Source organism: Celeribacter ethanolicus, from assembly GCF_001550095.1.
Classification (GTDB): Bacteria; Pseudomonadota; Alphaproteobacteria; order Rhodobacterales; family Rhodobacteraceae; genus Celeribacter; species Celeribacter ethanolicus.
Genome location: NZ_LRUC01000046.1, coordinates 1 through 56,196, shown reverse-complemented (window position 1 = coordinate 56,196; position 56,196 = coordinate 1). Strand labels below are relative to the sequence as shown.

Here is a 56,196-nt window from a genome sequence, read left to right as displayed (position 1 = left end):
ATATCGCTGCCCTGAGCAGCGCTAGCGGGCGCTTCATCGAAAAAACATATCACATTGAAAACACAAGATTTTCTTTGACAGGCCGCCCCGCAGCGCTAGGGTCGGCGCAGTTGTACAAACCGAACACGATCCTGCGCCATGCCCGAGAGCTTTTCGAGAAAAATTTTCCAAACCCCACCTCTGGGGCAGATGTCCAAAGTCACAGAACAAGTCACGACGGATGCATCCCCGCTCCCCGAGACCCCGAAAAAGCGCAAGCTGCGCGCGCCGGACATTCCCGACATTCCCGTCCAGCCCGCCTATCGCGTGCTGCCTTTGGGGCGTGGCTCGAACACGCTCTCGACGGCGGAAAAATGGCGCATGCAGGCGATGCGCAGCCACCGCAGTCCGACGCTTCTGTGGTTCACCCGCGGTCAGGGCCGGATCACCGTCTCCGGCGTCACCCGCGGCTTCGGCCCGCACAACCTTCTGTTCCTGCCGACCCGCACCATGTACGGCTTCGAGCCCGTCGGTCAGGTCATGGGCTACCGCGTTCACCTGCCCGACGATGTCGCCCTCGGCCTGCCCGAGGAGCCGCTGCACATGCGCTTTCGTGAGGTGCATCAGCAAAACGAGATCACCGGCATGATCGAGGCCCTGCAACGCGAGATCGACGGCCATCAGGCGGGCCGCGAGCGCGCCATGGCACTTCAGGCCGGTATGATCGCTATCTGGCTCGAACGTCAGATGGCGGTGATGCCCGATTATGACATGGCCCCCGACGCCTCCCGCCGCCTCGCCGCCGCCTTCACAGCCCTTGTGGAAAGCGAGCTGCGCGAAGGCCATTCGGTCGGCCATTACGCTGCAGCCCTCGGCGTGACCCCCACGCACCTGACCCGCGCCTGCAACATCGCCTGCGGCCGCTCGGCTTCGGCAATCCTCGCCGACCGGCTGCATTTCGAAGCCCGCCGGATGCTGCGTGAAACCGATCTGCCGGTGAAATCCATCGCCGAGAAACTCGGCTTCCACTCGGCCGCCTATTTCAGCAGGGCGTTCCACAAACACACCGGCCTGTCGCCAAGGGACTTCCGCCAAACGCGGTGATCTTTTTTAAGGGAAGGCGTTGTGCTCCTTTGGTGTGGGTGGGAAGGTCTGCTTTGCGGACAAAGCGACCCTTTGAAAGTGCAACTATTCTGGGGTATCGAATTGCGGCTGGGCAGTCGTGCATTAACGCTGTAGATTGCATAGTACAGGCACGGAGTGCCATGAGAGGGATTAATTTATTGTTTCAAAAAGCTATTTACTTGTGTGCTGCGCTTAGTCTTGCTGCTTGCACAGCACCATTTCAGGAAACTGCTGACGCGGGTAGAGAAGCCTTCTTGGCGAGCATCCCGCTGCGAAATGCCACGGAAGATACTCTACTGGCTCAATGTGAGCGGGCTTTGCAGGGCAAGCTGGTGCAAGCCGAAGCTCTGGCACGTCAGGGCTTCACGAGCTCGAACCCTTCCGCGACAACGGCCCGTTATGAAAAGGTTTTTGGCAGCTCTCCCGCCGCGTTCGGAAAAGACACCCTATTTGTAATGAGTGCAACGATCATTGATATTTCACGCCACAATGAGATTGTAAGTAAGGGAAAGAAGAACCACTTTGGTATAGGGTGTTCATCTTCTGGCTTTCAAATTGCCCGCGTACTTTCGTATCTGACGTCGCGAGGCTATGATGTTCAGCTGGTAGAGCGCGGCAAGTTCTCGGTTCGGAAAGGGAGCTTGCAGTTCTGCATTATTGCCGTGCAAACCATTTACGGCGCCCACCAGCAGACAAGTTCTGTGTCGCTGGTACGCACCCCTTAACTCGAAAGAGCGTGTAGCGTGCTGGGCTCATGCCAGCCATTCTCTGCAATCTTCCCTGTCCGTTCCGTTCATTACCCAGAGACCGAACTCTCCTCCCCGCCACACTTAAAAAGGCGGGGCCAACACCCCGCCTTTCTCTCCTCATGGTATAGGCTTACGACTTGTCATCCGCCTGATCCGGCACCAGCCACTCGGTCTGAAGCTCGGAGACATCCGTCACCACCTGATCGGCGAAGGCCATCACCAGCGCGTCGTAGAACGCGGCGCGGTCCGGCGGCACGATGGCGACATTCACCGGTTTGAAGCCCTCAAGCTCCTCGGCCTTGAGCATGATGTGGAATTTCTTCAGGGCTTCATCCGAGCCCGGGCCATCGACATAGACCCAGCCTTCGAGTTGGTTGAATTCGCCGTCATCGCTCAGATAGGTCGCGCCCAGATTGGAAATCTCGGTCACATCGACCCGGACGTCATAATCGCCGCCCTCTTCCATCCGATCGTTCAGACCGGCGGTGATCGCCAGCGTCAGGTCTTCGGCAATCGCCGGCCAGCGGTCGAGCGCGTTCGAGTCGACGGCTTCGAGATTGGCCTCGACCTCGACGGAGGAAATGTCGAGCGGTTCAGCCAGAAGCGGCCCCGCGGTCACGGAAGCGGAGGTCAGAAGAGCAAACAGAACGGTACGTTTCATGTGTCTTATCCTTTCAAACGGCGATGCCGGGGCACCGCGTTGCGTTGAAAGGACAACCCCTGAGACAGGCGAATGGTTCCCGGCCCCGGTCGACGGGCTTACGACCCGTAGATGATCCGCACGTAATTCATGGTTTCCTGATAGGGCGGCACACCGTCATATTTGTCGACCGCCTCGGGCCCCGCGTTATAGGCCGCAAGCGCCAGACGCCAGTTGCCGAAGCGGTTGTACATCATCCGCAGATAGCGCGCCCCGCCTTCGAGGTTCTGATGCGGATCGTTGATGTTCACGCCCAAAAGCCGCGCCGTGTCGGGCATGAGCTGCGCCAGACCGGTTGCGCCTTTGGGCGACTGGATCGTCGGGTTCCAACCGCTTTCCTGCTGCACGAGGCGCAGGAACAGATCGGTCGGCACGCCATGCTTGCGCGCCATCTGTTCGGCGACCGGCAAATACTGACCCTTGTAGGCACCGGTGTAGCGCTGGGTCTGACCGTCGGCGCCAAAGCGTTCCGGCTGATAGGCCACGGAGTTGGAATATTGTTCCGCCGCGCGCCCGTCGAGCACGTCGAGCTGGGAAGCAAACAGCGCCATGCGGTTGCTGGTCGACAGCGTATCGCCGGCGAAAACGGCCTCCGGCAAAGCACAGATCGCCACACCCAATGCCAGAGCAAATCCCTGCCCCGACACATACCACGCCCGCGTCGTCGCCATCTTGTAAAATCCGTCCACCGTTTCCCTGACGCGCGTACTATAGCCACAAAACCGTGCATTTCAAACAGAGTGTCTGTTACAGGCGGATTTTAGCCCTTGCCCCTCTGCCCCCGGCAATGGTGTAACGGGGACCAACTCTAGAATCTCAGGGAGAAGTTGCATGGCCGGGTCCGTGAACAAAGTCATCCTCGTGGGCAATCTCGGGCGCGACCCGGAAGTGCGCACCTTCCAGAACGGCGGCAAGGTCTGCAACCTGCGGATCGCCACCTCGGAAAACTGGAAAGACCGCAACACCGGCGAGCGCCGCGAACGCACCGAATGGCATTCGGTGGCGATCTTCTCCGAACCGCTCGCCCGCATCGCCGAGCAATATCTGCGCAAAGGCTCCAAGGTCTATATCGAGGGCCAGTTGGAGACCCGCAAATGGCAGGACCAGCAGGGTCAGGACCGCTACACGACCGAAGTCGTGCTGCGCCCCTATCGGGGCGAGCTGACGCTTCTGGACGGTCGCGGCGAAGGCGGCGGCGGTCAAGGTGGCGGCATGGGCGGTGGCGGCGGCTACGGCGGCGGTTACGATCAGGGCCCGTCCGGTGGCTATGACGATCCGGGCTATGGCGGCTCCTCGGGCGGCGGCTACGGTGGCTCCTCGGGGGGGGGCTCGCAAGGTGGCTCCGGCGGCGGCGCCCGCCCCTCGCTCGACGACGACGAAATCCCGTTCTGAGCCCTCTCGGAGCAAGATCGAACCGACACCCCGCTCGCGCGGGGTGTTTTCGTTACGTCCCCCTCCCGGCAGGCGTGCCATCCTCCGTCACCCCTGTCTCTCGGTCGGTCTCCCAATCCACTGCGCGCATGGAAAAATATTCTTCGCCAAGCCCAAGAATCTTGTCGAAAAAATACGCGCTCAGGGTCGATTGCGGACATCTGGCATTGCGCCCATAGGCTTTGAGCCACCCCTCCGCCTCATATTTATTGGCGGTCATTTCAAGATTACCCGGCACAAGGTTGAGGGCATGCCCGCGCCCGAGGTCCTTCCGATGCGCGTAATCCATGGCGTTGCGTGTCGCAATGTAGATCACATGGCACACTTCCCCGAGGGAAAAACGCGTCACGAGATCTTCGAGCACAGACACTGTTTTCGTGCCGGCCCCTTCGTCGTGATAGCCATATTCCTCAAGTCGTTTTGCAAGAAAGTCCTGCGCTTCGAGGCAGGCAATCTCCAGCCAGAGCCCCCGCAGCACGTCATGCGCCGCGGCGTCTCCTCTCGTATGTTCGACGGCCTGCGCCAAAGAAAGGTCCAATTTCCGCACATAGTCCAGTTTCTCCCCACCGCTCAGCCCCGGCAGAAACGCCCAGTCGACCCGATCAGGGAAAAACGTCTCGGGTGTCCCCTCGCCGAAGTCGAATGCCGAGAGTGAACTGTCCGGATCGGGGGCGATCACCCGGGCGTGAAACAAGGCACGCACCATATCGTTTACATGGCGCAACAGCGGACTCAACGGCTGTTGTCTGGCCGCATAAGGCAAGGCCAGGCGCAGATCTTCTGAAACCGCATGTGTAAACAGCACCCGTGCCCAAAGGCGCAGATGCAACGACAAGTCATCGACCTCGGGAACGCTCCACTCAGCGAGGGAGTAGCAGCTATGGACCAGATCGCGCTGAGCCTGCTCCTGTCGTCGTCGCGCCTCCGCAGCCCGGGCGCGACAGTTCGGACAGGCACAATAGGGCACATCGCGATGCCCGCAATTCGGGCAAAAAGCCTCCTGCCCGCCATAGCCGCCACGCGTGCGTGGCTTTCGTTGCAGATGGATGTCCTCGCAATAAGGGCAGGTGTCGGACAGAATGACCGGCGGCAACAGGGTATGAAAACGTGACGGGATCACATCAAGAGAAAAAGCGGAGATCAACTGCGCGACGGTTTCGGGTTTCTCAGGGTCGTAATATCGCCTCAGGAGATCCTGAAATTGATCTTCGCTCAAATGGGAAAGCTTTGGATTCATGCGCCTAATATAGGCAGTGCTTTCGAGATGTTAAGCCAGATTGCCCCCCACTTTTGCATGATGCCGCCGTCCCGCGACATCTCGCCTCCCTCCCCTCAAAAATTGCCGGGGCCACCCTATATATAGAGGGTCCCCGCAGAGGAGACGGGGTCCGCAACACATCAGGAGGAGATCATGATCAACCGCATTCTCGTCGCAAGCGACCTGTCGTCCCGTTCGGATCGGGCCGTGGAACGCGCCGTTCAACTCGCGCAGGAACACGGTGGCAAGATCATCCTCATGCATGTCGTCGACGAGGACCTGCCCGCCACGGTCGTCGCCCGCATGCGCCAGACTGCCGGGGAGGTGCTCGGTGCCGTCGCGCAATCCGAACATGCGCCCGAGAGCACCGAAATCGTGGTCGAGACCGGCGATCCGGTGCTGACCATCGCGGAGATGGCCGAGGCGCTCGACGTCGATCTGGTGGTGCTGGGCGTGCACAAACCGCGCCCGTTCTGGGACATGTTCTCCGGCACCACGATGGAACGGCTGGTGCGTGCGCTGCATCGCCCGGTGCTTCTCGTGCAGGGGCCGGTGACCGGGCCGTACACATCCGTGCTCTGCGGCATCGACCTGTCGCCCTCCTGCCTCGCCGCCGGGCGCACCGCGCTGAGCCTCGCGCCCAAGGCCAAGGTCGCCACCTTCCACGCCGTACATGTCCCCTATCAGGGCATGATTGCCCGAGACGCCAGCGAGAAACAGCTCGCCCCCTTCGTCAAGGATGCCAGGGCCCGGCTCGACGGCTGGTGGGACAGCGCCGCGATCCCTGCGGGCCTGCCGAAGCCCGAGGTGACCCCGGCCAGCGTGCATGACGCTCATGCCGCGGCCATGACGCAGAACGGTGCCGATCTTTTCGCGCTGGGGGCCCATGGCCGCATGCCGCTCTCGCCCAGCCTGCTCGGCGGTTTCACGGAAGAGCAAATCCGCGATCCGCAGAGCGATCTTCTGGTGGTGCGCGGCTGAGCCCCGTTCAGCCGCCGACGGAGCCCGGGTGCATCACCGTGTTGCGCCCGGCCTGTTTCGCCCGGTAGAGGTTGGCGTCGGCACGATTCAGCGTCTGTTCGATCTCGTCCGGGGTGGAATAGCTCTCGACCCCGACCGAAATGGTCAGCCGGATGCCTTTCGGCAGTTCCTTTTCCGCCAGATGGCGCCGCAGACGCTCGCCCACCCGCACGGCCAGTTCGACCGGGACATTGGGCAGCAGCACGGCGAATTCCTCGCCTCCCATGCGATAGAGATATTCCTGTTGCCGCAGCACTTCGCTCATGCCCTCGACCATCACGCACAGCACCTGATCGCCGACCACATGGCCATAGCTGTCGTTGACCTGCTTGAAATGGTCGATGTCGATGAACATCAGGCTGCCCGGTCCGGCGCCGAAGCGGCCCTCTTCGAGGCGGCGCATGAAGGAGCGGCGGTTGCGGCACCCGGTCAGCGCATCGCGCTCCACCGCATCGCCCAGCTCGTTCTCGAGCCGCCGCATGGTCTTCAGCATGAAGCGCAGGAACACGATCACGGTGCCAAGCGCGAGCACGAAGCGGAAGGCGAACCAGAAATCCCCGGTCGCACGGTACACCAGGATACCACCAATCAGGGTCATGATCGAACCGATCACCTGCGCCACGCCCAGCGAGGAATAGAAAAAGCCCGCCACGGTGATCGGGAACAGCCAGAACGCCGCAGAAGCGCCATGATGCGCGATCAGCTCAAACGCACCGAACTCGACGGCAATCAGGAGCACCGTTGGATTGATCGGCACCTTGTGCCATTTCAGATAGCACCAGAGATCGGCGGCAATCAGCGCGACAATGACGGTGTAGTAGACCGACAGAATATACTCACCCAGCACGATATAGCGCACGATCGCGATCGGAAGCACCATGATGGCCACAGCCGCCATGAATTTCGCGATCACAGGGCTTCCCAGAACGGTGGGCACCTGAAATCTCCGCCGGTAACGACCTATGCCATTCATAACCTTTCCCCATGTGTTCAGGGGTGACAATTCATCAATCTATGTTCGAACCCCCATCGGATTCGCCCGAGACGTCGGGACAAGCTATTTTTGAAGTATGAACCTTTTTTCCAGCCCCTCCCATAGGGGCTGGTTCAAACGGCAAAGATTATTTGTCGTTTTCAGAGACCGTCGCGCAACACCGCGAGCACCGCCTCACGCGGCACATCCGCTGTCACGAAGGCCGATCCGATGCCCCGCGCGAGGATGAACCGGAGCTGACCGTCGAGCACCTTTTTGTCCTGCGCCATCAGATCGACGAGCGCCTCGGCCGTGGGCAGATCGCCGGGGATGTCCTTGAGATCGCATTTCATGCCCATCGCCTTGAGGTGTTCGCGCACCCGGCTCGGGGCCTCTTGCGAACACAGGCCCAGACGCGCGGACAGCTCGAACGCCAGTGCGCATCCGATGGCCACGCCCTCGCCATGCAAAAGCCGGTCGGAATAGCCGGTCGCCGCTTCCAGCGCATGGCAGAAGGTATGCCCGAGGTTCAAAAGCGCGCGGTCGCCCTGTTCGGTTTCGTCGCGCACGACAATATCGGCCTTCATCTGCACCGAATGCCGCACCGCCTCGGCCCGAAGCGCCATATCGCCCGCCGCCAGTTTCGGTCCGTTGGCCTCCAGCCATTCGAAAAAGCCCTCGTCGCCCAAAAGCCCGTATTTCTGCACCTCGCCGTAACCCGCGAGGAAATCGCGCGCGGTCAGCGTGCCGAGGATGGCAATATCGGCGAGCACCAGAGAGGGCTGATGGAAGGCGCCGATCAGGTTCTTGCCCTGCGGCGCGTTGATTCCGGTTTTGCCACCGACCGAGCTGTCGACCTGCGCCAGAAGCGTCGTCGGGATCTGCACGAAGCGCACGCCCCGGCGCAGGACCGAGGCGGCGAACCCCGCCAGATCGCCGATCACACCGCCACCAAAGGCCACAACGATGTCGCGGCGTTCGCATTTCTCGGCCAAAAGCCATTCCACCGCGCGGGTGAACTGCGGCCAGCCCTTGGTGCTCTCGCCCGCCGGAAGCGCCAGAGCCACCATGTCGATGCCCGCGCTCGCAAGCCCTGCCCGCAATGTCTCAAGATGCAGCCCCGCGACGGTCTCGTCGGTCAGCACGAAAACCTTTTTCTTCTTGCCCAACAGAGGCGCGATATGCGCCCCCGCCTCGGCCACCAGTCCCTCACCGATCCGCACATCATAGGCGCGATCCCCCAAAGGCACGTGAACGGTTTGGTAGCTCATTGATTGTCCTCCAGAATTCCACCATGGGCCTTGAGCGCCTCGATCACCTTGTCGGCCATGGCCTCGATCGACAGGCCCGGTTCGGATTCGACCACGATGCCCGCCATCTCGTAAGACGGCGTGCGCGCCGCCACCAGCTCGCGGAGCGTCTCATAGGGATTCGCGGTACGCAGAAGCGGCCGCGTGTTCTTGTGTTTCACCCGGCTCCACAACAGGTCGAGATCGGCCTTGAGCCAAACCGCGATGCCCTTCTCGGCGATCGTCGCACGGTTGATCTCGGAGAGAAACGCACCGCCGCCGGTCGACAGGATACCGCGCTCGGTGTCCAGCAGGCGCCCGATCACCTCGGTCTCTCGCGCCCGAAAGAACGCCTCGCCATCGCGGGTGAAAATCTCCGCGATGCTGCGGTCGGCAGCTTTTTCGATCTCCTGATCCGAATCGAGAAAGGGCACGCCAAGCCGTGTGGCAAGCACCTTGCCCACCGCCGTCTTTCCCGCCCCCATCATGCCCACAAGGGCCACGGTCTTTCTCAACCCGGTCACGCACTCACCCCTTCGTCGCCCTCACATGGGCGGCAATTTCCCGCCGATGAAAATTTCGCCCCCTCAATGGCGTGATCTTGCGAAAAATGCCATATATAAAACCGAGAAAACCCGGGACCGGCGGAAAATCACGGACGACAACAGTCCGACCGGCGGGTCCCGGCGCAACGGAGGCAGTGAACTTTGCGCAAATTCCTTTTCCGGCTTCTGGCCGTCCTCATCCTTCTCGGCCTCATCGGCTTCATCGGATTCGCCTATGTCGGCGATTTGTCGCCCGAGCGCAGCGAACAACGCGCCCCCGTGACGCTCGAGCTGAAATAGGCGCCTCGCCCATGTGCGCGCCCTCGCCGCTCTCTCGCCGACAGTTCGGCGTCACAACCGGCCTGACGCTGTCCCTGCTGCTCGCGGCCCTGCCCCTCGCGGCCCAGACCGCTGCGGGCGACAAACCGCTCTCGGCCATCGACTGGCTGTCCGACACGCTCGAGACCCCGCGCCCGCTCACCGCCCCCGAGGCCAGCGACATTTCCGAGAACGCCCTGCCCGAAGAGGTCACGGTGATCCCGCTCGATGCGCCCGACCCGGACGCCGCCGGGCTCCTGCCCGCCTCCACGACGGGCCTGCCGCGCAACCTCTGGGGGGCGTCCACGGCCACCGACATCGCCCGGCGCATCACCACGATTTCCGCCCGCTCCGATCTTTTGCCCGCCTCGCGACGGCTCCTGAACACGCTGGTGCTCGCGGAACTCGACCCGCCGGTGCAATCGGATCGCGACGGGCGGCTGTTCCTCGCCCGGATCGACGCGCTTCTGGCACAGGGGCTGCTGGACGAGGCCGATGCGCTGATGGAGCTTGCGGGCCTCACCACGCCGGAGATTTTCCGCCGCGCCTTCGACACCAAGCTGCTTCTGGGCACCGAAGACGCCGCCTGCGCCCGGCTCAATCACACGCCCGGCCTCTCGCCCGCGCTTCAGGCCCGGATCTTCTGCCTCGCGCGCGGCGGCGACTGGAGTGCGGCGGCGCTGACGCTGGAAACCGGCGAGGCGCTGGGCCTCATTCGCGAGGATCAGGGCACGCTTCTGGCGCGCTTTCTCGATCCCGAGCTGTTCGAGGGCGAACCGCCCCTGCCCGTGCCGGATCATCCGACGCCGCTCACCTTCCGCCTGATGGAAGCCATCGGTGAGCCGCTGCCGACCTCGTCCCTGCCGCTGGCCTTCGCGCAATCCGACCTGCGTGCCACCTCCGGCTGGAAGGCCCGTGCCACCGCAGCCGAGCGTCTGGCGCGCGTCGGCGCGCTCTCGCCCAACCGCTGGCTCGGCATCTGGTCCGAACATCTTCCGGCGGCCTCGGGCGGCATCTGGGACCGGATCGACGCGCTGCAAAGCTTCGAAACCGCGCTGGCACGAAACGACATCGAAATCGTTTCGCTCCGCCTGCCCAAGGTCTGGGACGCGATGCGTGCCTCCGGTCTGCAACCGGTCTTCGCCGAACTCTTCGCCCAGCGTCTCGCCGCCTTGCCGCTCACCGGCGAGGCCTCCGAGATCGCGTTTGAAGTGGCGCTGCTGTCGCCGGATTATGAAAAGATCGCGTTGAAATGGAGCATGCCGCTGTCCCGCGATCAGATTTTCCTGCATGGCATCGCCACCGGCAACCTGCCGACCCAGCGCCAGAGCGATGCGCAGGCCCGCGCCATCGCGGCGGGCTTCCGCGCCACGGGCGTTCCCGTCCGGCTCGAAACCCTGGTGACCGAACAACGCTTGGGCGAAGCGATCCTGCGTGGCATCGAACTCCTCGAAGGCGGGGCTGCGGGCGATCTCGATGAGCTGTCCGATGCGATCCAGTTCTTCCGCGCCATCGGGCTTGAGGCCACGGCGCGGCGGGCCTCTTTGGAGCTTCTCTTGCTGGAACGACGCGGATGAGCCTTGCGGCTTCAGACGCCCGCTGGATTTCGGCCTTTGCCGAGGCGCAGATGGCAGAGCTGGGCGCGGCGGAAAACACGCGGCTGTCCTACGGGCGCGATCTTGTGGGCTTCTCCGAATGGCTGACCCGCAAAGGCGCCACGTTCGAGACCGCCACTCGCGATCAGATCGAGCGCTATCTCGTCGCCTGCGAGGCCGAGGGGCTGGCGCAGTCGACCCGGGCACGGCGGCTCTCCTCGATCAAACAGCTTTATCGTTTCGCCTTTGAAGAGGGCTGGCGCGGGGACAATCCGGCGATCCAGATCAAGGGGCCGGGACGCACGAAACGCCTGCCGAAAACCCTGTCCGAAGAGGAGGTGTCGCGCCTGCTCGACGCGGCCCGCGCCATGGGCCGGACGGAGGCCGAACGGCTGCGCAACGCCTGCCTGATGGAAATCCTCTACGCCACCGGCATGCGCGTGTCGGAACTCGTGTCTCTGCCTGTCTCAGCCACACGCGGCGATCCCCGGCTGTTGCTGATCATGGGCAAGGGCGGCAAGGAACGCATGGTGCCGCTGTCGGAGCCTGCCCGCGCCGCGCTCAGGGACTGGTTGGCGGTGCGCGATGCCGCCGAGGATCTGGCGAAACGTGAGACCGGGGCAAAGGCTTCGGCCTTTCTCTTTCCCTCGCGTGGCAAGCTGGGTCACATCACCCGCGACGGGTTTTACAAGCTGATCAAGGACATCTCGGTTCAGGCCGGCGTGTCGCCCGCCAAGGTCACGCCGCACACGCTGCGCCACGCCTTCGCGACCCATCTACTGGCTCATGGCGCCGATCTGCGCGCGATCCAGACGCTTCTGGGCCATGCCGATCTTTCGACGACAGAGATCTACACCCATGTGCTCGACGAACGGCTCAGGGAACTGGTGTTGACCAAGCATCCGCTGGCGGAAGGCTGAGGCGATCCGAGTATTTTCGCCATCGGAAAGCCGTAAGCCCTGAGGGACCTGTTGCCATACAGGTGCCCGACAAAAGTCCGACGCAAAGCCGACGCAAATCCGACCGGCCTTTTCGACGACAAGGTGGCTTTTTTCATGACAGGCACTTATGGCCTTGAGAGCCTCTTGCGAAGACGCCTCCGCATGCCCATAACCATGCCATGACAGAGACTTCCTTGCTTGACGCCGCCTTCTGGATCACCGCCGCCGCGATTGCGGGGCTTTTGGTGTTGTCCGCGTTTTTCTCCGGCTCCGAGACCGCATTGACCGCCGCCTCGCGCGGCAAGCTGCGCGCCCAGGCCGACAAGGGCGACAAGGGTGCCGAGCGCGCGCTCAGCGTGACCGAGGACAGCGAACGGCTGATCGGCTCGGTGCTTCTGGGCAACAACCTTGTGAACATTCTGGCGACCTCGCTGACGACGGCGCTGTTCACCAAGCTGTTCGGCCAGAACGGCGTGGCCTTTGCGACAATGATCATGACCGTGCTGGTTCTGATCTTTTCCGAAGTTCTGCCAAAGACTTATGCGATCACCAACCCGGAGATGGCCGCCGCCCGCGTCGCCGGTCCGATCGCCGTGGTGGTCAAGGTCTTCGCCCCCGTGGTGGCCTTCGTGCGGCTTCTGGTGCGCGGGCTGTTGCGGCTGTTCGGGGTTCAGACCGATCCGAATGCGGGCGTTCTCGCCGTCAAGGAAGAGATCGTCGGCGCCATCACCCTTGGCATGTCCGAGGGCACCGTGGAGAAGGAAGATCGCGACCGTCTGCTGGGCGCGCTCGATCTGGCGGACCGCACCGTCGAGGAGATCATGCTGCACCGCTCGCAGATCGAAATGCTGGATGTCGACCTGCCCGCGCGCGAGATCCTCGAACGCTCGCTGAAAAGCCCGCACACCCGCATTCCGCTGTATCGCGACGACCCGGAGAACATCGTCGGCGTGCTGCATTCCAAGGACCTGTTGCGCGGCATGCATGCCGACAGGGTGGCACATGAATCGGAGAACCCGACCATGCTGGTGGATTTCTCCGATTTCGACGTGATGACCGTGGCGATGAAGCCCTATTTCGTGCCGGAAACCACCACACTCGACGACCAGATGCGACAATTTCTCAAGCGCCACACGCATTTCGCCCTTGTGGTCGATGAATACGGGGCGCTTCAGGGGCTGATCACGCTCGAAGACATTCTGGAAGAGATCGTGGGAGAAATCACCGACGAGTTCGACCGTTCCGAGGATGCGCCGAAGCAATCCGGCGAGACCGGCGATTGGGAAATCGACGGCGGCATGACGATCCGCGATTTCAATCGCTGGACGGACTGCGCCATGCCCGACGAGGAGGCCAACACAATGGCCGGCCTGGTGATCCACGAGGCCCAGACCATCCCCGTGCCCGGTCAGGTGTTTTCGTTTCACGGCTATCGGTTCGAGGTGATGGAACGCAAGGACAACCGCATCACCAAGCTCAAGATCCGACCGCTGGCGGACGTCTGATGCTGTCCTATCAACACGGGTTTCACGCCGGAAATCTGGCGGATGTGCAAAAGCACGGACTGCTGGCCATGGCGCTCGATTACATGACGCGCAAGGACAAGCCGGTCAGCTATCTCGAAACCCATGCCGGGCGCGGGCTTTACGATCTTTCGGGCGATCAGGCACAAAAGACCGGCGAGGCAGCGGCGGGCATTCTCAAGGTTGCGGAATGGTTCGGACCGGATCATCCCTATAGCCGTGCGCGTCTGGCGGTCTCGTCCCGCCATGGCGAAACGATCTATCCCGGCTCGCCCGCGATTGCGGCTGCCCTGTTGCGCGACATCGACAAGATCCACCTCGCCGAGCTGCATCCCGGCGAATTCGATCATCTGAAAGCGGCGATGCGGGGCACCGGCGCGCATCTTGTCAGGGAAGACGGTTTCGCTTTTGCCCAGAGCCTCTGCCCGCCAGCCCCCCGGCGCGGTCTGATCCTGATCGACCCGCCCTACGAAATCAAATCCGATTATGCGACGATCCCCGGCTTCATCGCCAAGCTGCATCGCAAGTGGAACGTCGGTGTCATTGCGCTCTGGTATCCGATCCTGACCACGGGGGCGCATAGCAGCATGATTCGGTCTCTGGAGACCGCCGGTTTGCCCGGATTTTTCAGGCACGAGGTTCGTTTCCCGCCCGCCCGCGAAGGTCATGGCATGATCGGCTCCGGCATGGTTTTCGTCAATGTGCCTTGGGGCTTGGCGGAGGAAGCGGAACGGTTGAGTGAATTGTTCGTACAACTGACACAATGACCGGCATTTTACAGCTCTGTCGCGCCTACATGCCGAGTGCCGTATTTTCGTCTTTTTCCCATGGACTCCCGCGTATATTGGGCATTTATTAATAAATGGTTAATAAAAATGCATTTGCTGTGGGGTAAATATGCTGTCTGTTCTTACGCTCTTGGCGGGGTCTGCCCTAGCCTATGCGGCCACCGGTCTGTTCGACACCGATGAGGATGAAACCGAGGCGGAACCCTCCGCCGCGGATGAGCTTTCCGGCGAGAACCTTTCCGACGATGATCTTTCCGACACCGAAACCACGACGGTCTGGAATTTCGGCTCCGCCTCGGATGACACGATCTACGGCGGCGACGTCATCAATGAGATGCGCGGTGGCGCGGGTGATGACCTTTTGCGGGGCGGCCGCGGCGATGACACGATTTTCGGCGGCACGGGCGATGACGTTCTGAACGGCCAGCAGGACGACGACCGGCTGGTAGGCGGCTCCGGCAGCGACACGCTGTATGCCGGTTGGGGCGACGATCATCTGCAAGGCGGCACCGGCGACGATCTGCTCTATGGCGATCACGGCGACGACTGGCTCCAGGGCGAAGGCGGCAACGATTATCTCGACGGCAATTACGGCGACGATGTCCTCTCGGGCGGCAGCGGGCACGATGTGCTCTATGGCGGCGCAGGCAACGACATGCTGTCGGGCGGCGGCGGCGAGGATCGTCTTTATGGCGGCAACGGCATCGACATCATAGACGCCGGCTGGGGCGACGATCTGGTTCAGGGCGGTATGGGCAATGATGCCATCTACGCCAATGAAGGCGATGACATCGTCTCCGGCGGCAGCGGCAACGACCTGATCTTCGGCGGGGAAGGCAACGACAGTCTGAGTGGCGACAACGGCGACGACACGATTCTGGGGGAAGACGGTGACGACCAGATCTGGGCCGGAACCGGCAACGATGCGGTCGATGGCGGCGCGGGCGACGATATGATCGTCGGCAGCGATGGCACGGACATCCTCTATGGCGGCGACGGCAATGACGTCCTGCTCGGCGGGCGGGTCGGAAACATTCTGGCCGATGACGCGATGGATATTCTGGATGGCGGCGCGGGCGACGATCATCTTGTCATGCAGCAACAGGCGATTGCCACCGGCGGCGACGGGGCGGACACGTTTACAACCGGCACCTCTTTCGACGAGGCAGAAGATCTGGACGCCTGGAACACGGTGGTGACGGATTTCGAACCGGGCGTCGACACGCTTGAGGTGTCGCTGAGCGGCTGGGACGAGAGCTGGGCCTATTCCGTCAGTCTGCATTCGAACGCGGACGGCCCCTATTACACGCTCGATCTCGACATGAACGGCGAGGCGATTTCTCCGGTGACGATCTATCTGGCCGACGGGCAAGATCTGCTGAGCGAGGACGAGATGCTGAGCATGATCAGCCTCACCGGCAACGGCTTGCCGACAGTGCTTGAGGGCGATGACGGCGACAATCTTCTCACAGGGCTCGAAGGCGATGATACCATCACCGGCGGTGCGGGCGACGATGTCATCTATGGCGGCGCGGGCAATGACATCCTCGATGGCGAAGGCGGCTCCGACACGATCTATGGCGGTGCGGGCGATGACATCATCGTCTCCGGGGACACCAGCGTCTTGACCGCCGCCTCGGATTATCTCTACGGCGGCGAGGGCAACGACACGATCACCGGCCTGTTCTATGACACGATCGACGGCGGCGCAGGCGACGATACGCTGCTCGGCGGCGAGTATTCCACCATCGACGGCGGCGAGGGCGCGGACACCATTGGCGCAAGCTCCGACACCTATGTGGTCCATGGCGATGCGGGCGACGATACCATCACCCTCTTCGAAGATGGCTATTACGACCATGTCCGGATTTATGGCGACGCGGGTGACGATGTGATTAATACGAGCATTGCCGATGACGGCGTGTTCGTCTCCGGTGGAGAAGGCAATGACACGCTGATCGTGACCAGCAACGACACGGTCTATGGCGATCTCAGAGAAGGTGGCGGTTCCGGGGACGACATCATCACCGTCTATCAGCAGAGCACCCAGATGGCCGGTGGCGAGGTCGTGACCGGCGATGGTGCGGACAGCGTGACACTCGTCGCCGAGGCCGGGATGGAGGCGGAGCAGACCGGTCACATCACGATCTCGGATTTCACCCCGGGCGAAGATGTGCTTGCGCTCGATCTGTCCGAGACGCCCGACGCCACGGTGGAGATCAGCTTCGATGCGGCGGTGAACCGGTTCGAGATCACCCTGACGCAGGACGGCAGCTCGCGGCTTCTGGCCATGGTGAACCCGGCGGAGGGGATCACCTTTGCCGAAAGCGATCTGACCCTGAGCGATCTCAGCGTGACCGTTTAAGGCGTGCCACCTCAGCGGGCCTTGAACAGCCCGCCGAGGATGCCGCGCACAATGCGCCTGCCGGTGGTGCCGGTCAGCTCCTTCATGACCATCTTGGTCATCTCCTCACCAAAGGATTTGTCCGTGGATTTGCGCGAGGAGGTGCTGCGCGTGCCGGTCTTGGTCGATGCGCGTTCATAGCTCTGGCCATCATAGCGCCGCGCCTTGGAGAACTCGCGCTCAAGCTCGTCGCGGCCCCGGACGTTTCCGGACGCCTCCGCCTGTGTCGCCTCGGCGGCTTCGGCCTCTTGCGCCGCCGCAGCCGCGCGGGCTTTCAACAATTCAAAGGCGCTTTCGCGGTCCACCACCGCCTCGTATTTTCCCGCAATCGGCGAGGTTTTGACGATCTCCTCGCGCTCGCCTGCCGTGATCGGCCCGAGCTGCGATGAGGGCGGGCGAATGAGCGTCTGCTCCGCCATGCCCGGCACGCCCTTGGCCTCCAGAAACGATGTGACCGCCTCCCCCGTCCCGACTTCCTTGATCGCGGTTTCGATGTCGAAGCGCGGGTTCATCCGGTAGGTCTCTGCGGCAAGTTTCAGCGCCTTCTGATCGCGCGCCGTAAAGGCCCGCAGCGCATGTTGTACGCGGTTGCCGAGCTGGCCGAGGATGTCCTCGGGCACGTCATCGGGGTTTTGCGTTACGAAATAGACACCCACGCCTTTGGAGCGGATCAGGCGCGCAACCTGCTCTACCTTGTCCACCAGCGCCTTGGGCGCGTCGTCGAACAGAAGGTGCGCCTCGTCGAAGAAGAACACCAGCTTGGGCTTGTCCGGATTGCCGACCTCGGGCAGCTCCTCGAACAGCTCGGACAGCAGCCATAACAGGAAGGTGGCGTAGAGTTTGGGCGAGGCCATGAGCTTGTCGGAGGCGAGGATCGAGATGCGCCCGCGCCCGTCGGGATCGGTGCGCATGATGTCGGACAACTCCAGCGCAGGTTCGCCGAACAACCGGTCGCCGCCCTGGTTCTCCAGCACCAGAAGCGCGCGCTGGATCGCGCCGACGGAGGCCGTCGAGACATTGCCGTAGCGCAACGACAGGCTGTCGGAATTCTCGCCGACCCAAATTAGAAGCGATTGCAGGTCCTTGAGATCCAGAAGCGGCAAGCCCTGTTCGTCGGAGACGCGGAAGGCGATGTTCAAAACGCCTTCCTGCGCCTCGGTGAGCTGCAAAAGCTGGCTCAGCAGAAGCGGCCCCATCTCGGAGACGGTGGTGCGGATCGGGTGGCCCTGCTCGCCGTAGAGATCCCAGAAGGTCACCGGGAAACTGTCATAGCCGAAATCGGTGAAACCGATGGTTGCGGCACGCGAGGCGAAGGCGTCGTGCAGCTTGCCCAAAGCGTCGCCGGATTTCGCGAGGCCGGAGAGATCGCCTTTGACGTCCGAGAGGAACACCGGCACCCCCGCTTTTGAGAAGCTCTCCGCAAGGATTTGCAGCGTCACCGTCTTGCCGGTCCCCGTGGCGCCCGCGATCAGCCCATGGCGGTTGCCATATTTCAACAAAAGGTGCTGTGGCATGCCATAGCCCTCACCGCCACCGCCCACGAAAATCCGGTCCATGCCCGTCTCACTCATCCTCTCGCCCCTTCACTCGAACGTCCGCATCGGCGATTCCATTGGAAATCCTCTGAAAATTCAGCCGCGTATGCCGCCACAATACAATCTTAACCAATTTCTGCCAGACTAAGTGTCATCCGAACCACTCCTCTTCGGTTCGGAATGACTTCCTCCCTGTCAGACTGGCCGCACCTCCTTGGGTGCGGCTTTTTTCGCCTCTGCGCCGAAGCGCACTACAACGATCCTCTCGGGGCGACAGCCGTCAACGACAGCACGCAAGTCCCGCATTTTGTGGAATTTTACCGTAATTTCCGACATGCAATTTTTCGTTGACGCCATCACGATCCTGTCATACCGTTCCTGCCAATAAGTCGGCCAAGTCCGACGGGGAGACGTTAAAACCATAGAAACCTGTGTTTTTGAGACAGGTGGCGATTGGATCGCAAAGGCCTCGGGAAACCGGGGCTTTTGTTGTTCGGCCCGTCGGTCCCGACATGAGGCCCGGCATGGAAAATTCCGGCATGAGCGAAGCTTGGCCTGCGTGCCAACATCCGGCACGGCCTCACGAAAATATTCCGCCCCCCCCCTGACAGCCTGCCATACGCATGATAGAGCAGGAGCAACCGATGATAACCAGCAATGGACAGATGATGATTTCCGTCTCTCGTACACTTTCCGTTTTCGCAACCGTCACCGCCTGTGCGCTCACCCTCGCACAGCCTCTGGCCGCTCAGGACAACACCTTGTCTGCGGGCACGCCCGTGAACCCCGATGGCACCGCCGCACCCGCCGACAATGTCGGCCGTCCCTACACGCTGGAAACCAATGGCGACTGGGAAATCCGCTGCCTCAAGGCGCCCGAGGGGCAACCCGATCCCTGCTCGCTCTATCAGCTCCTGAAAGACGATGAGGGCAACGAGGTCGCAGAGGTCGCGATCTTCCATGTCGGCCAGGAAAATGTCGAGGCCGCCGCGACCTTCACCACGCCGCTCGAGACCATGCTGACCGCACAGCTCGCCATGTTCGTCGATGGCGAAAACGGCCGCAAATACCCGTTCCAGTTCTGCAACAAGATCGGCTGTTACGTGCGTGCCGGTCTGACCGCCGCAGACATCGACCTGATGAAAAAGGGCAACGAAGGCATGGTCGCGATCATGCCGCTGGGCCGTGGCGACAACCCGGTCAAACTCAAACTGTCCCTGTCCGGCTTCACCGCGGGCTACACCAAGGTGACCGAGTTGAACGAAGCCGCCAAGAATGGCGAAGGCCCCACCGCACCGGATGCGGCGCCTGCGGAATAATCCCGCTGACAGACATGACAAACGCCGCGCGGAGCGATCCGGGCGGCGTTTGTCTTTATCCTAGACGGGCCGGTGAGGCTTACGGCGCCTTGCGCAAGGCCAGAACCGCGTTCAGCCCACCGAAGGCAAACGCGTTCGAGATCACCACATCGACCTTCGCGTCCCGTGCCTCGTTGGGCACCACATCGAGGGCGCATTCCGGGTCGGGTTCCTCGTAATTGATCGTCGGCGCGATGATACCGTCGCGCAAGGCCATGATACAGGCCAGAAGCTCGACCGCGCCGGTGCCGCCGATCAGGTGGCCGTGCATGGATTTCGTCGAGGAGATCATGATGTTGTCGGCATGCGCGCCCAAAGCGTCAGCCACCGCCGCGCATTCGGTCTTGTCATTCGCCGCCGTGCCGGTGCCATGGGCGTTGATGTAACCGATGTCGGAGGCGTTGATCCGCGCATCCTGAATCGCACCGGAGATCGCCCGCGCCGCCCCCTGTTTCGAGGGCATGACGATGTCGGAGGCATCCGAGGTCATGGCGAAACCGATGACTTCCGCGAGGATCTCCGCCCCGCGCGCCTTGGCGTGGTCATAGTCCTCGAACACGAACACGGCGGCGCCCTCGCCCTGCACCATGCCGTTGCGCGTGAGGGAGAACGGACGGCAGGCGTCTTTCGACATCACCCGCAGCCCTTCCCAGGCTTTCACGCCACCAAAGCACAACATGGACTCGGAACCGCCCGTCACCATGGCCGTCGCCACCCCGTGGCGTACCATGTTGAAGGCTTGCCCCATGGCGTGGTTCGAGGAGGCACAAGCAGTCGCAACCGTGAAACATGGGCCTTTGAGATTGTATTCCATCGAGACGTGGCTCGTGGCCGCGTTGTTCATAAGCTTGGGCACGACAAAGGGATGAACCCGGTTCTTCCCCTCTTCATAGACCATGCGGTAATTGTCGTCCTGCGTCGTCAGACCACCACCGGAAGTCCCCAAGACCACGCCGGAGCGCAGCGCCAGATCGCCGACGAACTCAAGGCCGGACTGGCTGATCGCCTGCTGCGCCGCCACGAGGGTGAACTGGGTGAACCGGTCATAAAGCGCCATTTGCTGACGATTGAACCGGCCTTCGGCATCCCAGTCGTGAATCTGCCCGCCGATCTTGATCGACAGCCGGTCCACGTCACGGAATTGCAGTTCGGAAATGCCGTTCTTGCCCTCGGCCATGGCCTTGAGCGTCGAGGGCACATCGAGGCCAAGCGCGTTGACCGTGCCTGCCCCGGTGATAACAACGCGCCTCATGCTTTCTGATCGGCGATCAGGGCTTCGACGGCGCTCACGATGGCGGCAACCGAAGAAATGTCGAACTCCGACTGTTCCGGTTCATTGGCGTTGAACGGCACGGTAATGTCGAAGGTTTCTTCAATGGCGAAAATGCTTTCGACCAGCCCGAGGCTGTCGATCCCAAGGTCTTCGAGAGACTGATCGAGCGAGACATCCGCCGGGTCCAGAACCGCCTGTTCCGCGATGATCTCGATGATCTTCTCTTTCACATCCTGCGACATATGCGCCCCTCCGATCCGAAACTTGAGCCTGATTTAAAATGAAATGGCGCCGGTTGAAACAGGTTTTTGCCTTACGCCCCCATCAAATGACGCAGCGGACCGGGCCTCAGCCCTTCTCGCGCAGCTTCGACAGCACTCGCGGCAGACGCCGAAGCGCCTTGTACATCTCGACATGAGTCTGCATCGCCACCGCCGGGTAGCCCATCATCGCCTTGCCTTTCGGCACATTGGACAAAACGCCGGTGCCCGCGCCGATGATCGCGCCCTGCCCGATGGTGAGATTGTCGGCGGCCCCCGCCTGCCCGCCCATCACACAATAATCACCGATCACGGTCGAGCCCGCGATGCCGACTTGTCCGCACAAAAGGCAGTGATTGCCAACCACGACGTTGTGGCCGATGTGGACCTGATTGTCGAGTTTCGTGCCGTTGCCGATGCGGGTGGCGCGGATCGTGCCCTGATCAATCGTGACATTGGCGCCCAGCTCCACATCGTCACCGATCACCACCGAGCCGATGGAGGCGATCCGCATCCAGGCCTGCCCCGCCGCCTCGACGGTTTCGCCAAGGCTTTCACGGGCCTCTTCGACGGCGGATTTCTCCTGCGTCACGAAGGAAAATCCGTCCGCGCCGATCACGCCGCCGGGCTGGGCGATCAAACGGTCGCCGATAGTGGCTTTCGCACCGATTTTGACGCCGGGATGGATCAGCGCATCGTCGCCAATCGTGACGCCCGCGCCGATGGACACATGTTGCGCGATCTTAGCGTTCTGCCCGATCTTCGCCCCTTTGCCGATCACCACAAGCGGGCCGATGGCCGCGCCTTCGCCGATCTCTGCCGTGTCATGGATCACCGCCGTCGGGTGAATCCCCGGCTCAAGCCCAAGCCCGTGATCGAAGGCCGCCGTCACTCCGGCCATGGCCAGCCGCGCGCGTTTCACCAGAATGGCGGCCTTGAGCCCCAGCCCCTGCCAATCCGCGCCCTCCCAAAGCACGGCGGCCTGCGCCTTGCCCTTGGCGATGTTGTCGGCAAAATGCGGGTCCATCGCCAGCGCCAGATCGCCCTCGCCCGCGTCCTGAGGTTCGCGCGCGGCCTGAACGATCAGGCTCCCGTCGCCCGCATAAGGCGCATTGAGGGAAGCTGCGAGGTCCGCGATGGTGATGGGCATGATGAGGTCTCCGTCAATCTTGCGGAAGACATAAGCGCTCCGGACGGTTTTGAAAAGCAAAGGGGGCCGCAAAGCCCCCCTTATGTTTCCGACTGTTACGGCGGCGTGAGCCCTCTCGGAGGTTCGCCGCCGAGATCTCAACTTCCGACCGCGCGTAACTGCACACCCTTGGCCTTCAGCGCGGCCCAGATCTTTGCATCCCGCCCGTAAATGTCGCGACGATACTCGACGCCGCCTTTCGGCAGAGTCACGGCGGTGCGGTAGACGAGGTGCACCGGCACATGTTCCTCAAGCTCGATGATGTTTTCCTGACGGGTTTTCAGATGCGACTGGAACAGACCGACCGGATCGCTGCTCTGCTTGGCCAAAAGCGCATAGGCGAAATCGAAGGGCTGTTGCAGGCGGATGCAGCCATGGGAGAAGGCGCGCACTTCGCGACCGAACAGGCTCTTCGACGGCGTGTCATGCAGGTAGATGTTGTACTTGTTCGGGAACATGAACTTCACGAGGCCGAGCGCATTGCCATCCGAGGGCGGCTGTTTCAGCGCATAGGGGAAGGTCTTGGTGGTGTATTGCGAGAAATCCACATTGGCCCGGTTCACAGTACGCCCCCGGCTGTCGACCAAGCGCAGATGGCCCGCCGCGTTCGGATTGCGCTGCATCATCGGCAGGTATTCCTTGACGGCGATGGAACGCGGCACGTTCCAGGTCGGGTTGATGACCATGTGCTCCATCTCGTCGGAGAACTCGGGGCTACGGCGATCGCCGGTGTTCTGGCCCACCACGGAGCGGGTTTCGAAGGTCACGCGTCCGTCGTCGACGATCTTGGCTGAGAAATCCGTCAGGTTGACCCAGATGTGACGTTTGCCCAGCGGCATGTTGATCCAGCGTTCACGCTCCAGCGCCACGAGGATCGAGGCGAGACGCGCCTCGGGACCGACATTGATCTCGGCCAGCGTGCCCTGCCCCACGACCCCATCCGGCGTCAGCCCGTGCTGCACCTGGAAGACCTGAACGGCCTTGGTCATCGCCGCATCGTAAGTGGTCGCCGCCGAGCGCGGCAGGTAGCCCATGGCCATCAGGCGGTTGCGCAGCGCAATCACACCATTGCCACTTTCGCCCGGTTCGTATTTCGATCCCGGCACCGTCGGCCCCCAGCCGCCCGCGCCCAGAACCCGCTCCATGTTTGCCTTCTCCTTCAGAAGGCGCGCATATTCCGGCGAGCCGGGCTCCAGTTTGCGCAGATAGGCCTGCGGATTGGATTTCACGAAATTGGTGAGCGTCTGCACGCCGTCGCGGTAAGGCACCTGACGCACCAGGCCCGCGTCGATGCGGGACGGGATCAACTGACCGGTCTGGATGTCGCGGGCGTAATCAAGAAAGAGCTGCGCCATGGCGACTTCGGCGCGGCCCAGATCGCGGTCGGACTTGATCGCGCGCAGATTGGCTTCGAGCAGCGTGGTGTCATAGGGGGCGAGGCCCTTTTCCGGCGCCGCCTGCACCGCACGCAGCAGCGCCTGACGGCGGGCTTTGGCGCGCGCGCTGTTGTCGGTGAAGATCGGTTTGTAACCGGTGGCGCGATAGAATTCGGACAGGTCCTTCGAGGACGCCGCCGCCTCGGCGATGGATTGCATCAGCGCACTGACCTGTTGCGCCGGTATCTGTTCGGCCTGTGCGGGCATCGGCGCCATCGGCAAAGCCGCCACGCTCACGCTGGTCCCCAGAAGCACGGCACTCAGGGTCTGACGGGTAAAGGCCGGAAGCCGGAACAAGGGGGCAAACAGCATGGCGATCCTCGGACAAAATTCAGCAGTCATTTCAGCGAGCCTACAGGAGATTGCGACTTTGCGTCAGGGGGAAGAATGCACCCTGGGGACACATGTGCCAAAAGCACAACACATCACAGATAAGGGAAGAAAACGGCATCTTTCCCCTTAAACCGCGCACGAAGCTGCACGGCAAAGCCTGATCGAAATGCCCTCTTCCGGAAGGCGAAACAGCATCCGTTCCTCGTTCCATGCCCAAATATTGAGACATTTTTGCTCCGTTCGACGGCCAAATCCGCGTGTTTTTCCGGCAACAGACAAGCGGATAGCTGCAAATTGCGCAAAAAACTGCCGATCGCCCGCATTCCCGGCAAATCCGGGCAAACCGATGCTTGGCCGAAGAATCGCAATGTGCCATAAAGCTGTCAGAACGGTGAACAGATCGTTACTTTACTGTGTGTCCGACGGGTTCGAAGGCAAAACCCTTCATAATCCGGTCAAAAGGACCAGAAAACGTGCCGGGTTTGATACCCGTCATGGTGCTGGCGAAAACATGGTAAAGAATGCCGTAAACAAACGGCAAGAAGTGTCGAAACAATCGGCACGCAACAGCAAGACCGCATGAGGCGGGAACAGGTAAGCGACGGGACGCTTTTGAGAATGACCAAAACCACTTCGGGTGTGATTTCACGCCGCGGGCTTCTTCGCGGATTTGCAGCAACAGCCATCAGCGCAGCTCCGGTCTATGCCAATGCCGCTGGCTTCCTGCGCGGCTCCGGCGACATCCGCCGCATCAACATGTACTCGGGCCGCACCGGTGAGAGCATTGACACGATCTACTGGGTCGAAGGCGAATACATCCCGGAAGCGCTCAAAGAAGTCACCTATTTCATGCGCGACTGGCGCAATTCCAAACTCAAGGCGATCGACGCGCGCACCGTGGACATCATGACCGCCGCGCATCGCCTGATGGAAACCGACGAGCCCTACATGCTCCTGTCCGGCTACCGCTCCCCCGAGACCAACGCCATGCTGCGCGCCCGCTCCGGCGGCGTTGCCAAGAACTCCCTGCACATGCGGGGTCAGGCCGCAGACCTGCGCCTCAAGTCGCGCTCGGTGTCGCAAATGGCCTCTGCTGCGAAATCCTGCTCCGCCGGTGGCGTGGGCACCTACCGTGGCTCCAACTTCGTGCACATGGATTGCGGCGTGGTCCGCACCTGGAACGGTTGAGACAGAAGGCTGATCCCGAACAGCTTTGGAAAGCCGCCCCATCCGGGCGGCTTTTTTTGTTGGTAACCGCTCGTGAAAGATTTATATGACCTTTCCCATCGGGTTCGTCCTGTTATCGAACCTGCAAAACCCTTTCAGAAAGAGACTTTGAGATGAAAAAGAGATTTCTCCCCCTGCCCTTGTTGCTTCTGACCGCCTGTGTTGAACCCATGGCTTATCCGGGGCAGCTCGACAAACAAGCCGCTGTCGCAGCACAAAGTTCCGCAACGCCGGTCGATCAGATCGCATTGACCCAGGCCGCGACGATCAACGGCGGGCGCTACAAGGAGCTTGGGCAAATTGAGGCCAGCGTTGGCAAGGTGACCGCGTTCCATCCGACGCCATCGGTTGCAGATGCAGAAAAGAAATTGCGGATCGAAGCCGCCGAGCTTGGCGCCGATGCCGTGATCAACGCAAAGATCGGTGCGCCCCACATCTGCCCTCTGAGCTGGTCGTGCCGCGACGTTTCAGGCACTGCCGTGGTTCTCCCCAAGTGATCCAGACAAACAAAAACGGCACCAAAATGGTGCCGTTTTCTCAGTCTCTATCTCTGTCCCGACAATCTATTCCGCAGGCGCCACCGGTTTGAGCCGCCCTGGCTCGTTGCTCTCGAGATAGGCCTCCTGTTCCGGCGTCAGTTCAATGCAATCGTAGCCGGTCACCATCGGTTTGACATGTTCGCGGAATCCATGCCCCGTGGTCAGCAGGTAGACGTGAACGATCACGAAGGCAAAGATCACATAGGCCGCCAGCAGGTGAATGTTGCGCACCACTTCGAGAACGAAGGTGCTGTCCGCCCCGCTGTCCCAGAAATTATAGGTCAGGTAGATGATACCCGAGACCCAGATCGCCGGGAAGACGACCCATTTCAGCCCGAAATAGGTCGCGGCCTGAAGGGGGTTGTGTTTGCGCAGCATCTGTTTCTGATAAGGTGGTTCCTCGCCCTTGAAGATGCCATAGGCATAGTAGCGCGCGGTGGCGAGCATACCTTCGACCTTCGGCAGGAACTGCCGCCAGGTGCCGGTGGTGAACAGCCAGAAGGTGGCGAAGATCCAGACCACCAGCAATGTCAGAGCCGAGAGCGTGTGCAGCATGACCGCCGGGCCGAAGGGGATAAGCTCATGCACGCCGCTGACCCGCAAGCCGGTGAACATCAGAACCGCGATCAACAGCGCCTGGGTCCAGTGCCAGAGCCGCTCGAAGCGGGGATAGACCTTGACGAAACGTTTGGACATCAGTGGGTTCCTCCTTTACCGCGCGACAGGAGCCGCAACAGGCCATGACCGACGACACCGAGCGCGGAGAGCAGCACGAGAAGCTGGCCTAGGCGCCCGACGATGGAATTCGGGTTGGTCCCCGGCATCACGACGCCCGCGAGGCCGACAAGACGCCCGTCTTCCGCGTGGCATTCGGCGCAATCCATCGCCTCGTCGGCAGGCGCGACCATATGGGTGATCGGCCAGTACATATAAGTGTCGATGAACCCGTATTCGCCGGAATAGGGCGAGCCTGCGGCTTTCATTCCCGCCTCGATCGCCTTGCCCCAATCGTAATTGGTCCAGAAGGCCGTGTCCGTGGTCGGTCCCCAGACGTGGGAATAGGCCAGCTTGTTATAGCCCGCATCATAGGATTGCCGCCCGACCATGCGTTTGAACGGCCAGATGCGGCTGTCCTCGCCGTCGGGCGTGCCCAGCACCTTGTTGATCTCGACGACCTGTGTCGGGTCGATCTCTTCTTCCGGCAGGGTGTAGTCCACCGCACCATTGAACCAGGCGTAGTAAGGCTCGACATTCTCGCCCCACTCGAAATCGCCTTTGATGGTCAGGTAAGTGTGCAACTCCTGCCCGTCGCTTTGGGTGAAATTATGTTCGGCAATCGGTTGACCTTCGGCGTTCAGCCGCCCCGCCGTGGACCAGTCCCAATAGGTCTTGGTCGCCACGCCGCCGCGGGCGAATTCCGGGATGTGACAGGTCTGGCAGGCGACTTTGTCGACGTGGTCATTGAGCTTGATCGCCATGAGATCGCCCTCATGCGGGCTGTCGCTGTGGCAGCTTTCGCAAGAGGCGGAGAACCGATGTTCACCCGGCTCACCCGTACCGATGGTGTCCTTCGCGTCCATCAGATAGCGCGACCCGGCCCAGTTGTGGCTCTCTTCCGTGTGGCAATCGGAACAGACCATATTGGCGCCGTCTTTCGACATATGCACGTCGGTGTGGATGTCCGGATCGTAAAGCGCCGAACTCAGATCGCCGTGCTTCACGTTGTCGCCGCCGCCACCGTAAAAATGGCACTGGCCGCAATTCTCGCGCGTCGGCATCCCCACGCTTTGCGCCGATTTCATCAGATCGACCGCCCAGGCATCGGCCCCGGTGATCGTCTGCCCCTTGACCGGCTCGCCCGGAACATCCCCCAGCGGCGGATGCCCGGCCCCGGTCGACAGCTTGGCATATTGCCCGGACTGGTCGTGACAGACGAGACAGTCGACCGCGGTCGATTGCTGCGGCGGCGCGCTGTGCATGTCGTCCCAGCCATAGCCCGCGTGACACGAGGTACAGCGCGGCTCGTTGCCGACGACATTGCCGCAAAAGGCGTTGATCACCTTGGACTTGCCAAGCGTCTGGCCCGTCACCGGGTTGTCGAATTCCCACTGGAAGTGGATCGAATGCATGACCTGATCGTCCGCCTCGGTATGGCACGACAGACAGGCCGCCGTAACTTCGGGGCCGGACTTGAACTCCTGCTGCAGGATCTCGAATTTCGAGTGATCCGCCGTCGAGCCCTCTCCGGGCACGGGCGGGATCACCTCCTGCGCGAAGGCGACACTGGCGGTGAGGCCGAACGCGAGGCTGTAAGCAAGGCGGGCGAACGCGGTGGTGTTGCGGCTGGCGTGCATGTGCTCCTCCCATTCACACGAGTCACCTCGTGCGTGGTATAAATTCACCCCAGTGAATACGAGCGTATGCGCAACCTCTTTGATCTATCGCAAATGCATCTTTGAAAATCGCTTGATCACCGTATTTTCCAATCAAAACCTTGCAACATTCCGTTTGTACCAGGTGCAGAGCCCCGCCCACCGAAGCGGACAGGGCCGGTTTCCCGCTGCGGACCGACAGAACGGCTCAGCGGATGCCCGCAGCCGCAAGCCGTGGCAGAACCTCATCGCGGAAATAGGGGAATTCCTCGACGTAATCTACGAAGGACAGCGTCGTACCGGCAAAACCCGCGTCATGCAGCCTGATCAGCCCCTCGGCGACCTGATCCGGCGTGCCGATCAAGGGGAAACCGCCATGGCCAAGCGCCATCACATTGCGGATCTGTGCCAGAAGGTCGTGCGGGAAGCTCTGGGCATGGGCGAATTGCAGGTTCACCAGATTGTCCACCGCCTCCCAGTCGATCTGGCTCATGATATAGTCGTGATATTCCTTCGCCTCGGCCTCGGTCGGGCGACAGATCACATGGCTGAAGGTCAGAACGCCGACATCGCGCCCCTTGCCCGCCGCCTTTTCGCGCAACTCCCTGATTTCCCCGACCGAACGGCTGAGGTCGATCGCGGGGGTGAAGAGGTAATTGGCATTCTGCGTCGCGAACTCGCGGCCAAGGCCCGACCCGGCGGCATTCAGAATCGGAACCTCGCCGTTGAGCGGCCAGGGATCGCCCTTCACCCCTTTAAGGTTGAAATACTCTCCTTCCCAATCGAAATGCTCTTTCTCGGTCCAAAGCTTCTGCACGATGTCGAACCATTCCTGCGCATAACCGTAGCGGGTTTCGTGATCCTCCGGCAGGGTGAGCCCCAGCGCCTCGTATTCCGGCTTGTTCCAGCCGGCGACCACATTGAGCCCCGCACGCCCCTGTCCGATCTGGTCCATAGTCGCGATCTGCTTGGCCACGACGACCGGGTGGTTTGCGGTGGTGTGGATCGTGGCGAAGACCGAAATATCTTTGGTATTCGCCAGCAAAGCCGTCGCCCAGGTGACGGTTTCGAGAACTCCGCCGTGGAAATCCGTCTCGCCGCCATAGCCGATCCAGCGCGCGATCGGCAGAATGAAATCCATGCCCGCCTCATCCAGCATCTTGCCGAGTTCGAGATTGTTCTCCCAGCTATTGACCCAGCGTTCGGGGGCCTTGCTGACCGTCATGCCCGAGGAGCAGTTCGACGAGAACGTCCCGAGCTTGAAGCCTTCCCTCTGAAGCATCTTGTTGTGTGCCATGTGTGTGTCTCCTGTTGGTCGTTACGTTTGATTCGAGTTTTGCTTTGATTTTTTATTTAAAACTTGAAGCTTTAACGCCTCTTGTGTCAAGCCTCATGACAGGAAAGACTGGGGCAATAATGTGCGTGATGAAAAAGGGATCAGCGGTGAGCGACGAACAGACAGGTCCACGCGGGCTCGACTTCAAATGGCACCTCTCCTCCGACGATGTGGAAATCGCCACGACGGAGATGGAATTCGCCCTGATGCGCACTTTCGAAAGCTTTGGACGCTGGCAGGCGGAATGCCTGATTGCCGCCTCCGGATTGACGCTGAGCGGGCCTGAGAATGCGCTTCTGCACATCATCCGGATGAACGACCGCCCAAAGTCGATCAAGGAACTGGCCCGGCTCAGCAATCGAGACGACATTCCCAACATTCAGTATTCACTCAGAAAAATGGTCTCAGCCGGGCTCATCACCAAACAGGGCACAAGCCGCACCGGCGTGACCTATGAGGCGACGGACAAGGGCAAATCCACCACCGATGTCTATGCCGAGATCCGCCGTCGTCTGCTGGTCAAGGAATTGCGCGAGATGCCGGATTTCGCCCAGAGGCTCGAAGAGGTCTCACGCACGCTCAACATGCTGTCGGGGATTTACGAAGAGGCCTCGCGCGTAGTTGCCACGCACAGGCGATAATCAGAGCCGATGCTCTCAAAGCCGCCCCGCACCCCGCAAGGTCTCGCTGGGCGTGCAGCCGAATTTGCGCCGGTACTGTTCGGAAAACCGCCCGAGATGAAAGAACCCGAGCTGCATCGCTACCTCGGTGACACGGGTGGCAGGCCCCGGATGGCTCAGCTCCTGCCAGGCGCGCTCCAGCCGCAGGTCGCGCAACACCGTCATCGGGGAGCGTCCCCGCCCGGCCCGAAACGCCGCCTGCAACGCCCGCTCGCTCACCCCGACCGCACGCGCGAGCGTTTCGAGCGTGATCGCCTCCGTGAGATGCGCGCGCATATATTCCTCCGCCAGACGCACCGCTCGCGGCAAGGGCCCGCCGGTCTCCGCCGCCCGATCCGAAAGATTGTGCCGCTGGGTCTGCAACAACCCGACCATCAGCATGGTCTCCAATTGCTGCCCCATCAGCCCTCCCGCCCCCAAAAGACCCTCGCCGCTCATCGCATAGCTCAACAGCCCAAGGAAGGCCTTGCCCTCTCCCGCGCGCATGTCATTAGCGCCTGAGAACCGCAGGCTCTGCCCCGTCGGCAGACCGAAATGGCTCCGCGCCGCCTTTTGCAGCGCCTCGCGCCGGACCTGGATCATCAACTGCGCACAGCCCTCGCCCCAGATCATGCAGGTATCCTCTTCCGGATTCACCACACCGCCACGACCGCCGCCGATCTCGTGGCAGTTCGTGCCGTTGGCAATCGAGGCATGCCCGGAGAGCGGATATTGGAACAGGTAGAAGTCGCGCAGCGCCCCGGGCGTGATCATCGTCTTCGCCGTATAGGTCATCACATTGACCGACAGAGCGCGCCCCGACAGCCGGTTGTGCCGCGCCTCGAACCGCCCGCGCCCCATCGGATCGAGCCGGTGATCGCAATAGACCTCCGCCACCCGCGCGCGGGCCTCGTCCACATCGGTGGAGGCAAAGAGCGGCGAGGCGGACAGCGGAAGGGCCTCTGGCCGCCCATGGATCTGATGCATCCCACCAAGGGACATGGCACCCCCGACTTGCTTCAAGAGTGAAGTAAATATTTGCGCATTCCGGATAGGCCGGACGCAATCAGGATAGCGCGCGCCCGGGTGTGGCAGGCAAGTGTTTTTTACAAATTCATAACAAACAGGGAGACGCAGATGCGCGGATTGAAGGACAAAGTCGCGATTGTGCCCGGCGGTGCCACAAAAATTGGCGCTGCCGTGGTGAAATGCTTTCGCGAGCACGGAGTGAAGGTGATTGTCGCCGATATTGACGCCAAGGGCGGCGCGGCGCTCGAAGCCGACGGGATCACATTTGTCGAGGCCAATATCCGCTCGGATAACGACATCGCCAGGATCGTCGCCACCGCGATGGAGACCTATGGCCGGATTGACTTTCTGGTGAATGTCGTCGCCACCTATCTCGACAACGGTGCGGAGAGCACGCGGACCGAATGGCTCGAAGCTTTGGATGTGAACATTGTCGGCTCGGTCATGCTGATGCAGTCGGCGCGCGCCGAGCTTGCGAAGAACAAGGGCGCGATCGTCAATTTCGGCTCGATCTCGGCCCGCGTGGCACAGACCGGGCGCTGGCTTTACCCGGTGTCGAAAGCAGCGATCCTGCAACTGACACGCAATCAGGCGATGGATCTCGCCCCCGATGGCATCCGCGTCAACGCGGTCTCGCCGGGCTGGACCTGGTCCAACATCATGGACAGCCTGACCGGCGGCGACCGCGAAAAGACCGACGCCGTCGGCGCGGACTACCACCTCTTCCCCCGCGTCGGCGACCCGGAAGAGGTGGCGCAGGCGATCATGTTCCTCTGCTCCGACGAGGCGTCTTTCGTGACCGGCACCGACATTCGCGTCGATGGCGGCTATACGGCGATGGGCCCCGAAGGCAAGCTTCCGGCGATCCCGCGCCTGATGGACTGATCCGATAAAACCCAAGCAAAAACAAACACAACAGGAGAGAAGCGCATGAAACGCATCACCATCGTCGGCGGCGGCCAATCGGGCCTGCAACTCGCCATCGGGCTCTTGCAAAAGGGCTATGACGTCAAGATCATCCAAGACCGCACCGGCGATCAGATCGCTGCGGGCCGGGTTTTGTCGTCGCAATGCCAGTTCGACGCGGCCCTGGACCACGAACGCGCCCTTGGCATCAATTTCTGGGAAGACACCTGCCCGCCGGTCGAAGGCATTTCCTTCACCGTGCCCAACCCCGAAGGCCCCGGCAAGGCGGTCGAATGGGCCGCCAAGCTCGACGCCAAGGGGCAATCCATCGACCAGCGGGTGAAGATGCCGCGCTGGCTCGAAGAGTTCTCTCGTTTGGGCGGCAATCTGGTCATTGCCACGGCGGACATCGCCATGTTGGAACACGAGGCCAAGAGCGCCGATCTGGTGCTGGTGGCCTCCGGCAAGGGCGAGATCGGCAAGCTTTTTGAGCGCGACGCGGAGCGCTCGCCTTTCGATGCGCCGCAGCGCGCGCTGGCGCTGACCTATGTCCATGGTATGGCCCCGCGCGAAAACTTTTCGGCGGTGAATTTCAACCTCATCCCCGGCGTTGGCGAATATTTCGTCTTCCCGGCGCTCACAAAATCCGGCCCCTGCGAGATCATGGTGTTCGAAGGCGTTCCCGGCGGCCCGATGGATTGCTGGAAGGACGCAACAACCCCCGCCACCCATCTCGAAACCTCGCTCAACATCCTGAAAACCTTCACGCCGTGGGAATATGACCGCTGCAAAAACGTCGAACTGACCGATGACAACGGCATTCTCGCGGGCCGCTTCCCGCCGACCGTGCGCAAACCGGTGGCCACCCTGCCTTCGGGCGCCAAGGTGCTGGGCCTCGGCGATGCGGTCTGCCTCAACGATCCGATCACCGGCCAAGGTGCCAACAATGCGGCCAAGGCGGCGGCGGTCTATTTCGACGCCATTCTCGCGCAGGGCGACAAGCCCTTCGACGAGGCGTGGATGAGCGCCACCTTCGAACGCTTCTGGGATTATGCGCAATGGGTCGTGCGCTGGACCAATATGATGCTGCTGCCGCCGCCCTTTGTGCTCAACATCATGGGTTCGGCGCAGGTTCTGCCGGGGCTGGCGCACCGGATTGCCAACGGCTTTGACGATCCGCGCGATTTCTTCCCGTGGTTCGCTGATCCGGCGGCCGCCGAAGATTATCTCACCAGCCTTCAGGCCGCCTGAATGCTTGATGTCGCGACCTTCCGTCAGGCCATGGGCCTCTTCCCCGGCGCGGTGACATTGATCACCACCGGGGAAGGCGATTTGAGGCGCGGGATCACGGCGACGGCGGTGTGTTCGGTCACCGACAGCCCGCCGTCGCTTTTGGTCTGTGTCAATCGCAAGACCGGGACCTGTCAGGAAATCCAGCATTCGGGTCGATTTTCCGTGCAACTCCTGAGTGCGGATCAGACCGATCTGGCGCTCTGTTTTGCCGGAGCAACCGGAGCGACGGGGATCGGGAAATTCGATGCCTCGGACTGGATCACATGTCCCGCAGGGTTGCCCCGGCTCGAAACCGCACTGGCAAGCCTGTCCTGCCGGGTCACCTCGTCGAGCGAGAATGGCAGCCATATGGTGTTCATCGGCGCGATCGAGGATGCGGCACTGCGGGAGGGCGAGGCATTGATCTACGCCCGGTCCAGATTTCGGCGCCTTGAAACCGTCTAAGGAAAAGGCCCCCGCGGGGGCCTTTTTATTGTGCCAGTTCCGGATGGAGATAGCGGGAGAGCCCCGCGCGGCAATCCTCCGGCCAGGGGTGGGATTTGTGATCGGTCGTCGAGGTCATCACGATCAACTGTTCGATGGTCCAGAGCACATCGCCGTTGGCCGTCACCACCGTGTAGAGATCCAGCGAGCTTTTGCCGATCCTGCGCACATGCACATTGAATTCGAGCACATCGCCATAGACGGCGGGTTTCTTGAACTCGATGGTCATCTTGACCGACGGCAACCCAAGATGGCGCTCGAACATCAGCTCCTTCCAGGTCACGCCGAAAGACGCGAACATCGCCTCGTTCACATCGACCAGCATCGACAGATAGGCCGGGTGATAGGCGATCCCGGTCAGATCGCAATCACCAAAGCGCATGGGTTTTTGAATCGTGAAGGGCATGACGCGTCCTTTTCGTTATGCAAGCGTAGACCCGAAAACCCGAGTCGCTCGCGGAATATTACTTTATATCTAAACATTATGCACAAAATTAAACAGGTCAAGAATATCTGTGACATCCATTAAAAACAAAATTTATGCCCTTATTTTATTGATGTTTTCATGATTTGAATTTTTTGGCCCGATATTTATTTTAGTCTTGAAGTATTTTTAAATACAGATAATCTAAACAAAACCAAACAGGGAAAGTATGCGCCATGAAGATCGCCATTCTCGGCGGCGGCCCCTCCGGCCTCTATTTCGCCATTTCGATGAAGCTGCGCGATGCAGCCCATGAGATCACCGTCTATGAACGCAACCGCTTCGACGACACCTTCGGCTGGGGCGTTGTGCTCTCGGACGAAACCATGTCCAATTTCGAGGACAACGATCCGGTATCGGAGAAGATGATCCGCGATCACTTTGCCTATTGGGACGACGTCAAGGTGGTGCGCGGCGATGAGGCGATGACCTCCGGCGGCCACGGCTTCTGCGGCATCGGCCGCAAGCAGATGTTGCTTCTGTTGCAAGACCGCGCCCGCGAACTGGGCGTCCATCTCGCGTTTGAATCCGACATCACGCCGGAACGCATCGAAGAGCTGAAAGCCTCGCACGACCTGCTGGTCGCCGCCGACGGGCTCAATTCCAAGACCCGCAGTCTCTACGAGGATAAGTTCCAACCCGAGATCGACATGCGCAAGAACCATTTCGTCTGGCTCGGCACGCATCAGAAGTTCGACGACGCCTTCACCTTCATCTTCGAGGATACCGAACACGGCTGGATCTGGGCTCATGCCTATCAGTTCGACGAAGACACCGCGACGTTCATCGTGGAATGCGGGCCGGAGACCTACAGAGCCTTCGGGTTCGAAACGCTGTCGCAACAAGACAGCATCGCGCTGTGCGAAAAGATTTTCGCCAAGCATCTCGGCGGCCATACCCTGATGACCAATGCCAACCACATTCGCGGCTCCGCCTGGATCCAATTTCCGCGCGTGACCTGTGAAAACTGGTATTTCGACAATGTCGTGCTTCTGGGCGACGCCTCGGCCACCGCGCATTTCTCGATCGGCTCCGGCTCCAAGCTTGGCATGGAAAGTGCGATCATGCTGGCCGACGAGTTGAACTCCGGCAAATCCCTGAAAGACGCACTGCAAAGCTATCAGGACGAGCGCAAATTACAGGTGATCCGCGTCACCTCGGCGGCGCGCAACTCCACCACATGGTTCGAAGAGGTGGAACGCTACCTCTCCCTCGATCTAATGCAGTTCAACTACGCGCTTCTGACCCGCTCGCAGCGGATCAGCCATGAAAACCTGCGCTTGCGCGACCCGGACTGGCTGGGCTCTGCCGAAGCGTGGTTTCAGAAACAGGCCGGAAGCAATTCCACCCGCCGCCCGATGTTCGCGCCGTTCAAACTGCGCGACATGGAGCTGGTGAACCGCGTCGTCGTCTCCCCCATGGCGCAATACAAGGCCAGGGACGGCATGCCGACCGACTGGCACCTGATCCATTACGCCGAGCGCGCCAAGGGCGGTGCGGGCCTTGTCTTCACCGAAATGCTCTGTGTTTCGATGCAGGGCCGGATCACCCCCGGCTGCCCCTGCATTGGCGAAGATCAGGTCCCGGCATGGTCGCGTCTGGTCGAGTTCGTCCATACGGAAACCCCCGCAAAGATGTGCGCCCAGATCGGCCACGCGGGCCGCAAAGGTTCGACCCGTCTCGCATGGGACGGCATCGACAAACCGCTGCCCGAAGGCGAAAACTGGCCGCTGTTGTCGGCGTCCGCCATCCCGCTGATGGAGGGCAATGTGGTGCCCAAGGCGATGGACCGCACGGATATGGATATGGTCAAGGCCCAGTTCGTCGAGGCCGTGCATGCCGCTTCCAAAGCGGGCTTCGACATGATCGAAATGCACGCTGCCCACGGCTATCTTCTGGCCTCCTTCATTTCCCCCGTGACCAACACGCGCGACGATGACTATGGCGGCAGCCTGGAAAAACGCATGCGCTATCCGCTCGAAGTGTTCGAGGCGATGCGCGCCGCATGGCCCGCCTCGAAACCGATGACCGTGCGCATTTCCGCCCACGACTGGATGGGCGACGCGGGCGTCACCCCCGAGGAGGCCGTCGAAATCGCTGCCCTGTTCAAAGCCGCCGGCGCCGATGCGATCAACACCTCGTCGGGCCAAACCGACAAGGCCGAACAGCCGGTCTATGGCCGCATGTTCCAGGTGCCGTTTGCCGACCGCATCCGTCAGGACGTCCATGTGCCGACGCTGGTCGCGGGCAATATCTACGAGCCGGATCACGTCAACTCGATCCTGATGGCCGGGCGCGCGGACCTTGTGCTTTTGGCCCGTCCGCACCTTGCCGACCCCTACTGGACGCTGCACGCAGCGGTCGAGTTGGGCGACGAGGAACAGGCATGGCCTGCCCCCTACGAGGGCGGTCGGCGTCAGGCCAACACCTTGGCCGAACGGGCGAAAGCGATGGCGTCATGAGGCTTGCGGGCAAGAAAGCCTTTGTGACAGGGGGCGGCTCCGGGGTCGGGGCCGTCATCGCCACCATGCTTGCGGACGCGGGCGCGGAGGTCACGATCTGTGGCCGCCGCGCGGGCCCTTTGGAGGCCGTCGCGACCCATACGAACATCTCCGCCACCGTCGCCGACATCACCGACGAGGCCACGATCTCGGACGCCATCGCCACCTGCGAGCCCGACATCGTCGTGGCCAACGCCGGCGCTTCGGAAAGCGCGCCTTTCGCGAAAACCGAACTCGCCGACTTTGAACGGATGATGCACGTGAACCTGACCGGCACCTTCCTGACCCTGCGCGAAGGGACAAAGGCGCTTCATGGCAAGCCCTGGGGCCGCCTCATCGCCATCGCCTCCACCGCCGGGATCAAGGGTTATCCCTATGTCGCGCCCTATGCGGCGGCGAAACACGGTGTGGTCGGCATGGTCAAATCCGTGGCCCTCGAACTCGTCCGCAAAGGCATCACCGTCAACGCCATCTGCCCCGGCTTTCTCGACACGGAGATGACCGCGCGCTCCATCGCCAACATCGTCGAGAAAACCGGCCGCTCCCCCGAAGAGGCCCGTGCTTCGCTCGAAGCCACCAACCCCATGCATCGCCTCGTGCCGCCCGAAGACGTCGCCCGCGCCGTGCTCTGGCTCTGCGGCGAGGGCTCCGATATGGTCACCGGACAATGTATTTCGGTTTCCGGAGGAGAAACATGAGCGCTATTTTCAAACTGTCCCGTCAGGTCGAATTCAACCATTGCGACGCTGCGGGCATCGTCTTTTATCCGCGTTATTTCGAAATGATCGCCGCCGTTCAGGAACGGTTCTTCGCCGATGCGCTCGGCGCGAGCTGGGCGGAGATGACCCCGGCGGGTCTCGGCACGCCGATGGGCGAGATCACCGTGCGCTTTTCCAACCCGTCGCGGCTGGGCGACATGCTCGATTTCGCGCTGGTCGTCCCCCGGATCGGCACCGCCTCCGCCGGGTTGGACATCACCTGCCATTCGGGCGGCGAATTGCGTTTCAGCTGCAACGCCACCGTTGTCTACGCCGCGTTCGACACCGGCCGCTCCCTGCCCTGGCCCGCCGACTTGCGCACCAAACTTACAGAATTCCTCCCAGAAGACCGAAAGAAAACCGCATGACCGCACTGACCCCCCATATGTTTCTGCAACCCGACGGCTGGGTCCCGGCCAAGGGGTATGCCAATGGCGTACTGGCCGAGGGCCGCCTTGTCTTCACCGGCGGGCTCGTCGGCTGGAGCGGCGCACAAGAGTGGGAGCATACGGATATGGCGGGCCAGTTCCGCCAGACGCTCGAAAATATCGTCGCCGTGCTCGCCGAGGCGGGCGCGCGCCCCGAACATCTCGTGCGCCTGACCTGGTACATCACCGACAAGCAGGAATACCTGGCGAACCTGCGCGCCTTCGGGGCGGCCTATCGCGAGGTGATCGGCCGGCATTTCCCCGCCATGGCCGTGGTGCAGGTCGCCGCCCTGATGGAAGACGAGGCCAAAATCGAGATCGAAGCCACCGCCGTCATCCCCCATGACTGAGGCCCTCCACAGCTCCGTCCCGGCCCTCATCACCGTCGCGCCCTACGATCAGGTGACGCCGCGCGGGACCATCTTCGGCGGCTGGCTCATGGCGCAGATCGACCATGCCGCCGGGTTGGCGGGACGTAAAATCGCCCAGGGCGATGTCATGATCGTCTCCGTCAAGGAGCTGACCTTCCTCGGTCCGCTCGCGCCCGGCGAAGAATTCGTGATGCACGCCGCCCTGATCCGCCGTGGCAACAGCTCCTTTACACTGTCGCTATCGGGCGAGGCAGAACCCGACACAGAATCCCGCCCGGTGCTGCGTGCCGAAGCTGTGCTCGTGGCGGTCGATGCTGAGGGAAAGCCGCGCAAATTGCCGGAACCACTCTCATAATTCCTGTCGCGACAGAGATACCTCGGGCCGGGCGTTTTCATGCCGCAGATGCAGCTTTCGCTTTACGCTCAGCTTTGAAAGTCGATATATGAAATAAATCATCTGTGCGAGTGGAGGCCGGAATGGCGGCAAGAATGGCAACCGAAACGAAAGAAACGGATGAAGGCCTCGCCCGGCAGCGGCTGCGGCTCTGGCTTCAGATGCTCAAGGCGGTGCGCCATATCGAGGCCAATCTGCGCGAGAAACTGCGCGAGGGCTATGACACCACCCTGCCCCGGTTCGACGTTCTGGCCGCCCTCCACGCCACGCCCGAGGGCATGAAGATGAGCGAGCTGTCGCAGCATCTCGTGGTGTCCAACGGCAATGTCACCGGCGTCGTCGACCGTCTGGTCGGCGAAGGTCTGGCCGAACGCCAGACCATGGAAAGCGACCGCCGCGCCTTTCTCGTGCGGATCACCGACAAGGGCCGCGCGCTGATGGATGAAATGACCGCCGAACATCGTGGCTGGATCGACGAGATGTTCGAGAACGTCTCGGAATCCGACGCGGCGCGGGGCATTTCGATCATGCTCGACATCCGGCACAAGGACTGAGCCGGGCGCGCGCCTTGGCTCGCCTCAAATCAGCGACTTCTTGTAGGCCTCCGGGTCCATGTCACGAATGTCGGCGCTGATCGCCTCAATCGTCGGACAGACCTGCCGCATCTTCGCGACCATGGCCTGCGACAGTCCAAGTTTCGCCTTCGGCGTTCGCCCCGTCAGCATCGAGATCGTCATATGGATGAAGGACCGCCGCCCGTCACCGAACAGGATCGCCTCGGACGGCACAAGCCGGACCTTGATATCCGCGCGCTGCATCACGCCACTCCCCGCCGCCGTCTCCAGAGCGGCGAGCAAGACGGCCTCCCGGTCGATGCCCGCCTCTGAGAAATACTCGATCACCACATGCGGCATCAGAAAATCCCGAAATATTCGTGCTGTTCCCATTCGGTGACGATGCTGAGATAGCGTTTCCATTCGGCGCGTTTCAGCGTCGACATGTATTCCGTGAACTCCGCCCCCAGAGCGTCGCGGAACAGGCTTCCACGCTCAAAGGCCTCGATGGCGGCGATCAGGCTCGGCGGCAGGGCCAGGGCGTCATTGTCATAGGGGTTCTCGACCGGTTCCGGCGCGGTCAGCCCCTGCTCCAACCCCGACACACCGGAGAGGATTTGCGAGGCGAAATAGAAATACGGGTTGGCGGTCGGCTCGGCCACGCGGTTCTCGATCCGGCTCGCCCCATCCCCCGGCACCATCAGCGCCCGCACCATGGCACCCCGGTTGTCATAGCCCCATTCGATCCGATCAGGCGCGAGCTGGAAGGGCTGATAGCGTTTGTAGCCGTTGACCGTCGGCGTGGTCAGAAGACAGCTTTCCGAAGCGTGCGCCAGAAGGCCAGCGATCCATGCCGAGACCTCCGGCGTCAAAGCCCCCGCCTCCGCCGGAATGAACACATTCTCCCCCTGCCCGTTCACCAGCGACTGATGCAAATGCCAACCGCTCGACGCGCTGTTGGACAGTTTCGGACGGCACATGAAGGTGGCGTGCAGGCCTTCGCGGGCGCAGACTTCTTTGACCATGGTGCGGAACATGATCATGTTGTCGGCATGGGTCATCGGATCGGCGGGCTCGAAGGTAAATTCAAACTGGCTCGGTCCCATCTCCACCTCGGTCGAGCGCACCGGCAGACCAAGCGCCTGCGCATTACGGCGCAAAAGGTCCATCACCGGTTCCAGCCGGTCGTAATTCGTCTCCGCGAGATACTGATAGCCCTGATCGAGAAGCCTGGTCCTGACCGGCTGACCGGGCATCCCCGCCTCGTGGTGGCCAAGGCTGTCGCCGTCCCGGTCGAACACATGGAACTCGACCTCAAGCCCGACGATAAGGCTATAGCCCAGCCCCGAAAGCTTCTCGACCGCCTTGCGCAGCACCGGGCGCGGCGCAAACGGGATCGGCGTGCCGTCACGCGTGTAGGGATCGCAGAACAGCCATGCCGAATGCGGCGACCACGGCAGGATGCGAAACGTCGCCGGATCGGGCACCAGCAACATATCCCCCGCCCCCGACATGGTCGCCATAACGCCTTCGCTTTTGCCGTCCCAGATCGGGAACACCGTGCGGTTCGACGTGTCCTTGAGCAACAGCGTGCCCGGCAGGTTCAGCCCCGAGCGGAACACCGAGGCCAAAGCGCCCGCCGTCACTGTCTTGCCTCTGAGCAACCCGTGCTGGTCGGCAAAGACCACGCGCACCGTCTCGACCTTGCCGCCATCAAGCTGGCCCAGAAGATCGGCGGCCTTTTGCACTTGGGCGGCGGACAAAAGCCCCTCGCGCGCGAGGCGGCCGGAGCTGAGTTTTTCGAGATAGGCGGAGGTCATGCGTGTGGTCCCCATTGACTTTGACGGGTTGGCTTTTGCGACGGGCCCCGAAAGGCCCGTCGAAATGGCGTTTTTAAACCGGAGCGGCGCTCAGATGATCGCATCCCAAGAGCAACCGCCGCGACGGATACCGTCCTCGGTCTTATAGGCTGCATCGACATCCCCGTCCGCAGCAATGGCATCGACAGAGATCGGCCCGAAGACGGTCGAAGCGTCCACCTTTTGCATCGGCAAGGCATCTTCACCGCCCTCCTTGAGCGCCGCAATCGCGGCCCGGAGCATGCGGCGATATTTGATGATCGCCACGTCGGATTTGCCCAAATGTTCATCGGTGCGATCCTGAATCGCCCCCATGCTTTCGACCGCCCATTGGTCATGCACGTTAATGTCGAGCCCCATACCGGTGTAGGTCTCGCGCTCCTGCTCGTCCGGGTTGTAGCCGTAATTGTTGCGCTTGTTCTTCAAGGGCGCGTAATCCGGCAGGCGGTGTTCTTTGAGGCGTTGTTCGCGCATCAGTTCCTTGTTCACCGGCTCTTTGAAGCTGGTGAAAATCGAGTACCAGTAGCAGTTTTCATCGTCGATCGGCACATGCCATTGGGTGATGATCATCTCCCGGCTCATCGGGATGGAGATCGCTTCCGGGAAGATCTGATTGGTGATGCGCACATGCACACGACCGTCGTCGAGATGACGCAGCGCGGTGATCTTGATGCCGAACTCGGTCTCGTCGACGGAGATCGCCGGGCGCGGGTATTCGCGCAGCAGTTTCGTCATCGGGATCTCGGTGTTCGCCGCCTTGTCCCGAAACTGTTTGCCGTAGCTGTCCGCCGGGTCCTCGTCCTGAAGGAAACGGTGCAGGAAAGAGGCGTGTGCCGGGTCGATGCCGACTTCCATGGCTTGCAACCAGTTGCATTCCCACAGGCCCTTGAAGGCGAAGACATGGCTGTCGGGGGCCCGGAAACAGTCGAAATTCGGGAATTCCGGCGGCTCGCCAGGCCCCATATAGGCCCAGACGATACCCGCACGTTCCTCGACCACATAGGACCGCGCCTTGATGTTTTCGTGCATGCGCGAACCTTCGGGTTCGGCGGGCTGTTCGACACATTGGCCGTCGCGGTTGAAATGCCAGCCATGGAACGGACAGCGCAGACCGTTGTCTTCAAGACGACCAAAACACATGTCGGCACCGCGGTGCGGACAGTGGCGCTGAATGAGGCCGAGCTTACCCTCGCTGTCGCGGAACAACACGAGGTCCTCGCCCATCAGCCGCACTGGCACCACCGGGCGTTTCGTGTTGAGTTCTTCGGACAAAGCGGCGGGTTGCCAATAGCGGCGCAACACCTCGCCCGCATCACTTCCCGGACCCACGCGGGTCAGACTGTCGTTCTGGCTTTGGCTCATCATGGTGGGGGTCTCCTTCCTATGAATAGACAGGTCCGGCTCAGGCCGGGACCTCGAAAACGGTGCCCGCAAGCTCGGGCGTGACTTTGATCTGACAGGACAGCCGACTGGTCTCGCGGCGCGGGCTTTCCGCGAAATCGAGCATGTCGGCCTCATAGTCGCCCGGGGCTTCGAACCCCTCGGGCGCATAGACGTGACAGGTGGCGCAGGACAGGCTGCCGCCGCATTCGCCTTCGATGCCGGGGATGCCTGCCATCACGGCGGCTTCCATCACGGTACGACCGGGCTGGACCTCGACCGGCGTCTCGGAGCCGTCGCTTTGGCGAAAGATCAGGGGGACGGATGTCATCTTGGTCTCCTCAGATATGGGCAGATATTGGTGTATTATCGCCCATTTGGTGTATTTTGATTTCAGACATGCGAAGACCGGAAGACCGGTTTTCGCGAGATGTGTTAGAGCCGTCCGGTGAGCAACAAAGAGATCGCCGGGAAGGCCAGAAGGATGCCGAGGCGGATCACATCGGTGATCACGAAAGGGATCACGCCGACCATGATTTTCGACAGCGACGTGCCGCGCGAGGCGCTCTTGACCATGAAGAGGTTCATGCCCACGGGCGGCGTGATCAGGCCAAGCTCCACCGTCACCACGGCGATCACCCCGAACCAGATCGGGTCGAATCCGTTGGCAAGGATCACCGGGAAAAAGATCGGCACGGTCAGGAGGATCATCGCGAGGCTTTCCATGAAGCAGCCGAGGATCACGTAGAACAGCAGGATGGAGAGCAGCACCTGCCAGGGGCCGAAGCCGCTGGTGTTCAGGAAATCAACGAGCGCGTTGGAGAGCTGGGAGGTGGAGAGCACGAAACCAAACACCTCCGCCCCGATCAGGATCAGGAAGATCGAACCGCTGGTGGCGATGGTCTCGGTGAAGGCCGCAATCAATTCGGCGCGCGACACTTTGCGCCAGAGTGCGAAGATCAGTGCGAGCGCAGCCCCAACGCCCCCCGCCTCTGTCGGCGTGAAGAAATTGCCGTAAAGCCCGCCCATGACGAGGCCGAAGAGCACGAGGGAGGGCGCAAACAGGCGCAGAATCTCGAAATGCCCTTTGGGCGCGATCTCCTCGTCGGTGATCTGCGACGCGCCCTCTTCCGGCGGCCAGATCTTTGCCATGATCAGGATCGTGACGAGATAAAGGAGGAAGGCGAGAATACCCGGCAGGATGCCCGCAAGGAACATCGTACCCACCGATTGCTCGGTGATCAGCGCGTAAAGCATGAGCGCGATGGAGGGCGGGATCAGGATGCCCAGAGTGCCGCCCGCCGCCAGAGACCCGGTGGCGAGACGGGTGTCATAGCCGTGGGATTTCATTTCCGGATAGGCCACACGGGTCATGGTAGAGGCGGTCGCGAGCGACGATCCCGAGACGGTGGAGAACACAGCACTCGCCGTCACCCCCGCCGCCGCCAGCCCGCCGGACCAGCCACGGGTCAGCAAAAGCGCGCCCCGGAACAGATCGGCGGCGACACCGGAGCGCGAGATCAGGTTGCCCATCAGCAGGAACAGCGGAATGAGCGTAAAGCTGTAGCTCGTCACCGTCTCGAACGTGGCGGTTTTCAGGATGCTGAGCGCGGGGGAGATGCCGATGATGGCGGAAAACCCGGCAAAGCCGACGGCGATCATGGCCAGCCCGATCGGCGCACCCAAAATGACGATGACGAACATCACAGCGATGGACATATATCCGATGATCAAGGGCGTCATCACGAGAGCTCCGCATGGTGGCCATCGGCGGTGAGCGCTTCTCTGAGCGCGATCACGGCCAAGGCAAGGCATTCGAGCGTATAGAACCCGTAGATCAGGAACATCGGAATGCGCAGGTCCTGAGTTTCCTCTCCGCGCCCGTAGGTTGCCACGGTCTCATGCCAGAACAGCCAGACCAGCACGATAGCGAAGGCCAGAATGCCGAAGAACCACAAGCGCGCAACCAAGGCTTTCAATAGCGGCGGAAACCGCCCGACCAACAGGTCGACCGCGATCATACCACCGTTCAGCGAGGCTGCGAGCGCCGCAAGCGCGACAATGCCCAACAGGTAAGACACCTGTTCGATCGCACCGGGGATCATGAAATTCACCGCCGTGTCGGTGGCGTCGAAAACGATCCGTGCAAGCACGTTGAAGCCCACAACGAAGACCATATAGAGCAGACAGAGCGCCGCGATGCCAAGACAGGCGGCCTCCATCCATCCGGCGATGCGCCGGATTGCGGAGATAAGCATGTGCGTTCCTGTGACTTGTGTCAGCTTTGGAATTGGACTGGTTTGATGATGACGGGCCGCAAAGGGATCGAACGGCCCGCCAGAAGATGAAACGGGCTCAGTTCAGCTCGGTCTCACAGTCCGAAACATAGCCTTTCACCGCCTCATAGGTCGCCGTTCCCGGCAGGCCCTGAGCGTTCAGGAAGGCGATATAGCTGTCGGTCGCGGCCTGTGCCGCCTCGTCCCATTTCGCGCGTTCCTCGTCGGACAGCTCGATCACGGTCGACTCGGTTTTCAGCCGTTCCAGCACTTTCGCGCCTTCCTCGTCATAGCCACGCCCGGCGGTCACCGCCCATTGCATGCCGGAATTGGCATCGACGGCGGCTTTGGCTTCGGGCGAGAGGGAGTCGTACTTGGCCTTGTTCATCGTCGAGATGAAGGCCAGTGCATAAAACCCGAACACGGTGTGATATTCGGTCAGTTCATCGAGACGGAAGCTGTCGACGCTTTCCCACGGCAGCATATAGCCGTCGATGGCCCCGCGTTGCAGCGCCTCATAGGTGTTGGGGGCAGGCATGCCCACCGGCTCGGCGCCCAGATTGGTCAGAAGCTCGCCCACAACCTGCGTCGGACGGCGCAGTTTCAGGCCCTTCATGTCCTCGAGCGTATAAACCGGCTTCTTGGAGGTGTGCAGATGCCCCGGATCGTGGGTGTGGACAAAGACGATATGCGTGTCGGCATATTCCTCATCCAAAGCCCCGGAGTCGTAGAGTTTCTGGAAGGCGCAGGAGCCGACCGCGCCGGTTTCGAAGAGGCCCGGAAGCTCCATGATCTGGCTCAGCGGGAAGCGCCCGGCGGTATAGCCCGGCACGGTCCAGGCGATGTCGGCAATGCCGGTGACGGCGTTGTCATAGCCCGCCGCCGCCTTGCCCAGCGTCTGCGCCGGAAAGACCTGAACGTCGACCGCGCCGCCCGACGCGGTTTCGACCGCCGTGGCCCAATCTTCGAAGATCGTCTGGTTCTGCCAACTTGCGGCTGACATGAAATGCGCATAGCGCAGCGTTTCGGCGGCATGGCCCGGAACAGCGGCCCCCAGCGCCAGCACGCTGGTAAGTGCGAGTTTTTTCAGCATGGCTATCCATTTCTCCCTGTTGGATTTGCTGTATGTAGATCCTGTGTCCCTTTTGGGATTCATCAGGTTTGTGCGATAATACACCAATTGGTCCGAATACGCACAGGCCTGTCAAGCCTCAAAGAGCCGTTCGACGGGTCTTGCCGGGGGTCGTACAATAAAGGCACAATATTTGGGCCGCTTTTTTTAAGAACCGAAGATCAAGGGCAAGAAACGTGCAGAGCGCCATCCCGACCAAAGACATTTCCCTCACCTTCATGAAAGGCATGACGGTGCTGCGCGCCTTCGACGAGACTCACAGCCGATTGACGCTCGCGGAAATCTCGCGCCTCACGGGGATCGAACGCGCCGTGGTGCGCCGTCTCGTTTTGACGCTCGTCTACCTCGGCTATGTCCGCAAGGACGAGAACCGCTATTCGCTCACACCGCATGTCCTTGTGCTCGGCAGCGGCTTTTTACGCGGCAACGAATTCGGTCGGGTGATCCAGCCGCTCATCGAAATGTGCGCCCGCGAGTTGGGCTATAGCGTCGGCCTCGCCATGCGCGACAGTTCGGACGCGGTCTATGTCGCGCAATCCTCGCAACAGAACGCCCGCTACACCTTCGGCTTCACGGTCGGCAGCCGTCTGCCGCTTCTGAGCACCTCGATCGGGCGGATGTTGCTCGCCTGGGGGGAGCCGGACTGGGCAAAGGAGATGATCGCGACGCTGGAGATCGAGCGCTTCACCGCCGAGACTCTGATGGAGCGTGCCCAGATCGCCGAGGCTGTACACAGGACCCGTGAGCGTGGCGTCTCCATCGTCGAGGGCGAATTCGAGGCGGGCGCGGTGGGGATTTCCGTGCCGGTGGGGCCTTTGGGTCGTTCAGAAACCGCGCTGGGTCTGTCGGAACCGCAAACCGCAATCCGGCCCGAGGACTACGACCGGCTCACGGAAATCCTGCACCGCTACGCGGCGCAGATCGCGACCGCTTTGAAATAGGTCTCAGTGCCCGTAGACCTCAACCCCGCGACGTTTGAGAAACGGATCGTTGACGAAGGTCCCAAGCGGCACAAGAGAGGCCACGAACGCCCGCCCCTTGTCGCGGCCCTGCCAGCCCAGGCCTCGCATCACGATCAGCATGAGTGCGAGATAGGCAAGGAAGGCATAGCCGTGAACCGGCCCCATCACCTTGACCCAACCCGGGTCCTCAAGCCCGTATTTGATCGGCATGGCGACGAAGAACAGCAGAATCGTGGTCACGCCCTCAATCAGGGCGATCACGCGGAACAGAGAGAACAGGCGCTTGTTTTTCGGCTCTTTCGGCGCGGGGGTCTGGGACATGCGGGCACTCCGGTGCGGTCTTGTTTTGGGGGCGTCTGGCGACGCTGAGCGCAGCGGCCGGACGGTGATTTGCGCGACCCTAGCAAACCGTGCCGCCAGGATGAACCCGCGCGCATTGCCGCAGGGCCACCCCGTCCTCGTTCGGTTCTGCGTCCACCGGATGGGTGGCCTCACATACGCAATCCGTGCAATCGGCGATGATCGGCCTCGCAAATATCGACTGACGTCGCGACAGGTGGAAATGGCTTTGGACAAAGCCGCCCGGGCTTCCTAGGCTGGGTCCGAAAGACACCGCCCGCAGGATCGCACATGCCGCCCCTGATCCCCGACACGCCACACACCAAACCGGCCGAGGAGCTGACCGCGCTCATGTCCGTCTCGCCAGAGCGGGGCCTGAACGCCGAAGAGGTCGCGCGGCGGCAAAAGGCGTTCGGCCCGAACCATCTGCGACAAAGAAAACCCCGAAACCTGTTGTCCATCCTCCTGGCACAATTCCAGAGCGTCGTAGTCTATCTTCTGGCCGCAGCCGCCGCGCTGGCGCTGGCGATGGGCGATCTGCCCGAGGCGCTCGCCATTCTCGTCGTTCTTCTGATCAACGGGCTGATCGGTTTTCTCACCGAAGCGCAGGCCACACGTTCGATGGAGGCACTGCGTCATCTGACCGAGACCCGCTGCCGGGTGCGTCGCGACGGTCAGGACCAGATGGTCGCGGCACAAGAGCTCGTCCCCGGCGACATCGTCGTGCTGGAGGCGGGCGATGTGGTCACCGCCGATCTGCGTCTGATCCGGTGCGCCGGGATGCAGGCCGACGAGTCGATCCTCACCGGCGAGGCCGTGCCGGTCGACAAGGTCAGCGCGCCCGTCCCCGCCGACACCGATCTGGCCGAGCGCCGCTCCATGGCATGGAAAGGCACCGCGATCACCCGCGGCACCGGCGAGGGTCTTGTGATCGGCACCGGCATGGAGACGGAAATCGGCCGGATCAGCCGTCTGGTTCAGGAAGCCCAGCCGGAGGCGACCCCGCTCGAAGCCCGGCTCGACCGGTTGGGGCAAAAGCTGGTCTGGCTGATGCTGGCGCTGGCCGGGGTGACCATTCTCGCGGGGCTGCTGCGCGGGCATCCGCTGGGCGAGATCGTCCAGACCGGCGTCGCGCTCGCCATCGCCGCCGTGCCGGAGGGGCTGCCGGTAGTGGCCACGCTCTGTCTGGCGCGCGGCATGTGGCGCATGGCCCGGCGCAACGCGGTGATCAACCGACTGTCTTCGGTCGAAACGCTTGGCGCGACGACGCTGATCCTGACCGACAAGACCGGCACGCTGACCGAGAACCGCATGACCGTGGTGCGCTATGTCACCCAGGACGACGCGCACCCGATCCCGCCCGGAACTGTCGCGCCCCCGCCCCCCGGTTCCGCACTGGAACTGGCGATGCGCATCGGCGCGCTGTGCAACTCTGCCGACATTGCAGAGCACGCCGAGGCCGCACCGACCGGTGACCCGATGGAGGTCGCGCTCCTGACCATGGCGCAGCGCGCAGGTCTTGCGCAGGGGCCGGACGGTCCCGTCACCGAACATGCCTTCGATCCCGAGCGCATGATGATGGCTCAAGTCCATGCCGAAGGTGCGGGCTTTCTCTATGCCGTCAAGGGCGCGCCCGAAGCGGTGATCGCAGCCGCCGAACAAGAGCTGTCCCCGGAGGGCCCCCGCCCGCTCTCTCCTGCGGCCCGCGCCGACTGGCGCAGCCGCGCTCAGGCCATGGCATCCGAGGGGCTGCGCTGTCTGGCACTGGCGATGAAACACGATCCCCTGCCCGATGCCGCGCCCTACGCGGGTCTGACCCTGGTGGCGCTGGTGGCGCTCGCCGACCCGCTGCGCGCCGACATCCCGGACGCCATCGCCGCCTGCCACCGCGCGGGCATTCGGGTGATCATGCTGACCGGCGATCATGCCGCCACCGCCACGCGCATCGCCTCAGACGCCGGCATCGGTAATGGAGAAACGGTGGCTTTGACCGGCAAAGATCTCGCGCGTTTCGACCCCGCGCAAATGGACGGCCCGGAGGCCAAGCGCATCGCCCAAAGCGCCGTTTTCGCCCGCGTCACACCCGAGACCAAACTCGCCCTGGTGCGGTTCTTCCAGAACGCCGGTCATGTCGTGGCGATGACCGGCGACGGGGTGAACGATGCGCCCGCGCTCCGCAAGGCCGACATCGGCATCGCCATGGGCCAGCGCGGCACGGAGGTCGCCCGCGAGGCCGCCGATGTGGTGCTGCGCGACGATTCCTTTGCCACGATCATAGCTGCGGTGCGCGAAGGCCGGATCATTTTCGACAATATCCGCAAATTCGTCGTCTACCTGATGTCCTGCAACATCAGCGAGGTTCTGGTGGTCGGGCTGGCGGTCGGCGCAGGGCTTCCGGCGCCGCTTCTGCCGCTGCAAATCCTGTTCCTCAATCTGGTGACCGATATTTTCCCCGCCTTCGCCCTCGGCCTCAGCCGCGGTGACGCAAGCGTGCTGGAGCGCGCGCCCCGCGATCCCGCCGAGCCGATCATGCGCCGGGCCGACTGGCGGCGGGTGATCGTGTTGGGCGGTGCGATCACGCTTGCGACCATCGCGGCTTTCCTCCTCGCGCTGCGCCATCTGGCCCTGCCGCCGCATCAGGCCGTGACCGTCGCCTTTCTGACGCTCGCTCTGGCGCAGCTCTGGAACGTGTTCAACGCCCGCGCGCCGGGCCCTCGGGGGGGGCGCGACGGCGACATCGGCAATCCCTATGTCTGGGGCGCGATCGCGCTTTGCCTGCTGCTGATCGCCGGGGCCGTGTTGATCCCCGGTCTGGCGACGCTGTTGCAACTGCCCTACCCCGGCCATACGGGCGTTCTTCTCGCACTCGGCATGAGCCTTGCGCCTCTGATCTTTGGCACCGCCTATCTCGTGCGCGCACACGATTGAGGCGGGATCAGCCGAACGGTCGGCTGGCCGCCGCCAGACGCCGATCCAGAAGCCGCCCACGCAAGCGCGACAGCTCTTCGGCACAGGAGGCATCCCCGGCGCGGTCCAACCGCTCGCCTTCGGGACTATCGAGATCGAACAACATCGGCGACACACCGCCCGCGAAATGCACATATTTCCACCGCGCCTCGCGCAGGATCGCCGCGCGGCACTGTTCGGGCGGCAGGCCAAATGCGCGCTCAAACCGCGTCGGTTGACCCGGCTCGCCGAATTCGACCTCCATCATCACCGCATCGCGCCAGTCTTGCGGGGCTTCCCCTCTGAGCCAAGGCATCAACGAGCGCCCGTCCATCTGTGCGGGTGCCACACCGCCCAGCCACTCAAGGATGGTCGGCGCAATATCGACGCTTTCCGTGAGCGCCGTCACGCGCCTCGGCACGCCGCCCGGCATGCGGATCATCAGCGGCACGTGATACGCCGCCTCGAAGACGCTGTCCTTGCCCCAATGCCCGTGATCGCCGAGCATCTCGCCGTGATCGGCACAGAGCACCACCATGGTGTTTTCCGTCTGCCCTGTCTCGTCGAGAAACTGCATCAGCCGCCCGATATGGTGATCGACCTCCGCCAAAAGCCCGAGATAGGTCGCGCGCACCTTGGCCGCAGTCTCCTCCGAAATCGAAGCGCAATCGCCATCGAAGCCCCAGAACATGCCGAACTGGCTCCGCTCCGACTGCCATGCCGCCACGAAAGGATGATCACAAGCGCCTTTGATCGGTGCAGGCACCTTCGATGGGGCAACCAAATCGTTATAGGGCGCAGGGGCGACGAAAGGCGGATGCGGGCGGATATAGGTCACATGGGCGAACCACGGTTTTGATCGGCGCACCGCCATGGCACTGAGCGTCCGGTCGGTCAGATAAGCCGTGTCGCTGTCCTCCGCCCGATAAAGCGCGGGGCCGCCCAGCACATCGCCTTCGGGCCGGTAGAGCCGCCAGATGTCCGGGCTCTCCGCCTGAAACGTGCCATAGCCTTTGGCCTGAAGATAAGCGGGCCATTCCACCCCCTGCTCCAGCCGCATCTCTACGATTTCACGAAACCCCGGCAAGACGCTTTCGTAAATGCGATTGTCCGGGTCATTCGGGTGCAGCCCCGACGGGTCGGGCTGAGTATCCGTATAGCCGAACAGCAAGGGTTCATAGCCCAACTTGCGCGCCTCGAGCGCAATGTTACCCGTCCCCGGAGCCAGCGGCGCACCGTTGCGGATCGCACGGTGGCTCATGGCATATTGCCCCGTGAGCAGGCTCGCCCGCGACGGGCCGCAGGGCGCAGTCACGGTGAAATGGCGCTCAAAGCTCACGGCACCGGCGCGAAACGCATCGAGGTTCGGCGTCGGCAGCGCCTCGGCAAGCGCACCGAACACGGCATCGGCGCGTAGCTGGTCGATGACGATGAACAGCACATTGTTTTTCCGTGCCCGGTTCCCTGTCCCTGCGGTCATGCGCGTCCTCATGTCTTCGTCACCGGCGACTGTCCACCGGATGGGTCGCTTTGACAAGCGACCACGACACGCGCAGACCGAAATCTCCGGGAACATGGCGTTCGGAGCAAGCATGCGCCCGGCTCTCCGTCTCTTTTCCGGAAAAGTTCAGGCGCAATCGGGCGAGGCCCTACCAGCTCAAGCTCCGAATGCAAGGTCGATCCTCTCGGCTCATCTGCGGCGAAACAGGCCCTGCCTTTCAGTCCAGAAAAGTCAACTCAGGCTTCCGGCAGACGGGGACATCCCCCTCAAGAAACTCCAGAAATCTCTGTACATACCGCCGCTTCCTACAGCTCTCCGCCCAAACCATGAAATACCCGTCCCCGGTGCGCACCGCTTTCGGGAACGGTGCCACAAGCTGGCCGCCGGACAATGCGGACGACGTCAAAACCAGATCGCCGATCGAAAGCCCGTGCCCGGCCATCGCGGCCGCGTTGCCCTGCTCAAGCGTGTCGAAGACCTGGCCCTGAGAAATATCCGCCTGCTCCGACATTCCGGTCCGCCCGAGCCAGCGCCGCCAGTCGCGCCGGTCCGGTGACGGGTGAATGAGATCGTATTTCCCGAGATCGCGGCCAAGATCGCGAGACATCGACGGAGCACAGATCGGGATCAGCCATTCATCAAAGAGTTTTGCGCTGCGGGTGCCAGATCCAAACTGACCGGACCCGAGCAGAATGGCGCAATCGTAAGGCTCGGTGAAAAAATCCACCGTGTCGATATCCATCCAGACACTGGAAATCTGCACGTCGAAACCGGGGGCACCGGCCCGAAAACGGCTGACGCTGTCAAGCAGCCAACGCATCGTCAGGGTCGAAGGCGCCTTGATCCGCAACACGTTTCTCTCGCTCTGAAAGACGCGGCAGGCGTCCTCGATCTGTTTGAAACCGTGTTTCAGACCTTCCGCAAAGATCTGCCCCTGCGGGGTCACTTCAAGCCGGGGGCCGTGCCGGTGAAACAGTTTACGCCCGAAATGTGCCTCAAGCGTCTTTATATGTTTGCTCACGGCACTTTGCGTCACGTTCAACTCCGCCGCCGCTCCGGTGGCCGAGCCGGTTCGGGCGGCGGCTTCGAAAGCGCGCAAAGCATAGAGAGGCGGGAGGGGTCTGTTCATGATCGAAACGCCCTATCGAAACTTTTACTCATGATAAACGACAAAATTTTCCATTTTTCAAGATCATGCCCCGCGCCGATAAAACCTCTGACCTTCAGCGGGAGAGGACATTTTTCATGCCGAATTTTTCACGTTTCATGGCATTTCATCGGGTCATATTGCCGATCGGCCTGTCCTTGAGGCCCGCCGGAAAGTGCGGGAGGATCGACTGACAGCAACGGAAACTGCCGTAGAATTATGATATTTACGACTGAATTGCCGACAGACCGCCAGCCTCCCCACATTCCGAACCAAACCAGAGAGGTCGCCCCTCATGAATTTCACACTTCTGTTCGCCTATCTGACCTCTATCGTCCTGCTGATCGCGACGCCGGGGCCGGTTGTCGCACTGGTGCTCACTACGGCGGCAAAACGTGGACGGCGTCAGGCGATTCTCACAGTCTTGGGCACCAACTGGGCCTCCCTTGTCCTGATCGGCACCGCGGCTCTGGTGATTTCCGGCCTGTTGACCATCGACGCCAGAGTGCTGACATGGGTCAGTCTCATCGGGTGCCTGTTCATCGCATGGATGGCCATTCAGGCGCTCCATCACACGTCGCCCCCTCCGGAGGCACAGCCCACTGAGCAATTACAATTGGCACGGCGCGGCGCATCGCCCCTGTTGCACGGCTTTCTCGCAGGCATTTCCAATCCAAAGGACATCCTGTTCTTCGTTGCCTTTTTTCCGCAATTTGTCGGCATCACAAACCGCCACGAGATCAGCCTCATCATCCTGACCTTGCTCTGGATTCTTTTCGATTTCGCGATTCTCGTGAGCTACGCCGCCGCGATCCACACCAGCGCCTTCCGTCGCCACGCGCATCAGATCGCGCAAGTCTCCGCCGTCTTTCTGCTCTGCGTCGCCATCGCAGGGGGAGCCTATTCGGCCAACGACCTGCTTTTCGCCACACATTGAGCGGCGAGCCATAGCATCACTCACCAGAAAAACACCAATCAAGCCCCCCCGGGCCGAGATCCGGAGCGACCTGCAAATTGCGCATTTCTGTGACAGCCTGAAAATATTTACCGAATATTCATCAAAACCCATTTGCCACTTCGGGCTCCACATGCATTCTTGTGCCAAATGTATCGAGGTCAGGGAGAAAGAATTTCGCTTTCCGCCCTGGCATCACGTCAAAAAGTTTGGTCGCGCCGACCTCAGGTTCGGTCTCTGCGCGAACGTTGAAGGGACTATAGGGACTATTATGCCATATGAATTTTCAGGGAACTTTTCCGTCAAGCAACGTGCAGTGCTGATCGCCTCCGCCTCTGCGCTGGCCTTGATGGTGGGCCTTGGCGGGCAGATCGCCAGCGCGGACACGCTTTACTGGGATGGGACAGACACCTCCGCCGATGCCGATGGCGGCACCGGCACCTGGACGACAGGCGGCACGAACTGGGATGACGCGGCCACTTCCGGCACCGAGACAGCCTGGTCGGACGGCGACGATGCGGTTTTTACGGCGGCCCCTGGCACTGTGACGGTGAACAGCGCGGGCGGCGCAGTGGTGGTCAATGACCTGACATTTGACTCGACCATCCTGAGTCCATCCTCGAACACCGTTGAGGGCGACACGCTGACCACCGCAAATGGCGACACCTCCATCATCATCGGCGAAGAAACCGTCTACTTCAACACAGACCTCGACGGCAGCGCCAACTCCACCGCCTTCACACTCTCCGGCACATCATCGAGCTCTTTCTCCCAGCTCGCTCTTCACGGGACCATCTCCGGCGGCTCCTTCACCCTCGAAGACAGCACCAGACTGTCGATCAGTGACGGCACACTCGATGTCGGCACCGGCACCATCGCGGTCACCGAGGACTCTTATCTCAACAGCAACAACCCGGCCAATGTGCTCACCGGGGACATCACGGTTGGAACAAATGCGCGTCTCACCTCCTACGGGACCGTGAACGGCGACATCACCAATGAAAGCGGATCGGCCTTCACCGCCTCGCTGGGCGGCACGGTCAATGGCGACATCACCAACACCGGCTCCACCGCCGACATGACAGTGACGTCTCTCGACCTCAACGTCACAGGCGATGTGACCAACACCGATGGCGCAACGCTGAACCTGGACGGCGATCTCACGGTCGGCGGCACCTTCACTCAGGACGACAATCCCTCGGATGCCGGCGATGTCAACTTCAATGGCAAGACCCTGAGCGCCGATATTGTCGACATCGACGCGGATATCACCATCGGTGACGGCACCAATGGCGGCACGCTCAACTCTACCACATCGACAGATATCGAAACCGACGCCACGGTCACCCTCGCGGACAGCAGCGCCAATCTGACATCGGACGGCACGATCACCGTCAACGGCACGGTCGACAATACCCATGGCGGCGTAATCTCTGCCACGACCGTGAATGTGAATAACGGCAGCATCGACACCAGCGGCACGTTCACCGCAACGACCACCAATGTCACCGCAGGAGACGGCGAAACCGCCGCGCTCAACAACACCGGCACGATCACCGGCAATATCGCAATCAGCAGCACCGGCACCGGCGCAGCCTCTGTCACCAACGACACGAGCGCGACAATCACCGGAAACGTAACGGTGGGCCCGGCCGACAGCGGTTCGGCCAGTTTGGCCAACAGCGGAGAGATCTCCGGCACCGTGACCGTCGATGCGAATGGCACGTTTACCATGGACGACGGCTCTGTCGGCGCGCTGGTCAACAACACGGATGGGACCTCGACCCTGACGGGTGGCGAGGTCACCGGCACCACCACGGTCACCGGCGGCACGGTGACCTCCTCGGGCGATCTGACCGGCGGCGCGACGGTGACGGGCGGTACGCTCGACATCACCGGCGGCACCTCGGGCGCGGTCACCAACGCCAGCACGCTCGAACTGGGCGGCGGCACCGTGGCCTCCGTAACCCAGAGCGGCGGGTCGACCACCGTCGACGGCGACACCACCGTGACCGGCACGACCGACATCAACGGTGGGACCTTCGCGGTCAATTCCGGCGCCACCCTCACCGGCAGCGTCGATCTCGATGCAGCCGCCACCTCCGGCACCATCTCCGGCACGGTCGACGGCGATGTCACCAGCGCCACCGATGTCGACGTGGCGAGCACCGGCGAAGTCACCGGCACGCTGTCGAACTCCGGCACGGGATCGAGCAACGCGGGCACGGTCGGCGCGCTGGTCAACTCCGGCGGCACCTTCGACAACAGCGGCACCGTCACCGGCACCACCACGGTCACCGGCGGCACGGTGACCTCTTCGGGCGATCTGACCGGCGGCGCGAC

54 protein-coding genes (1 of these 54 only partly in view) are annotated in these 56,196 nt (G+C 62.0%); 28 read left to right on the top strand and 26 right to left on the bottom strand.

The genetic code is table 11. The features are described from left to right. The 3 genes from miaA to NH195_RS16850 form a co-directional block, all read left to right on the top strand. Positions 1 to 15, top strand: the 3' portion of a protein-coding gene (gene miaA / locus NH195_RS16860; protein WP_066709630.1) for a tRNA (adenosine(37)-N6)-dimethylallyltransferase MiaA. Its footprint begins 873 nt before the window's first position; only the last 15 of its 888 coding nucleotides appear in the window; its start codon lies beyond the left edge, outside the window; it ends in the stop codon at positions 13 to 15. A gap of 174 nt (positions 16 to 189) precedes the next feature. Further along, entirely contained in the window at positions 190 to 1,083 is an 894-nt protein-coding gene (locus NH195_RS16855; RefSeq protein WP_238379791.1) for a helix-turn-helix domain-containing protein, read from the top strand. Positions 1,084 to 1,244: 161 nt separating this feature from the next. Further along, positions 1,245 to 1,829: a hypothetical protein gene (locus NH195_RS16850; RefSeq protein WP_066709624.1), complete on the top strand. Its 585-nt coding sequence runs from the start codon at positions 1,245 to 1,247 to the stop codon at positions 1,827 to 1,829. Positions 1,830 to 1,983: 154 nt separating this feature from the next. Here NH195_RS16850 and NH195_RS16845 read toward each other — a convergent pair whose 3' ends face one another. Together NH195_RS16845 and NH195_RS16840 are read right to left on the bottom strand one after the other, a co-directional pair. Next, positions 1,984 to 2,514, bottom strand: coding sequence for a hypothetical protein (locus tag NH195_RS16845; protein ID WP_066709622.1), 531 nt, complete (start codon positions 2,512 to 2,514; stop codon positions 1,984 to 1,986). Positions 2,515 to 2,612: 98 nt separating this feature from the next. Then, entirely contained in the window at positions 2,613 to 3,224 is a 612-nt protein-coding gene (locus NH195_RS16840) for a lytic transglycosylase domain-containing protein (protein ID WP_081423993.1), read from the bottom strand. Positions 3,225 to 3,384: 160 nt separating this feature from the next. Between NH195_RS16840 and ssb the strand changes: the two genes are divergently transcribed. After that, positions 3,385 to 3,945, top strand: coding sequence for a single-stranded DNA-binding protein (gene ssb, locus NH195_RS16835; protein ID WP_066709620.1), 561 nt, complete (start codon positions 3,385 to 3,387; stop codon positions 3,943 to 3,945). Positions 3,946 to 3,997: 52 nt separating this feature from the next. On the opposite strand, the gene NH195_RS16830 is transcribed toward ssb, so the two are convergent. Then, entirely contained in the window at positions 3,998 to 5,200 is a 1,203-nt protein-coding gene (locus NH195_RS16830) for a hypothetical protein (protein WP_155846212.1), read from the bottom strand. A gap of 195 nt (positions 5,201 to 5,395) precedes the next feature. Between NH195_RS16830 and NH195_RS16820 the strand changes: the two genes are divergently transcribed. Continuing rightward, the gene (locus NH195_RS16820) at positions 5,396 to 6,223 is read left to right on the top strand and encodes a universal stress protein (protein ID WP_066709613.1); all 828 of its coding nucleotides are present in this window, start codon (positions 5,396 to 5,398) and stop codon (positions 6,221 to 6,223) included. A 7-nt stretch (positions 6,224 to 6,230) separates the two neighbouring features. Here the strand turns inward: NH195_RS16820 and NH195_RS16815 are convergent, their stop codons facing one another. The 3 genes from NH195_RS16815 to NH195_RS16805 all read right to left on the bottom strand — a co-directional run bounded on the left by NH195_RS16815 (position 6,231) and on the right by NH195_RS16805 (position 9,048). Next, positions 6,231 to 7,199: a GGDEF domain-containing protein gene (locus tag NH195_RS16815; RefSeq protein WP_066709611.1), complete on the bottom strand. Its 969-nt coding sequence runs from the start codon at positions 7,197 to 7,199 to the stop codon at positions 6,231 to 6,233. A 197-nt stretch (positions 7,200 to 7,396) separates the two neighbouring features. Further along, on the bottom strand, positions 7,397 to 8,506 hold the full coding sequence (gene aroB / locus NH195_RS16810; RefSeq protein ID WP_066709609.1) for a 3-dehydroquinate synthase: 1,110 nt from the start codon (positions 8,504 to 8,506) through the stop codon (positions 7,397 to 7,399). After that, positions 8,503 to 9,048, bottom strand: coding sequence for a shikimate kinase (locus NH195_RS16805; protein WP_066709607.1), 546 nt, complete (start codon positions 9,046 to 9,048; stop codon positions 8,503 to 8,505). The genes aroB and NH195_RS16805 overlap by 4 nt, the downstream gene beginning before the upstream one ends. A gap of 183 nt (positions 9,049 to 9,231) precedes the next feature. Between NH195_RS16805 and NH195_RS21585 the strand changes: the two genes are divergently transcribed. From NH195_RS21585 to NH195_RS16780, 6 genes are all read left to right on the top strand, one after another. Next, the gene (locus tag NH195_RS21585) at positions 9,232 to 9,369 is read left to right on the top strand and encodes a hypothetical protein (RefSeq protein ID WP_096804977.1); all 138 of its coding nucleotides are present in this window, start codon (positions 9,232 to 9,234) and stop codon (positions 9,367 to 9,369) included. Between the two features lie 11 nt (positions 9,370 to 9,380). Next, complete coding sequence (locus NH195_RS16800) at positions 9,381 to 10,964, top strand: hypothetical protein (RefSeq protein WP_238379790.1); 1,584 nt, start codon at positions 9,381 to 9,383, stop codon at positions 10,962 to 10,964. Then, positions 10,961 to 11,902 (top strand): site-specific tyrosine recombinase XerD, encoded by a 942-nt coding sequence (locus NH195_RS16795; RefSeq protein ID WP_066709604.1) that lies wholly within the window; start codon positions 10,961 to 10,963, stop codon positions 11,900 to 11,902. Before NH195_RS16800 ends, NH195_RS16795 begins: the two co-directional genes overlap by 4 nt. Positions 11,903 to 12,102: 200 nt before the next feature. After that, entirely contained in the window at positions 12,103 to 13,428 is a 1,326-nt protein-coding gene (locus tag NH195_RS16790; RefSeq protein WP_066709601.1) for an HlyC/CorC family transporter, read from the top strand. Beyond that, positions 13,428 to 14,213 carry a 23S rRNA (adenine(2030)-N(6))-methyltransferase RlmJ gene (locus tag NH195_RS16785; RefSeq protein ID WP_066709597.1) on the top strand — a complete coding sequence of 262 codons (786 nt, stop codon included), beginning with the start codon at positions 13,428 to 13,430 and terminating at the stop codon, positions 14,211 to 14,213. Before NH195_RS16790 ends, NH195_RS16785 begins: the two co-directional genes overlap by 1 nt. 130 nt (positions 14,214 to 14,343) lie before the next feature. Continuing rightward, the gene (locus NH195_RS16780) at positions 14,344 to 16,599 is read left to right on the top strand and encodes a calcium-binding protein (protein WP_066709593.1); all 2,256 of its coding nucleotides are present in this window, start codon (positions 14,344 to 14,346) and stop codon (positions 16,597 to 16,599) included. Between the two features lie 11 nt (positions 16,600 to 16,610). Here the strand turns inward: NH195_RS16780 and NH195_RS16775 are convergent, their stop codons facing one another. Continuing rightward, positions 16,611 to 18,209: a helicase HerA-like domain-containing protein gene (locus tag NH195_RS16775; RefSeq protein ID WP_066709590.1), complete on the bottom strand. Its 1,599-nt coding sequence runs from the start codon at positions 18,207 to 18,209 to the stop codon at positions 16,611 to 16,613. A 608-nt stretch (positions 18,210 to 18,817) separates the two neighbouring features. Between NH195_RS16775 and NH195_RS16770 the strand changes: the two genes are divergently transcribed. Further along, a complete protein-coding gene (locus NH195_RS16770) occupies positions 18,818 to 19,492 on the top strand; it encodes an invasion associated locus B family protein (protein ID WP_066709587.1) in 675 nt (224 codons plus the stop codon). A 79-nt stretch (positions 19,493 to 19,571) separates the two neighbouring features. Here the strand turns inward: NH195_RS16770 and NH195_RS16765 are convergent, their stop codons facing one another. The 4 genes from NH195_RS16765 to NH195_RS16750 all read right to left on the bottom strand — a co-directional run bounded on the left by NH195_RS16765 (position 19,572) and on the right by NH195_RS16750 (position 24,001). Then, entirely contained in the window at positions 19,572 to 20,783 is a 1,212-nt protein-coding gene (locus NH195_RS16765) for a beta-ketoacyl-[acyl-carrier-protein] synthase family protein (protein WP_066709582.1), read from the bottom strand. Then, complete coding sequence (locus NH195_RS16760) at positions 20,780 to 21,046, bottom strand: acyl carrier protein (RefSeq protein ID WP_066709579.1); 267 nt, start codon at positions 21,044 to 21,046, stop codon at positions 20,780 to 20,782. Before NH195_RS16760 ends, NH195_RS16765 begins: the two co-directional genes overlap by 4 nt. A 106-nt stretch (positions 21,047 to 21,152) precedes the next feature. Continuing rightward, a complete protein-coding gene (gene lpxD, locus NH195_RS16755) occupies positions 21,153 to 22,214 on the bottom strand; it encodes a UDP-3-O-(3-hydroxymyristoyl)glucosamine N-acyltransferase (RefSeq protein WP_066709940.1) in 1,062 nt (353 codons plus the stop codon). Between the two features lie 137 nt (positions 22,215 to 22,351). After that, the gene (locus NH195_RS16750) at positions 22,352 to 24,001 is read right to left on the bottom strand and encodes a L,D-transpeptidase family protein (RefSeq protein ID WP_081423990.1); all 1,650 of its coding nucleotides are present in this window, start codon (positions 23,999 to 24,001) and stop codon (positions 22,352 to 22,354) included. Positions 24,002 to 24,640: 639 nt separating this feature from the next. Here NH195_RS16750 and mepK point away from each other — a divergent pair. Further along, positions 24,641 to 25,210 (top strand): peptidoglycan L,D-endopeptidase MepK, encoded by a 570-nt coding sequence (gene mepK, locus NH195_RS16745; RefSeq protein ID WP_066709576.1) that lies wholly within the window; start codon positions 24,641 to 24,643, stop codon positions 25,208 to 25,210. 152 nt (positions 25,211 to 25,362) lie between these two features. After that, positions 25,363 to 25,746 (top strand): hypothetical protein, encoded by a 384-nt coding sequence (locus NH195_RS16740; RefSeq protein ID WP_066709573.1) that lies wholly within the window; start codon positions 25,363 to 25,365, stop codon positions 25,744 to 25,746. Positions 25,747 to 25,812: 66 nt separating this feature from the next. Here NH195_RS16740 and NH195_RS16735 read toward each other — a convergent pair whose 3' ends face one another. The 3 genes from NH195_RS16735 to NH195_RS16725 form a co-directional block, all read right to left on the bottom strand. Next, entirely contained in the window at positions 25,813 to 26,484 is a 672-nt protein-coding gene (locus NH195_RS16735; RefSeq protein WP_066709570.1) for a cytochrome b/b6 domain-containing protein, read from the bottom strand. Next, complete coding sequence (locus tag NH195_RS16730; RefSeq protein WP_066709568.1) at positions 26,484 to 28,142, bottom strand: tetrathionate reductase family octaheme c-type cytochrome; 1,659 nt, start codon at positions 28,140 to 28,142, stop codon at positions 26,484 to 26,486. Before NH195_RS16730 ends, NH195_RS16735 begins: the two co-directional genes overlap by 1 nt. A 226-nt stretch (positions 28,143 to 28,368) precedes the next feature. Then, positions 28,369 to 29,457, bottom strand: coding sequence for an LLM class flavin-dependent oxidoreductase (locus tag NH195_RS16725; RefSeq protein ID WP_066709566.1), 1,089 nt, complete (start codon positions 29,455 to 29,457; stop codon positions 28,369 to 28,371). Between the two features lie 128 nt (positions 29,458 to 29,585). Between NH195_RS16725 and NH195_RS16720 the strand changes: the two genes are divergently transcribed. After that, positions 29,586 to 30,137 carry a winged helix DNA-binding protein gene (locus NH195_RS16720; protein ID WP_066709934.1) on the top strand — a complete coding sequence of 184 codons (552 nt, stop codon included), beginning with the start codon at positions 29,586 to 29,588 and terminating at the stop codon, positions 30,135 to 30,137. Between the two features lie 15 nt (positions 30,138 to 30,152). On the opposite strand, the gene NH195_RS16715 is transcribed toward NH195_RS16720, so the two are convergent. Then, positions 30,153 to 31,157: an AraC family transcriptional regulator gene (locus NH195_RS16715; protein ID WP_081423989.1), complete on the bottom strand. Its 1,005-nt coding sequence runs from the start codon at positions 31,155 to 31,157 to the stop codon at positions 30,153 to 30,155. 135 nt (positions 31,158 to 31,292) lie between these two features. On the opposite strand from NH195_RS16715, the gene NH195_RS16710 reads away from it, so the two are divergent. The 3 genes from NH195_RS16710 to NH195_RS16700 are packed head-to-tail and all read left to right on the top strand — an operon-like array spanning position 31,293 to position 33,827. Next, positions 31,293 to 32,069: an SDR family oxidoreductase gene (locus tag NH195_RS16710; protein ID WP_066709562.1), complete on the top strand. Its 777-nt coding sequence runs from the start codon at positions 31,293 to 31,295 to the stop codon at positions 32,067 to 32,069. 45 nt (positions 32,070 to 32,114) lie between these two features. Beyond that, positions 32,115 to 33,341, top strand: a complete 1,227-nt coding sequence (locus tag NH195_RS16705; RefSeq protein ID WP_066709560.1) for a styrene monooxygenase/indole monooxygenase family protein — start codon at positions 32,115 to 32,117, stop codon at positions 33,339 to 33,341. Beyond that, positions 33,342 to 33,827, top strand: coding sequence for a flavin reductase family protein (locus NH195_RS16700; protein WP_066709556.1), 486 nt, complete (start codon positions 33,342 to 33,344; stop codon positions 33,825 to 33,827). Positions 33,828 to 33,852: 25 nt separating this feature from the next. On the opposite strand, the gene NH195_RS16695 is transcribed toward NH195_RS16700, so the two are convergent. Beyond that, on the bottom strand, positions 33,853 to 34,272 hold the full coding sequence (locus NH195_RS16695) for an acyl-CoA thioesterase (protein WP_066709553.1): 420 nt from the start codon (positions 34,270 to 34,272) through the stop codon (positions 33,853 to 33,855). Between the two features lie 254 nt (positions 34,273 to 34,526). On the opposite strand from NH195_RS16695, the gene NH195_RS16690 reads away from it, so the two are divergent. The 6 genes from NH195_RS16690 (at position 34,527) to NH195_RS16665 (ending at position 39,356) form a co-directional block, all read left to right on the top strand. Then, entirely contained in the window at positions 34,527 to 36,812 is a 2,286-nt protein-coding gene (locus tag NH195_RS16690; protein WP_066709550.1) for a bifunctional salicylyl-CoA 5-hydroxylase/oxidoreductase, read from the top strand. Next, positions 36,809 to 37,549: an SDR family NAD(P)-dependent oxidoreductase gene (locus NH195_RS16685; RefSeq protein WP_066709547.1), complete on the top strand. Its 741-nt coding sequence runs from the start codon at positions 36,809 to 36,811 to the stop codon at positions 37,547 to 37,549. The genes NH195_RS16690 and NH195_RS16685 overlap by 4 nt, the downstream gene beginning before the upstream one ends. After that, positions 37,546 to 37,977 carry an acyl-CoA thioesterase gene (locus NH195_RS16680; RefSeq protein ID WP_066709545.1) on the top strand — a complete coding sequence of 144 codons (432 nt, stop codon included), beginning with the start codon at positions 37,546 to 37,548 and terminating at the stop codon, positions 37,975 to 37,977. The genes NH195_RS16685 and NH195_RS16680 overlap by 4 nt, the downstream gene beginning before the upstream one ends. Beyond that, positions 37,974 to 38,387: a RidA family protein gene (locus tag NH195_RS16675; protein ID WP_066709543.1), complete on the top strand. Its 414-nt coding sequence runs from the start codon at positions 37,974 to 37,976 to the stop codon at positions 38,385 to 38,387. Before NH195_RS16680 ends, NH195_RS16675 begins: the two co-directional genes overlap by 4 nt. After that, positions 38,380 to 38,763: an acyl-CoA thioesterase gene (locus tag NH195_RS16670; RefSeq protein WP_066709541.1), complete on the top strand. Its 384-nt coding sequence runs from the start codon at positions 38,380 to 38,382 to the stop codon at positions 38,761 to 38,763. The genes NH195_RS16675 and NH195_RS16670 overlap by 8 nt, the downstream gene beginning before the upstream one ends. Before the next feature lie 134 nt (positions 38,764 to 38,897). Continuing rightward, positions 38,898 to 39,356 carry a MarR family winged helix-turn-helix transcriptional regulator gene (locus NH195_RS16665; RefSeq protein ID WP_066709539.1) on the top strand — a complete coding sequence of 153 codons (459 nt, stop codon included), beginning with the start codon at positions 38,898 to 38,900 and terminating at the stop codon, positions 39,354 to 39,356. A 24-nt stretch (positions 39,357 to 39,380) separates the two neighbouring features. On the opposite strand, the gene NH195_RS16660 is transcribed toward NH195_RS16665, so the two are convergent. From NH195_RS16660 to NH195_RS16630, 7 genes are all read right to left on the bottom strand, one after another. Next, positions 39,381 to 39,716, bottom strand: a complete 336-nt coding sequence (locus NH195_RS16660; RefSeq protein ID WP_066709533.1) for a 5-carboxymethyl-2-hydroxymuconate Delta-isomerase — start codon at positions 39,714 to 39,716, stop codon at positions 39,381 to 39,383. Then, positions 39,716 to 41,191, bottom strand: coding sequence for a glutamine synthetase family protein (locus NH195_RS16655; RefSeq protein WP_238379789.1), 1,476 nt, complete (start codon positions 41,189 to 41,191; stop codon positions 39,716 to 39,718). Before NH195_RS16655 ends, NH195_RS16660 begins: the two co-directional genes overlap by 1 nt. A gap of 75 nt (positions 41,192 to 41,266) precedes the next feature. Beyond that, positions 41,267 to 42,580, bottom strand: coding sequence for an aromatic ring-hydroxylating dioxygenase subunit alpha (locus tag NH195_RS16650; RefSeq protein ID WP_066709528.1), 1,314 nt, complete (start codon positions 42,578 to 42,580; stop codon positions 41,267 to 41,269). Positions 42,581 to 42,617: 37 nt separating this feature from the next. Beyond that, a complete protein-coding gene (locus tag NH195_RS16645) occupies positions 42,618 to 42,926 on the bottom strand; it encodes a 2Fe-2S iron-sulfur cluster-binding protein (protein WP_066709525.1) in 309 nt (102 codons plus the stop codon). Positions 42,927 to 43,030: 104 nt separating this feature from the next. Further along, positions 43,031 to 44,338 carry a TRAP transporter large permease gene (locus NH195_RS16640; protein ID WP_066709524.1) on the bottom strand — a complete coding sequence of 436 codons (1,308 nt, stop codon included), beginning with the start codon at positions 44,336 to 44,338 and terminating at the stop codon, positions 43,031 to 43,033. Next, positions 44,338 to 44,853: a TRAP transporter small permease gene (locus NH195_RS16635; protein WP_066709521.1), complete on the bottom strand. Its 516-nt coding sequence runs from the start codon at positions 44,851 to 44,853 to the stop codon at positions 44,338 to 44,340. The genes NH195_RS16640 and NH195_RS16635 overlap by 1 nt, the downstream gene beginning before the upstream one ends. Before the next feature lie 97 nt (positions 44,854 to 44,950). Then, entirely contained in the window at positions 44,951 to 45,964 is a 1,014-nt protein-coding gene (locus NH195_RS16630) for a TRAP transporter substrate-binding protein (RefSeq protein ID WP_066709515.1), read from the bottom strand. A 215-nt stretch (positions 45,965 to 46,179) separates the two neighbouring features. Here NH195_RS16630 and NH195_RS16625 point away from each other — a divergent pair, with 215 nt between their 5' ends. Beyond that, positions 46,180 to 46,944, top strand: a complete 765-nt coding sequence (locus NH195_RS16625; RefSeq protein ID WP_066709512.1) for an IclR family transcriptional regulator — start codon at positions 46,180 to 46,182, stop codon at positions 46,942 to 46,944. Between the two features lie 3 nt (positions 46,945 to 46,947). On the opposite strand, the gene NH195_RS16620 is transcribed toward NH195_RS16625, so the two are convergent. Beyond that, complete coding sequence (locus tag NH195_RS16620) at positions 46,948 to 47,286, bottom strand: DUF3817 domain-containing protein (RefSeq protein ID WP_066709509.1); 339 nt, start codon at positions 47,284 to 47,286, stop codon at positions 46,948 to 46,950. A 309-nt stretch (positions 47,287 to 47,595) separates the two neighbouring features. On the opposite strand from NH195_RS16620, the gene NH195_RS16615 reads away from it, so the two are divergent. Next, positions 47,596 to 50,232 (top strand): cation-translocating P-type ATPase, encoded by a 2,637-nt coding sequence (locus NH195_RS16615; protein ID WP_066709506.1) that lies wholly within the window; start codon positions 47,596 to 47,598, stop codon positions 50,230 to 50,232. A 7-nt stretch (positions 50,233 to 50,239) separates the two neighbouring features. On the opposite strand, the gene NH195_RS16610 is transcribed toward NH195_RS16615, so the two are convergent. Further along, positions 50,240 to 51,730 (bottom strand): alkaline phosphatase family protein, encoded by a 1,491-nt coding sequence (locus NH195_RS16610; protein WP_066709503.1) that lies wholly within the window; start codon positions 51,728 to 51,730, stop codon positions 50,240 to 50,242. A gap of 238 nt (positions 51,731 to 51,968) precedes the next feature. After that, the gene (locus tag NH195_RS16605; RefSeq protein ID WP_066709500.1) at positions 51,969 to 52,880 is read right to left on the bottom strand and encodes a LysR family transcriptional regulator; all 912 of its coding nucleotides are present in this window, start codon (positions 52,878 to 52,880) and stop codon (positions 51,969 to 51,971) included. A 313-nt stretch (positions 52,881 to 53,193) separates the two neighbouring features. Between NH195_RS16605 and NH195_RS16600 the strand changes: the two genes are divergently transcribed. Both NH195_RS16600 and NH195_RS16595 read left to right on the top strand, forming a co-directional pair. After that, positions 53,194 to 53,835, top strand: coding sequence for a LysE family translocator (locus NH195_RS16600; RefSeq protein ID WP_066709497.1), 642 nt, complete (start codon positions 53,194 to 53,196; stop codon positions 53,833 to 53,835). A gap of 289 nt (positions 53,836 to 54,124) precedes the next feature. Continuing rightward, on the top strand, positions 54,125 to 56,196 hold a 2,072-nt coding region (locus NH195_RS16595), incomplete at its 3' end, for a beta strand repeat-containing protein (protein ID WP_162265886.1).

What these genes read in the sequence shown, in the direction of transcription:
- NH195_RS16690 (WP_066709550.1), top strand. Translation starts at nt 34,527, where the DNA reads ATGAAGATCGCCATTCTCGGCGGCGGCCCCTCCGGCCTCTATTTCGCC.
- NH195_RS16695 (WP_066709553.1), bottom strand. Translation starts at nt 34,272, where the DNA reads ATGCCCTTCACGATTCAAAAACCCATGCGCTTTGGTGATTGCGATCTG.
- NH195_RS16795 (WP_066709604.1), top strand. Translation starts at nt 10,961, where the DNA reads ATGAGCCTTGCGGCTTCAGACGCCCGCTGGATTTCGGCCTTTGCCGAG.
- NH195_RS16760 (WP_066709579.1), bottom strand. Translation starts at nt 21,046, where the DNA reads ATGTCGCAGGATGTGAAAGAGAAGATCATCGAGATCATCGCGGAACAG.
- NH195_RS16660 (WP_066709533.1), bottom strand. Translation starts at nt 39,716, where the DNA reads ATGCCGCATGTGGTGATCGAGTATTTCTCAGAGGCGGGCATCGACCGG.
- NH195_RS16645 (WP_066709525.1), bottom strand. Translation starts at nt 42,926, where the DNA reads ATGACATCCGTCCCCCTGATCTTTCGCCAAAGCGACGGCTCCGAGACG.
- NH195_RS16680 (WP_066709545.1), top strand. Translation starts at nt 37,546, where the DNA reads ATGAGCGCTATTTTCAAACTGTCCCGTCAGGTCGAATTCAACCATTGC.
- NH195_RS16785 (WP_066709597.1), top strand. Translation starts at nt 13,428, where the DNA reads ATGCTGTCCTATCAACACGGGTTTCACGCCGGAAATCTGGCGGATGTG.
- mepK (WP_066709576.1), top strand. Translation starts at nt 24,641, where the DNA reads ATGACCAAAACCACTTCGGGTGTGATTTCACGCCGCGGGCTTCTTCGC.
- NH195_RS16615 (WP_066709506.1), top strand. Translation starts at nt 47,596, where the DNA reads ATGCCGCCCCTGATCCCCGACACGCCACACACCAAACCGGCCGAGGAG.
- NH195_RS16655 (WP_238379789.1), bottom strand. Translation starts at nt 41,191, where the DNA reads ATGGGGACCACACGCATGACCTCCGCCTATCTCGAAAAACTCAGCTCC.
- NH195_RS16670 (WP_066709541.1), top strand. Translation starts at nt 38,380, where the DNA reads ATGACTGAGGCCCTCCACAGCTCCGTCCCGGCCCTCATCACCGTCGCG.
- NH195_RS16855 (WP_238379791.1), top strand. Translation starts at nt 190, where the DNA reads ATGTCCAAAGTCACAGAACAAGTCACGACGGATGCATCCCCGCTCCCC.
- NH195_RS16765 (WP_066709582.1), bottom strand. Translation starts at nt 20,783, where the DNA reads ATGAGGCGCGTTGTTATCACCGGGGCAGGCACGGTCAACGCGCTTGGC.
- NH195_RS16665 (WP_066709539.1), top strand. Translation starts at nt 38,898, where the DNA reads ATGGCAACCGAAACGAAAGAAACGGATGAAGGCCTCGCCCGGCAGCGG.
- NH195_RS16650 (WP_066709528.1), bottom strand. Translation starts at nt 42,580, where the DNA reads ATGATGAGCCAAAGCCAGAACGACAGTCTGACCCGCGTGGGTCCGGGA.
- NH195_RS16780 (WP_066709593.1), top strand. Translation starts at nt 14,344, where the DNA reads ATGCTGTCTGTTCTTACGCTCTTGGCGGGGTCTGCCCTAGCCTATGCG.
- NH195_RS16705 (WP_066709560.1), top strand. Translation starts at nt 32,115, where the DNA reads ATGAAACGCATCACCATCGTCGGCGGCGGCCAATCGGGCCTGCAACTC.
- NH195_RS16775 (WP_066709590.1), bottom strand. Translation starts at nt 18,209, where the DNA reads ATGAGTGAGACGGGCATGGACCGGATTTTCGTGGGCGGTGGCGGTGAG.
- NH195_RS16605 (WP_066709500.1), bottom strand. Translation starts at nt 52,880, where the DNA reads ATGAACAGACCCCTCCCGCCTCTCTATGCTTTGCGCGCTTTCGAAGCC.
- NH195_RS16630 (WP_066709515.1), bottom strand. Translation starts at nt 45,964, where the DNA reads ATGCTGAAAAAACTCGCACTTACCAGCGTGCTGGCGCTGGGGGCCGCT.
- lpxD (WP_066709940.1), bottom strand. Translation starts at nt 22,214, where the DNA reads ATGCCCATCACCATCGCGGACCTCGCAGCTTCCCTCAATGCGCCTTAT.
- NH195_RS16710 (WP_066709562.1), top strand. Translation starts at nt 31,293, where the DNA reads ATGCGCGGATTGAAGGACAAAGTCGCGATTGTGCCCGGCGGTGCCACA.
- aroB (WP_066709609.1), bottom strand. Translation starts at nt 8,506, where the DNA reads ATGAGCTACCAAACCGTTCACGTGCCTTTGGGGGATCGCGCCTATGAT.
- NH195_RS16675 (WP_066709543.1), top strand. Translation starts at nt 37,974, where the DNA reads ATGACCGCACTGACCCCCCATATGTTTCTGCAACCCGACGGCTGGGTC.
- NH195_RS16735 (WP_066709570.1), bottom strand. Translation starts at nt 26,484, where the DNA reads ATGTCCAAACGTTTCGTCAAGGTCTATCCCCGCTTCGAGCGGCTCTGG.
- NH195_RS16715 (WP_081423989.1), bottom strand. Translation starts at nt 31,157, where the DNA reads ATGTCCCTTGGTGGGATGCATCAGATCCATGGGCGGCCAGAGGCCCTT.
- ssb (WP_066709620.1), top strand. Translation starts at nt 3,385, where the DNA reads ATGGCCGGGTCCGTGAACAAAGTCATCCTCGTGGGCAATCTCGGGCGC.
- NH195_RS16700 (WP_066709556.1), top strand. Translation starts at nt 33,342, where the DNA reads ATGCTTGATGTCGCGACCTTCCGTCAGGCCATGGGCCTCTTCCCCGGC.
- NH195_RS16790 (WP_066709601.1), top strand. Translation starts at nt 12,103, where the DNA reads ATGACAGAGACTTCCTTGCTTGACGCCGCCTTCTGGATCACCGCCGCC.
- NH195_RS16635 (WP_066709521.1), bottom strand. Translation starts at nt 44,853, where the DNA reads ATGCTTATCTCCGCAATCCGGCGCATCGCCGGATGGATGGAGGCCGCC.
- NH195_RS16820 (WP_066709613.1), top strand. Translation starts at nt 5,396, where the DNA reads ATGATCAACCGCATTCTCGTCGCAAGCGACCTGTCGTCCCGTTCGGAT.
- NH195_RS16620 (WP_066709509.1), bottom strand. Translation starts at nt 47,286, where the DNA reads ATGTCCCAGACCCCCGCGCCGAAAGAGCCGAAAAACAAGCGCCTGTTC.
- NH195_RS16640 (WP_066709524.1), bottom strand. Translation starts at nt 44,338, where the DNA reads ATGACGCCCTTGATCATCGGATATATGTCCATCGCTGTGATGTTCGTC.
- NH195_RS16685 (WP_066709547.1), top strand. Translation starts at nt 36,809, where the DNA reads ATGAGGCTTGCGGGCAAGAAAGCCTTTGTGACAGGGGGCGGCTCCGGG.
- NH195_RS16770 (WP_066709587.1), top strand. Translation starts at nt 18,818, where the DNA reads ATGATAACCAGCAATGGACAGATGATGATTTCCGTCTCTCGTACACTT.
- NH195_RS16800 (WP_238379790.1), top strand. Translation starts at nt 9,381, where the DNA reads ATGTGCGCGCCCTCGCCGCTCTCTCGCCGACAGTTCGGCGTCACAACC.
- NH195_RS16600 (WP_066709497.1), top strand. Translation starts at nt 53,194, where the DNA reads ATGAATTTCACACTTCTGTTCGCCTATCTGACCTCTATCGTCCTGCTG.
- NH195_RS16610 (WP_066709503.1), bottom strand. Translation starts at nt 51,730, where the DNA reads ATGACCGCAGGGACAGGGAACCGGGCACGGAAAAACAATGTGCTGTTC.
- NH195_RS16725 (WP_066709566.1), bottom strand. Translation starts at nt 29,457, where the DNA reads ATGGCACACAACAAGATGCTTCAGAGGGAAGGCTTCAAGCTCGGGACG.
- NH195_RS16750 (WP_081423990.1), bottom strand. Translation starts at nt 24,001, where the DNA reads ATGCTGTTTGCCCCCTTGTTCCGGCTTCCGGCCTTTACCCGTCAGACC.
- NH195_RS16740 (WP_066709573.1), top strand. Translation starts at nt 25,363, where the DNA reads ATGAAAAAGAGATTTCTCCCCCTGCCCTTGTTGCTTCTGACCGCCTGT.
- NH195_RS16730 (WP_066709568.1), bottom strand. Translation starts at nt 28,142, where the DNA reads ATGCACGCCAGCCGCAACACCACCGCGTTCGCCCGCCTTGCTTACAGC.
- NH195_RS16850 (WP_066709624.1), top strand. Translation starts at nt 1,245, where the DNA reads ATGAGAGGGATTAATTTATTGTTTCAAAAAGCTATTTACTTGTGTGCT.
- NH195_RS16845 (WP_066709622.1), bottom strand. Translation starts at nt 2,514, where the DNA reads ATGAAACGTACCGTTCTGTTTGCTCTTCTGACCTCCGCTTCCGTGACC.
- NH195_RS16720 (WP_066709934.1), top strand. Translation starts at nt 29,586, where the DNA reads ATGAAAAAGGGATCAGCGGTGAGCGACGAACAGACAGGTCCACGCGGG.
- NH195_RS16840 (WP_081423993.1), bottom strand. Translation starts at nt 3,224, where the DNA reads ATGGCGACGACGCGGGCGTGGTATGTGTCGGGGCAGGGATTTGCTCTG.